Origin of the sequence: Bradyrhizobium sp. SZCCHNS2022 (genome assembly GCF_032377575.1) — a bacterium.
GTDB classification, from domain to species: domain Bacteria; phylum Pseudomonadota; class Alphaproteobacteria; order Rhizobiales; family Xanthobacteraceae; genus Bradyrhizobium; species Bradyrhizobium aeschynomenes.
On record NZ_JAUHHZ010000001.1, the window covers coordinates 4,966,271 to 5,022,325 of the forward strand.

At 66.1% G+C, this 56,055-nt stretch carries 53 protein-coding genes (2 of these 53 only partly in view); 22 read left to right on the forward strand and 31 right to left on the reverse strand.

Translation table 11 applies throughout. The features are described 5' to 3' along the window. On the reverse strand, window positions 1-704 hold the 5' portion of the coding sequence (locus QXZ94_RS22250; protein WP_315726437.1) for a TRAP transporter large permease subunit. Its footprint begins 1,153 nt before the window's first position; only the first 704 of its 1,857 coding nucleotides appear in the window; it begins with the start codon at window positions 702-704; the stop codon falls past the left edge of the window. Between the two features lie 50 nt (window positions 705-754). Then, window positions 755-1,768 (reverse strand): TRAP transporter substrate-binding protein, encoded by a 1,014-nt coding sequence (locus QXZ94_RS22255; protein ID WP_315726439.1) that lies wholly within the window; start codon window positions 1,766-1,768, stop codon window positions 755-757. A 149-nt stretch (window positions 1,769-1,917) separates the two neighbouring features. Here QXZ94_RS22255 and QXZ94_RS22260 point away from each other — a divergent pair, with 149 nt between their 5' ends. Beyond that, a complete protein-coding gene (locus QXZ94_RS22260; RefSeq protein ID WP_315722228.1) occupies window positions 1,918-2,973 on the forward strand; it encodes a LacI family DNA-binding transcriptional regulator in 1,056 nt (351 codons plus the stop codon). A gap of 9 nt (window positions 2,974-2,982) precedes the next feature. Here the strand turns inward: QXZ94_RS22260 and QXZ94_RS22265 are convergent, their stop codons facing one another. Continuing rightward, a complete protein-coding gene (locus QXZ94_RS22265) occupies window positions 2,983-3,876 on the reverse strand; it encodes a LysR family transcriptional regulator (RefSeq protein ID WP_315722229.1) in 894 nt (297 codons plus the stop codon). A gap of 134 nt (window positions 3,877-4,010) precedes the next feature. Between QXZ94_RS22265 and QXZ94_RS22270 the strand changes: the two genes are divergently transcribed. From QXZ94_RS22270 to QXZ94_RS22280, 3 genes are all read left to right on the forward strand, one after another. Beyond that, window positions 4,011-4,949, forward strand: coding sequence for a ring-cleaving dioxygenase (locus QXZ94_RS22270; RefSeq protein ID WP_315722230.1), 939 nt, complete (start codon window positions 4,011-4,013; stop codon window positions 4,947-4,949). Beyond that, the gene (locus QXZ94_RS22275) at window positions 4,946-5,578 is read left to right on the forward strand and encodes an alpha/beta hydrolase (protein WP_315722231.1); all 633 of its coding nucleotides are present in this window, start codon (window positions 4,946-4,948) and stop codon (window positions 5,576-5,578) included. Before QXZ94_RS22270 ends, QXZ94_RS22275 begins: the two co-directional genes overlap by 4 nt. Before the next feature lie 111 nt (window positions 5,579-5,689). Continuing rightward, entirely contained in the window at window positions 5,690-6,895 is a 1,206-nt protein-coding gene (locus QXZ94_RS22280) for an amidohydrolase family protein (protein WP_315722232.1), read from the forward strand. A 6-nt stretch (window positions 6,896-6,901) separates the two neighbouring features. Here QXZ94_RS22280 and QXZ94_RS22285 read toward each other — a convergent pair whose 3' ends face one another. The 5 genes from QXZ94_RS22285 to QXZ94_RS22305 form a co-directional block, all read right to left on the reverse strand. Beyond that, window positions 6,902-8,134, reverse strand: a complete 1,233-nt coding sequence (locus QXZ94_RS22285; RefSeq protein ID WP_172111601.1) for a carboxylate-amine ligase — start codon at window positions 8,132-8,134, stop codon at window positions 6,902-6,904. Between the two features lie 19 nt (window positions 8,135-8,153). Then, window positions 8,154-9,926 (reverse strand): N-acetylglutaminylglutamine amidotransferase, encoded by a 1,773-nt coding sequence (locus tag QXZ94_RS22290; RefSeq protein ID WP_315722233.1) that lies wholly within the window; start codon window positions 9,924-9,926, stop codon window positions 8,154-8,156. A 21-nt stretch (window positions 9,927-9,947) separates the two neighbouring features. Then, window positions 9,948-10,775, reverse strand: a complete 828-nt coding sequence (locus QXZ94_RS22295) for a class II glutamine amidotransferase (protein ID WP_315722234.1) — start codon at window positions 10,773-10,775, stop codon at window positions 9,948-9,950. 146 nt (window positions 10,776-10,921) lie between these two features. Beyond that, a complete protein-coding gene (locus tag QXZ94_RS22300; RefSeq protein WP_315722235.1) occupies window positions 10,922-11,134 on the reverse strand; it encodes a hypothetical protein in 213 nt (70 codons plus the stop codon). A gap of 139 nt (window positions 11,135-11,273) precedes the next feature. Then, window positions 11,274-12,155 carry a LysR family transcriptional regulator gene (locus QXZ94_RS22305; protein ID WP_315722236.1) on the reverse strand — a complete coding sequence of 294 codons (882 nt, stop codon included), beginning with the start codon at window positions 12,153-12,155 and terminating at the stop codon, window positions 11,274-11,276. A 109-nt stretch (window positions 12,156-12,264) separates the two neighbouring features. Here QXZ94_RS22305 and QXZ94_RS22310 point away from each other — a divergent pair, with 109 nt between their 5' ends. Both QXZ94_RS22310 and QXZ94_RS22315 read left to right on the forward strand, forming a co-directional pair. Beyond that, window positions 12,265-12,684, forward strand: a complete 420-nt coding sequence (locus tag QXZ94_RS22310) for a CidA/LrgA family protein (RefSeq protein ID WP_315722237.1) — start codon at window positions 12,265-12,267, stop codon at window positions 12,682-12,684. Beyond that, the gene (locus tag QXZ94_RS22315) at window positions 12,659-13,369 is read left to right on the forward strand and encodes an LrgB family protein (RefSeq protein ID WP_315722238.1); all 711 of its coding nucleotides are present in this window, start codon (window positions 12,659-12,661) and stop codon (window positions 13,367-13,369) included. The genes QXZ94_RS22310 and QXZ94_RS22315 overlap by 26 nt, the downstream gene beginning before the upstream one ends. Here QXZ94_RS22315 and QXZ94_RS22320 read toward each other — a convergent pair. The 4 genes from QXZ94_RS22320 to QXZ94_RS22335 form a co-directional block, all read right to left on the reverse strand. Continuing rightward, on the reverse strand, window positions 13,359-14,204 hold the full coding sequence (locus tag QXZ94_RS22320; RefSeq protein WP_315722239.1) for a type 1 glutamine amidotransferase: 846 nt from the start codon (window positions 14,202-14,204) through the stop codon (window positions 13,359-13,361). The two genes, QXZ94_RS22315 and QXZ94_RS22320, sit on opposite strands and share 11 nt — an antisense overlap. Before the next feature lie 22 nt (window positions 14,205-14,226). Continuing rightward, window positions 14,227-15,057: a hypothetical protein gene (locus tag QXZ94_RS22325; RefSeq protein ID WP_315722240.1), complete on the reverse strand. Its 831-nt coding sequence runs from the start codon at window positions 15,055-15,057 to the stop codon at window positions 14,227-14,229. Between the two features lie 132 nt (window positions 15,058-15,189). Then, entirely contained in the window at window positions 15,190-15,726 is a 537-nt protein-coding gene (locus QXZ94_RS22330; RefSeq protein ID WP_315722241.1) for a hypothetical protein, read from the reverse strand. 15 nt (window positions 15,727-15,741) lie between these two features. After that, window positions 15,742-16,428 (reverse strand): HAD-IA family hydrolase, encoded by a 687-nt coding sequence (locus QXZ94_RS22335; RefSeq protein WP_315722242.1) that lies wholly within the window; start codon window positions 16,426-16,428, stop codon window positions 15,742-15,744. Window positions 16,429-16,535: 107 nt separating this feature from the next. On the opposite strand from QXZ94_RS22335, the gene QXZ94_RS22340 reads away from it, so the two are divergent. Together QXZ94_RS22340 and QXZ94_RS22345 are read left to right on the forward strand one after the other, a co-directional pair. Further along, window positions 16,536-17,249, forward strand: coding sequence for a hypothetical protein (locus QXZ94_RS22340; protein ID WP_315722243.1), 714 nt, complete (start codon window positions 16,536-16,538; stop codon window positions 17,247-17,249). A 129-nt stretch (window positions 17,250-17,378) separates the two neighbouring features. After that, a complete protein-coding gene (locus QXZ94_RS22345) occupies window positions 17,379-19,418 on the forward strand; it encodes a YgiQ family radical SAM protein (protein ID WP_315722244.1) in 2,040 nt (679 codons plus the stop codon). Window positions 19,419-19,454: 36 nt separating this feature from the next. Here the strand turns inward: QXZ94_RS22345 and QXZ94_RS22350 are convergent, their stop codons facing one another. The 4 genes from QXZ94_RS22350 to QXZ94_RS22365 all read right to left on the reverse strand — a co-directional run bounded on the left by QXZ94_RS22350 (window position 19,455) and on the right by QXZ94_RS22365 (window position 22,325). Next, entirely contained in the window at window positions 19,455-19,853 is a 399-nt protein-coding gene (locus QXZ94_RS22350; protein ID WP_315722245.1) for a hypothetical protein, read from the reverse strand. Further along, the gene (locus tag QXZ94_RS22355; protein ID WP_315722246.1) at window positions 19,843-20,223 is read right to left on the reverse strand and encodes a group II intron maturase-specific domain-containing protein; all 381 of its coding nucleotides are present in this window, start codon (window positions 20,221-20,223) and stop codon (window positions 19,843-19,845) included. The genes QXZ94_RS22350 and QXZ94_RS22355 overlap by 11 nt, the downstream gene beginning before the upstream one ends. Before the next feature lie 149 nt (window positions 20,224-20,372). Further along, window positions 20,373-21,503 carry a PcfJ domain-containing protein gene (locus QXZ94_RS22360; protein ID WP_315722247.1) on the reverse strand — a complete coding sequence of 377 codons (1,131 nt, stop codon included), beginning with the start codon at window positions 21,501-21,503 and terminating at the stop codon, window positions 20,373-20,375. Between the two features lie 417 nt (window positions 21,504-21,920). Then, window positions 21,921-22,325, reverse strand: a complete 405-nt coding sequence (locus tag QXZ94_RS22365) for a DUF1801 domain-containing protein (protein WP_315722248.1) — start codon at window positions 22,323-22,325, stop codon at window positions 21,921-21,923. A gap of 219 nt (window positions 22,326-22,544) precedes the next feature. Here QXZ94_RS22365 and QXZ94_RS22370 point away from each other — a divergent pair, with 219 nt between their 5' ends. Next, on the forward strand, window positions 22,545-24,236 hold the full coding sequence (locus tag QXZ94_RS22370; RefSeq protein WP_315722249.1) for a methyl-accepting chemotaxis protein: 1,692 nt from the start codon (window positions 22,545-22,547) through the stop codon (window positions 24,234-24,236). 303 nt (window positions 24,237-24,539) lie between these two features. On the opposite strand, the gene QXZ94_RS22375 is transcribed toward QXZ94_RS22370, so the two are convergent. The 4 genes from QXZ94_RS22375 to minC are packed head-to-tail and all read right to left on the reverse strand — an operon-like array spanning window position 24,540 to window position 27,132. After that, a complete protein-coding gene (locus QXZ94_RS22375; RefSeq protein ID WP_315722250.1) occupies window positions 24,540-25,313 on the reverse strand; it encodes a thioesterase family protein in 774 nt (257 codons plus the stop codon). 21 nt (window positions 25,314-25,334) lie between these two features. Then, a complete protein-coding gene (gene minE / locus QXZ94_RS22380) occupies window positions 25,335-25,610 on the reverse strand; it encodes a cell division topological specificity factor MinE (protein WP_315716282.1) in 276 nt (91 codons plus the stop codon). Next, window positions 25,607-26,422, reverse strand: coding sequence for a septum site-determining protein MinD (minD, locus tag QXZ94_RS22385; protein ID WP_315722251.1), 816 nt, complete (start codon window positions 26,420-26,422; stop codon window positions 25,607-25,609). The genes minE and minD overlap by 4 nt, the downstream gene beginning before the upstream one ends. A gap of 20 nt (window positions 26,423-26,442) precedes the next feature. After that, the gene (gene minC / locus QXZ94_RS22390; RefSeq protein WP_409998764.1) at window positions 26,443-27,132 is read right to left on the reverse strand and encodes a septum site-determining protein MinC; all 690 of its coding nucleotides are present in this window, start codon (window positions 27,130-27,132) and stop codon (window positions 26,443-26,445) included. Window positions 27,133-27,657: 525 nt separating this feature from the next. On the opposite strand from minC, the gene QXZ94_RS22395 reads away from it, so the two are divergent. From QXZ94_RS22395 to QXZ94_RS22420, 6 genes are all read left to right on the forward strand, one after another. After that, window positions 27,658-28,293, forward strand: coding sequence for a hypothetical protein (locus QXZ94_RS22395; protein ID WP_315722253.1), 636 nt, complete (start codon window positions 27,658-27,660; stop codon window positions 28,291-28,293). A gap of 43 nt (window positions 28,294-28,336) precedes the next feature. Continuing rightward, window positions 28,337-29,968 (forward strand): ABC transporter substrate-binding protein, encoded by a 1,632-nt coding sequence (locus tag QXZ94_RS22400; protein WP_315722254.1) that lies wholly within the window; start codon window positions 28,337-28,339, stop codon window positions 29,966-29,968. A 140-nt stretch (window positions 29,969-30,108) separates the two neighbouring features. After that, window positions 30,109-31,638, forward strand: coding sequence for an ABC transporter substrate-binding protein (locus tag QXZ94_RS22405; RefSeq protein WP_315722255.1), 1,530 nt, complete (start codon window positions 30,109-30,111; stop codon window positions 31,636-31,638). A 212-nt stretch (window positions 31,639-31,850) separates the two neighbouring features. Beyond that, a complete protein-coding gene (locus QXZ94_RS22410) occupies window positions 31,851-33,422 on the forward strand; it encodes an ABC transporter substrate-binding protein (protein WP_246739098.1) in 1,572 nt (523 codons plus the stop codon). A 453-nt stretch (window positions 33,423-33,875) separates the two neighbouring features. After that, window positions 33,876-34,685, forward strand: coding sequence for a helix-turn-helix transcriptional regulator (locus QXZ94_RS22415; protein ID WP_315722256.1), 810 nt, complete (start codon window positions 33,876-33,878; stop codon window positions 34,683-34,685). Window positions 34,686-34,822: 137 nt separating this feature from the next. Then, window positions 34,823-37,546, forward strand: coding sequence for an autotransporter domain-containing protein (locus tag QXZ94_RS22420; protein WP_315722257.1), 2,724 nt, complete (start codon window positions 34,823-34,825; stop codon window positions 37,544-37,546). Window positions 37,547-37,776: 230 nt separating this feature from the next. Here the strand turns inward: QXZ94_RS22420 and QXZ94_RS22425 are convergent, their stop codons facing one another. From QXZ94_RS22425 to QXZ94_RS22445, 5 genes are all read right to left on the reverse strand, one after another. After that, complete coding sequence (locus tag QXZ94_RS22425; RefSeq protein WP_315722258.1) at window positions 37,777-38,745, reverse strand: nitronate monooxygenase family protein; 969 nt, start codon at window positions 38,743-38,745, stop codon at window positions 37,777-37,779. Window positions 38,746-38,880: 135 nt separating this feature from the next. Continuing rightward, the gene (locus tag QXZ94_RS22430; protein WP_315722259.1) at window positions 38,881-39,495 is read right to left on the reverse strand and encodes a hypothetical protein; all 615 of its coding nucleotides are present in this window, start codon (window positions 39,493-39,495) and stop codon (window positions 38,881-38,883) included. Beyond that, window positions 39,495-40,076: a YqaA family protein gene (locus QXZ94_RS22435; RefSeq protein WP_172110136.1), complete on the reverse strand. Its 582-nt coding sequence runs from the start codon at window positions 40,074-40,076 to the stop codon at window positions 39,495-39,497. Before QXZ94_RS22435 ends, QXZ94_RS22430 begins: the two co-directional genes overlap by 1 nt. Before the next feature lie 63 nt (window positions 40,077-40,139). Beyond that, on the reverse strand, window positions 40,140-40,541 hold the full coding sequence (gene hisE / locus QXZ94_RS22440; RefSeq protein WP_315722260.1) for a phosphoribosyl-ATP diphosphatase: 402 nt from the start codon (window positions 40,539-40,541) through the stop codon (window positions 40,140-40,142). A 104-nt stretch (window positions 40,542-40,645) separates the two neighbouring features. After that, window positions 40,646-41,050 (reverse strand): hypothetical protein, encoded by a 405-nt coding sequence (locus QXZ94_RS22445; RefSeq protein ID WP_315722261.1) that lies wholly within the window; start codon window positions 41,048-41,050, stop codon window positions 40,646-40,648. A gap of 268 nt (window positions 41,051-41,318) precedes the next feature. Between QXZ94_RS22445 and QXZ94_RS22450 the strand changes: the two genes are divergently transcribed. The 6 genes from QXZ94_RS22450 to QXZ94_RS22475 all read left to right on the forward strand — a co-directional run bounded on the left by QXZ94_RS22450 (window position 41,319) and on the right by QXZ94_RS22475 (window position 49,797). Further along, entirely contained in the window at window positions 41,319-42,371 is a 1,053-nt protein-coding gene (locus tag QXZ94_RS22450; protein WP_315722262.1) for an ABC transporter substrate-binding protein, read from the forward strand. A 103-nt stretch (window positions 42,372-42,474) separates the two neighbouring features. Continuing rightward, a complete protein-coding gene (locus tag QXZ94_RS22455; RefSeq protein ID WP_315722263.1) occupies window positions 42,475-44,265 on the forward strand; it encodes a glucan ABC transporter ATP-binding protein/ permease in 1,791 nt (596 codons plus the stop codon). Window positions 44,266-44,439: 174 nt separating this feature from the next. Further along, on the forward strand, window positions 44,440-45,873 hold the full coding sequence (locus QXZ94_RS22460) for a D-alanyl-D-alanine carboxypeptidase family protein (protein ID WP_315722264.1): 1,434 nt from the start codon (window positions 44,440-44,442) through the stop codon (window positions 45,871-45,873). A gap of 195 nt (window positions 45,874-46,068) precedes the next feature. After that, window positions 46,069-47,757: a long-chain fatty acid--CoA ligase gene (locus QXZ94_RS22465; protein ID WP_315722265.1), complete on the forward strand. Its 1,689-nt coding sequence runs from the start codon at window positions 46,069-46,071 to the stop codon at window positions 47,755-47,757. Window positions 47,758-47,886: 129 nt separating this feature from the next. Next, window positions 47,887-48,372, forward strand: a complete 486-nt coding sequence (locus QXZ94_RS22470; RefSeq protein WP_172184011.1) for a peroxiredoxin — start codon at window positions 47,887-47,889, stop codon at window positions 48,370-48,372. Between the two features lie 333 nt (window positions 48,373-48,705). Further along, window positions 48,706-49,797, forward strand: a complete 1,092-nt coding sequence (locus tag QXZ94_RS22475; protein ID WP_409998804.1) for an NAD(P)/FAD-dependent oxidoreductase — start codon at window positions 48,706-48,708, stop codon at window positions 49,795-49,797. Window positions 49,798-49,810: 13 nt separating this feature from the next. Here QXZ94_RS22475 and rnhA read toward each other — a convergent pair whose 3' ends face one another. From rnhA to ispH, 3 genes are all read right to left on the reverse strand, one after another. After that, window positions 49,811-50,275 (reverse strand): ribonuclease HI, encoded by a 465-nt coding sequence (gene rnhA / locus QXZ94_RS22480; protein WP_315722267.1) that lies wholly within the window; start codon window positions 50,273-50,275, stop codon window positions 49,811-49,813. After that, the gene (locus QXZ94_RS22485) at window positions 50,272-51,246 is read right to left on the reverse strand and encodes a homoserine kinase (protein WP_315722268.1); all 975 of its coding nucleotides are present in this window, start codon (window positions 51,244-51,246) and stop codon (window positions 50,272-50,274) included. Before QXZ94_RS22485 ends, rnhA begins: the two co-directional genes overlap by 4 nt. A gap of 148 nt (window positions 51,247-51,394) precedes the next feature. Beyond that, the gene (ispH, locus tag QXZ94_RS22490; protein ID WP_172110147.1) at window positions 51,395-52,363 is read right to left on the reverse strand and encodes a 4-hydroxy-3-methylbut-2-enyl diphosphate reductase; all 969 of its coding nucleotides are present in this window, start codon (window positions 52,361-52,363) and stop codon (window positions 51,395-51,397) included. Between the two features lie 282 nt (window positions 52,364-52,645). On the opposite strand from ispH, the gene QXZ94_RS22495 reads away from it, so the two are divergent. After that, window positions 52,646-53,341 (forward strand): DUF1013 domain-containing protein, encoded by a 696-nt coding sequence (locus QXZ94_RS22495; protein ID WP_315722269.1) that lies wholly within the window; start codon window positions 52,646-52,648, stop codon window positions 53,339-53,341. Window positions 53,342-53,634: 293 nt separating this feature from the next. Here QXZ94_RS22495 and QXZ94_RS22500 read toward each other — a convergent pair whose 3' ends face one another. The 3 genes from QXZ94_RS22500 to QXZ94_RS22510 form a co-directional block, all read right to left on the reverse strand. Next, on the reverse strand, window positions 53,635-54,366 hold the full coding sequence (locus QXZ94_RS22500; RefSeq protein WP_172110149.1) for an OmpW/AlkL family protein: 732 nt from the start codon (window positions 54,364-54,366) through the stop codon (window positions 53,635-53,637). 193 nt (window positions 54,367-54,559) lie between these two features. After that, complete coding sequence (locus tag QXZ94_RS22505; protein WP_315722270.1) at window positions 54,560-54,832, reverse strand: hypothetical protein; 273 nt, start codon at window positions 54,830-54,832, stop codon at window positions 54,560-54,562. Window positions 54,833-55,026: 194 nt separating this feature from the next. Beyond that, window positions 55,027-56,055: the 3' portion of a propionyl-CoA synthetase gene (locus QXZ94_RS22510; RefSeq protein ID WP_315722271.1), read on the reverse strand. 876 nt of this gene lie beyond the right edge of the window; 1,029 of the gene's 1,905 nt are visible here — the last part of the coding sequence; its start codon lies off the right edge, out of view — the gene reads right to left on this strand; its stop codon occupies window positions 55,027-55,029.

Consider the following 56,055-nt stretch of genomic DNA (forward strand, 5'->3'; position numbering starts at 1 on the left):
GTCGAGGTGGTCAGGCCGAGATAGCCGAAGGTGGCGAGCGCAAAGGCGAAGGCGATCGGTACGCCGGCAAAGACGTTGAGGCCAACGACGCCGACGAAGAAGACCACGAGGTTGAGCCGTCCGAGCGGCTTCAGCACAGGCCCTGCAAGCCAGAACAGCAGCAGCAGCGCAGCCGTGAGCGCGATCGCGAGCAACACCGGCTTGAGCGCATGCAGCCGCAGCAGACGGAACATTGCTGCGAGCAGCATCAGCGTGATGCCCGCCGGAATCGCCGCCGCACGCCAGGCGCTGGCGATCTCCAGCGCCGGCGTGACGATGAAACGCTCCTCCGAGGCGTAGTCCAATGCATGTGGCAGGATCAACAGCAGCAGCGCGATGGACGCTGTCAGCGCCACGGCTTCGAGCAGAGCGCGGGTGGCGGGTGACACCCGCGCGACGATGCCCGTCATCCGCATATGCTCGCCGCGGCGGAGCGCAATCGCTGCGCCCAGCATCGACAGCCACAGGAACAGGATCGAGGCGAGCTCGTCCGACCATACCAGCGGGGCATGCAGCACATAGCGCGCAACGACGCCGGCGCCCAGGATCAGGATCTCGACGACCAGCACGATCGCGGCGACGGCCTCGACGATGCGGCCGACGGCGAGCTCGATCCGGTGGGCAGCCGCCACCAGGCCCGATGCCGGCAGGTCCGGCGCCGGCATCGCAACCGCGTGACTGTCCATGGCGAGTGACTCCCGAAGCATCTGGACGATCAAGCGAGCACGCCGACCTCTTTCTCCAGCAGGCCCCAGGCCTCGGGACCGAAGCGCTCCTTCCATTCCTTGTAGAAGCCGGCGTCGCGCAGCTTGGCGCGGAAGCTGTCCGGCGCGGCCTTGTTGAAGGCCAGGCCCTTGGCCTGCAGATCGGCCTGGACCGATTCATTCAGCTGTCGGACGTCGTCGCGCTGCTTCATGCCGGCCTCGTTGAGCGCCTCGGTGATGATGCCCTTGACGTCATCTGGCAGGCCGGCCCAGGCGCGGCCATTGGCGACGAACCAGAAACCGTCCCAGATGTGGTTGGTGAGCGCGCAGAACTTCTGCACCTCGTAGAGCTTGGCGACCTGGATGATCGAGACCGGGTTCTCCTGCGCATCGACGATGCGCGTCTGCAGCGAGGTATAGACCTCGCTGAACTGAAGGCTCGCGGGCGCCGAATCCAGTGCCTTGAACATCGACAGGCTGAGCGGGCTGACCGGCACGCGGATCTTCAACCCCGCCATGTCCTTGGCTTGCTCGATCGGCTTGCTGCTGGAAGTCATCTGGCGGAAGCCGTTGTCCCAGATCTTCTCGAAGGCGTGCAGATTGACCTTGGCAATCGCGGCCCTGACATGTGCGCCAAGGCCGCCATCCATCGCGCGCCACACCTGATCGTAATCGGCGAAGGCGAAGCCGACCGCGTTGATCGCCGCCACCGGCACCAGCGTTGCGATCACCAGCGCCGAAGGCGTGAAGAAGGTGATGCCGCCATTGCGCACCTGGCTCAGCATGTCGGTATCGCCGCCGAGCTGATTGTTCGGGAAGATCTTGATCTCCACCCGGCCGTTGGTCTTGGCACGAACCTGGTCGGCCGCCTGCTGCGCGCGGATGTTGAGCGGATGGGTCAGCGGCAGATTGTTGCCGTAACGCAGCTCGATCTCGGCGGCGCGCGCCACCATCGGCGCCCCGATCACGGAGGCCGCAGATGCACTCGCAAACGCCCCGAGGACGCTGCGCCGGCTCAGATTGATCATGACTTCCTCCCCCTTTTGTTTGGCTGGCCGGCCCTTGTTCCGGGCCCTTGCCGTGAGGTCGGACGCACGATAGAGAGCACAATTGACGGCCGTCAAACTCATTTATTGATGGTTTTTGATGGGTTTTGGCTCGACGGGGGCAGGCGATGACGGACACGAACAGCGAGGCGCCGCGACGCCGCCGCCTGGCGCGCATCGATGACATCGCGCGTCTGTCCGGCGTCTCCGCCGCAACCGTCGATCGCGTCCTGAATCAGCGACCTGGCGTCCGCGCCGTCACGGTGCAGCGGGTGCTACAAGCTGCCAACGAGCTCGGCTATCTGATGGATGGTACGCTGCCGGCACAGGCGCTGAAGCCGTGGCGGCTCGGCTTCCTGCTGCCGGCCGGCACCAACCGCTTTCTCAACATGCTGGGACGGCTGATCATCTCATCCCAGGATCAGCTCGCTTCGTTCAACATGCGCGCGCGCGTCGAGCACATCGAGAGTCTCAAGCCGGATCTGTTGGCACAGGAGCTGCTGCGGCTCGGCCGCGAGGTCGACGGCATCGTGTTCATGGCGATCGAGCATCCGGCCGTCCGCGAAGCGGTCGATGTGTTGGCCGACCGCGGTGTGCCGACGGTGACCTTGATCTCGGACATCGCCAACACGCGCCGGATCGCCTATGTCGGCCTGGACAATCGCGCAGCCGGACGCACAGCGGGCTATCTCATCGCGCGCTTCATCGGCAACCGCCCGGCGCAGGTCGCCATGATCGCGGGCAGCCTCAGCTATCGCGCTCATGAGGAGCGCGAGATGGGCTTCCTGCATCTGTTTCGCGAGGAGTTTCCCGACATCGAGGTCGTCGGGCTGCGCGAAGGTCACGACGACGAGGCCAACAATTATCGTCAGACCAAGCTGCTGCTGGCGCGGCATCCGCGCCTCGCCGGGATCTACAACATCGGCGGCGGCGCCGACGGAATCGGGCGCGCGCTGCGCGAGGTCGGCCGCCAGCGCGACGTCGTGTTCGTCGGTCACGGCCTGTCGCCCGACACCCGCGCGATGCTGCTGGATGGCACGATGGACGCCGTGCTCACACAGAATCCCCAGGCCTCGCTGATGGATTGCATCACGATCTTCTCCAGCCTGCGTGCGGGGCGCACCGTGCAGGAAGCCGCCATGCGCGCCCGCACCGAGCTGATCGTGCGCGAGAACCTGCCGTGAGCAGAATTCTCAGCCGGCGTCCTTGCCGAAGCGCTCGACCAGGAAGTCGATGAACAGCCGCACCTTCACCGACAAATGCCGCGTCGGCGGATAGATCGCGTAGAGCGCGAGCGGCGGCGCCGTGTAGTCGGGCAGGATCGCAGCCAGTGCGCCGCTGGCAAGCGCGTCGGCAGCGATGAAGCGCGGGATCAGCGCAATGCCCTGCCCCTTGATGGCGACGTCGCGCAGCACCTCGGCATTGTTGACGCACAGGCTCCAGGCCGGCTGGATCCAGTGATCGCCATCGGCTCCGCTGAGCTTCCACTGATTGCCTGTGAGCAGGAAGCCGTAGGTCAGCGAGGTATGCCGGCGCAGATCGTCCGGGACCTGCGGCTTGCCGTGACGCTCGAGATACGAAGGCGCGGCGCAGACGATGCGCTCCACGGGCATGATCCGCCGCGCCACCAAGCTCGATGATTCCAGCTCGGCGATCCTGAGCGTCACGTCGAAGCCGTCCTGCACCGGATCGAGCAGGTCGTCGCTGAGCACGATCTGCAGCTGCAGCTCTGGATAGCGCGCCATGAAGTCGGCCACCACGGGACCGAGTCGCATGGTGCCGAACGACATCGGCGCGTTGACACGCAACAGCCCGCGCGGCGCGGCCTGCGACTGGCTGACCGCCTGATCGGCCGCGTCGAGCTCGGCAAGGATCGAGGACGCACGCTCGAAATAGCGTTGCCCGGCCTCGGTCGGGCTGGCGTGCCGGGTGGTGCGGACGATCAGCTGCACGCCGAGGCTCGTTTCGAGCTCGCCGATATATTTCGAGATCGCCGAACGCGACAGCCGAAGCTGCCGACCGGCCTCGGCGAAGCTGCCGCTCTCCACGACCTTTACGAAGGCCCGCAGGCTACCGAGCTTGTCCATGATCCCCGGATCGTCATTGTCGCCAAATCGTAGACAGAGACGTCACAAGAGCACGGATTGTCTCCAAAACAAAGCCAGCCAATATAGCGCCATACCAGTTCAACGGCCCGAGGGCCAAGCGACAGGAGACCCACATGCCCGGACTGCACCACGTTACCGCGATTGCCGGCGATCCGATCCGCAATTTCGGCTTCTACACCCGCGACCTCGGCCTGCGTTTCGTCAAGAAGACGGTCAATTTCGACGATCCCGGCACCTACCACTTCTACTATGGCGACGAGACCGGCCGCCCCGGCACGATCCTGACCTTCTTCCCCTGGACCGGCGTGCGGCCCGGCCGCCGCGGTGTCGGCGAGACGCACCAGACCGCGTTCCGGGTGCCGCAGCGCTCGCTCGGTTACTGGACGCAGCGCCTCACCGAGAAGGGCATCGCCTATGAGGCGCTGGAAAAGCGCTTTGGCGAGTCGGTGCTGCCCTTCACCGACCCCGACGGCATGGCGCTCGCCCTGGTCGGCGTGCCCGGCGCGGAGAACGAGCCCGGCTACAGCAATGGCGACATTCCGGCGGAGCATGCCATTCGCGGCTTCCATGGCGTCACGCTGCTGCTCGACTCGGCGGAGAAGACTGCCGCTGTCCTCACCGACGTGTTCGGCTTTGCCGAGCAGGGTCGCGAAGGCTCGGTGATCCGCTTCAAGGCTCCCGGCGCTGCAGAAGGCAGCGTGGTCGACATCTACGAAGCCAAGGGGTTTCTGCGCGGGGCGCAAGGCGCGGGGTCTGTGCACCACATCGCCTTCCGCGCGGCCGACGACGCCGCGCAGGGCGTCATGGCCCAGAGGCTGGTCGATCGCCACGGCCTGCATCCGACCGAGCAGAAGGACCGCAACTACTTCCGCTCGATCTACTTCCGCGAGCCCGGCGGCGTGCTGTTCGAGATCGCGACCGACATTCCAGGCTTCGCGGTCGACGAGCCTGTCGCCGAGCTCGGACAGAACCTGAAGCTGCCCGCGTTCCTCGAATCCCACCGCAAGCAGATCGAGGGCGTGCTGCCCAACCTCGAGGAGGCCGTATCATGACCGGCGCATTGTCCTTCACGCACCGCTTCCAGCCTGGAAGCACGACGGGAGCGGCGCCGCTGCTGCTCCTCCACGGCACCGGCGGCGACGAGAACGATCTGCTGCCGCTCGGCGCCACGCTCGCGCCCGGCGCAGCCCTGCTGTCGCCGCGCGGGCAGGTGCTCGAGCATGGCATGCCGCGCTTCTTCCGCCGTCTGGCGGAAGGCGTGTTCGACGAGGACGACGTCCGCCGGCGTGCGCTGGAGCTCGGCGCCTTCATCGGTGAGGCACGGCAACGCTACGGTATCGAAGCTCCGGTCGCGATCGGCTATTCCAACGGCGCCAACATCGCCGCCGCGCTGCTTCTGCTGCAACCCGAGGCTCTGGCCGGCGCGGTGCTGATCCGCGCCATGGTGCCGCTGAACCAGCCGCCGGCGGTCAAGCTGGCACGCAAGCCGGTCCTGATCCTGTCCGGATTGACCGACCCGATCGTGCCTGCCAGCAATTCGGCGAAGCTGTGCAGCCAACTCATCGAGGCCGGCGCCGACGTGACTCACACCACGCTGCCAACCGGGCATCAGCTGTCGCAGGCGGACATCGCGCTCGCCCGAGATTGGATCGCCGGATTGCCGCAGGCGATGGCAGCCTGACCAGCATCTGCACTTGCGGCGCCGATCGATCCTGATCGAGAATGCCGCGTCGGCATCGGACCGCACCATGCGGCTCCGGTGCCGGCGGCAGATGGAAAGGGGTTCGGCGAGATGGTCGTGGACAAGCTGTTCATCAATGCGCGGCTCGACCGTGGCGCGCGTCAAGCAATCACCGTGCACGACGGCCGCATCAGTGGCCTGCTGCCTGAGACCGAACGCCCGGAGGCGCGCGAGGTGATCGATCTCGGCGGCGCCCTGGTCTTGCCTGGCTTCGTCGAGGGCCACATCCATCTCGACACCAGCTTCTATGGCGATGCGTGGAAGCCGCACAAGCCGTGCACGAACGGCTTCGACGTGCATGAGCGCGTCACGTTCCAGGCGCAGAACATCGCCGCGGCCGCGCCGATGGACGTGCGCGCCCGCAACCAGCTCGATCTCTGCATCGGCCACGGCACCACGCGGATGCGCAGCCATGTCATGGTCGACGGCTCGGTCGGTCTCAGATCGCTGGAGACGATTCTGCGCGTACGTGAAGAATATCGCGAGTTGATCGAGATCCAGCTCGTCGCCTTTCCCCAGAGCGGCATCCTCAAGAGCGCGGGCACGCCGGAGCTGCTCGACGAGGCGATCAAGCTCGGCGCCGATCTCGTCGGCGGGCTCGATCCGGCAAGCTTCGACCGCGACGTCGAGAAGCATCTCGACGTCGTTTTCGGCATAGCCCACAAGCACGGCGTCGATGTCGACATTCATCTGCACGATCCCGGCATGCTCGGCCTGTTCGAGCTGGAGCAGATCGCCGCGCGCACCCGCGCGCTGGGAATGGCGGGCCACGTCGCAGTCAGCCACGCCTATGCGCTTGGCGACTTGCCGGCGGATCCGCTCAAGAAAATCGCCGACGTGCTGGCGACGTCGGGTGTCGCCATCATGACCAATGCGCCGGGCGCGCGGCCCTTTCCGCCGGTAGCTCAGCTGCGCGCGGCCGGCGTCACCGTGTTCAGCGGCAACGACAACATCCGCGATTCCTGGTGGCCCTATGGCGACGGCGATCTCCTGAACCGCGCCATGATGGTCGGCTACCGATCGGGCTTCTATGTCGACGACGAATTGCGAATAGCCTTCGACCTCGTCACCGAGGCTGGCGCCAAGGCGTTGCGGCTGGCGGATTACGGCCTGCGCGTCGGGGCACGCGCCGACTTCGTCACGGTGAATGCGGAGCACGTGCCGGAGGCCGTGGTTGCCGTGCCCAAGGGGCGCTCCGTGTATAAAGGCGGCTGCCTCGTCGCCCGCGACGGCCGCATCATCAGGCCGGCGACCTGACCGGCATCATTGCGCCGGCTCGACCGGCGCCTGCGAACGTGGCGGCTCGGCACGCGAGACCGTCGCGGCTTCGATCCAGCGCGTCACGGCTGTCAATTGTCCACCGGACTCGCGATAGGCCTGCAGCTGATAGTCGGCCGAGCTGCCGAACTGCATGATGGTGCGGCAGCGCTCGACCTCGGCAAGACAGCCGAGCGTCTCGGCATGCGGCGCGACGTCGGCGATCATCCGATTGAGGATCTCCTGGCCGGTCACAGGGCCGTCCTCGGTGACGAACAGGCAGTCGGTGCCATAACGCTGCGCCCGCCATTTGTTCTCGACGGCGATCGCGCGCTCGACATTGCCGACGGCCTCGGCGAGATCCGGGTTGAGATACAAGTGGCGCGCCAGCGCGCGGTACAGCGAGGCAACTGCCACAGCATCATCGACTGCGGTGCAGACATCGGGCGCACGCAATTCCAACGTCGGATGACGCAGCGATGGCCGCATCGCCCACCAGACATGGCTCTCGTCCGGCATCACACCCGATTTCGTCAGCGCCGCAACATAGCGGTCGTACTGCTTTTTGGACGTGAACAGCTCCGGCAGGCCGGTACGCGGCAGCTCGTCATAGGCAGCGAGCCGATAACCCTTCAAACCAGTCTCGCGTGAATTCCAGAACGGCGACGACGCGGACAGCGCGATGAACACCGGAATATAGGGAATCATCGCGCGCATGACCGCGAAGCGCCGCTCGGGATCGGGCAATTGGACATGCACGTGCATGCCGCACAGCATGTTGCGCTGGCCGACGATGCGCAGATCCTCCATCATCTCCACATAACGTGGCCTGGGCGTGGGCTGCGAGCTGCGCCAGGTTGCAGTCGGATGCGTCGAACAGGCGAGAATCGTGAGGCCATACTGGCCGGCAACGCTGGCAACCTCGCGGCGCAGGAACTTCAGCTCCTCGCGCGCATCGCCGGCATCGACATGCACGTTGGTCGCGACCTCGAGCTGCGCCTGCAGCATCTCGCGCATCGCCTGCCCGCCGGTCGACCAATTGGCCGCCTCGAACAGATCGTCCGGCGTGCGGATCGCGACATCCAGCGTCTTCGCATCGGCGAGGAAATACTCCTCCTCGATGCCGAAGGAATACTCGGTGACCTCCTCGCCGCCCGTGGCCGAGCGGATCACCAGCCGGCGCTCATCGTCGCTCAGGCCAAGCCGGAGCTTCTCCAAGATGCGTGGATCCAATCCCATGTGATCAATCCTGTCAGAATCAAATGCCGTGAGTCTGCAGCCAGGCTTCCAGCAAGGCCGCCTGCCAAAGCCGCGAATGCCCTTTTGGGCTCATCTCGGCTTCGGGGTTTTGCAGCATGTGATCGACGAAATCGCGTCGATAGAGCCCGCGCGCGCGCGCCTCGTCCGTACTGAGCACGTCGCGCACGTAGTCGAGGAACGGCCCCCTCAGATAGCGTAGCGAGGGGACGGGGAAATAGCCCTTGGGACGGTCGATCACCTCCGCCGGCACGCAGCGCCGTGCGGCCTCCTTCAGGATGTGCTTGCCGCCGTTCCTCACCTTCAGCTCGGCCGGCAGGCGCGCGGCCAGCTCGATCACCTCGTGATCCAGGAACGGAACGCGCGCTTCGAGTCCGAACGCCATGGTCATGTTGTCGACCCGCTTCACCGGGTCGTCCACCATCATGATCTCGGCGTCGATCTGCAGCACCTTGTCCACTGCGGACGCACCGCCGTGATCGGCGAAAAAGCGCTCGACCAGATCGAGACTCACGTCGTCGCCGAGCAGATCCGGCGTCAGAAGCTGTTGCAGATCCGCATGCTTCCAGTCGAAATAGGCGTTCTGATATTGCTGCACGGCATCGTTGGCCGAGAGAAAGCCGGGGTACCAGCTGTAGCCGCCGAACACCTCGTCTGCGCCCTGCCCGCTCTGCACCACCTTGACGCGCTTGGCGACCTCCGATGACAGCAGATAGAACGCAACGGCGTCGTGACTGACCATCGGCTCCGACATCGCGGCAATGGCCTGCGGCAGGGCTTCGAGCGCGCGATCGCCGTCGATCCGGATCTGCTCGTGATGGGTGCCGAAGGTTCGCGCGATGATGTCCGAGTAGCGAAACTCATCGCCGCTGTGGCCGCCGACCGCATCGAAGCCGATCGAGAAGGTACGGATGTCCTCGTGACCCAGCTTCGACAGCAGGGCGACCAGCAGCGACGAGTCGAGCCCGCCGGACAGCAGCACGCCCACCGGCACGTCCGCGACGCGGCGGCGGTCGACCGCAGCCGTCATGACATCCAGCACCGCATCCGACCATTCGTCCTGGCTCATCGCCCGATCGGTCGGACGCTGCTCACCGACATTGAATCGCCAGAAGCGCTCGCGGCGCTGCGTTCCGTCCGGGTCGATGGTCAGCAAGGTCGCCGGCTCGAGCTTCTTCACGCCGTTGAGGATGGTCCGCGGCGCCGGCACGGCGGCGTGGAAGCTGAAGAAGTGATGCAACGCCACCTGGTCGAGCGAGGTGTCGACGTCCCCGCCGGCAAGCAGCGCCGGCAGGGACGAGGCAAAGCGCAGGAAGCCCGGGCCTTCGGTATAGTAGAGCGGCTTGATCCCCAGCCGGTCGCGCGCCAGGACCACGCGCCCGCTGTCGCGCTCCCACAGCGCGAAGGCGAACATCCCCTTGAAGCGCTGCACGCAGGCTATGCCCCAGGCATGGTACGCCTTGAGGATCACTTCGGTGTCGCCATCGGAGAAGAAGCGATAGCCTTTCGCCTGCAGCTCGCTGCGGAGCTCGCGGAAATTATAGATGCAGCCGTTGAAGGCTATGCCGAGACCGAGCGCGGCGTCGATCATCGGCTGCTGCGCAGCCGCCGACAGGTCGAGGATGCTGAGGCGGCGATGGCCGAGCGCGATATCACCTTGCACGTAGAGGCCGGCCGCATCGGGTCCGCGCGCCTGCATCGCATCGTTCACACGGCCCAGCGCCGCCAGCGACGGCTGGCCGGAATATCTGATCTCACCACAAATGCCGCACATCGCGGATCCAATTCCCTCGTTCTAAGCACCTCCGATAACCCTCTGTGATCTCTTGCGTTCCGCGACGAAACCGGCCTGACCTGCGGCAAATAGCGGAACGATTTCGGCTGGTCGCGACGCACGCGCGACCAGCACGTGATCCGGCGGCACCTCGATCCAATCCGGCTCCTTGTCGTATGGCTCGGACACCGCGATCACCTGATCGCCGTCCTCGCGATAATAGAGCGAGTTCGCGCGGTCGTTGGCGGCGAAGCGAAACGCGTAGAGATCGTGGCCATTGGAGAGCGCCGAGGTGAAGCGCATGTGCTCGCGAAGACCGTCCTCATTCACCAGCTCACAAAGCGACCTCAGCACCTTGCGTGTTGCGCCGATCGGATCCTGCTCGATTCCGGCACCGACCATAGCGAGGAACACGGCTTCGGAATCGGTGGTCCCGAGCCGCGACGGATACAGTCCATCCGGAATCATCGCCTCGACCTTGCGGCGCAGCCGGTTCCAGCTGCCGACGAAGCCATTATGCATGAACAGCCAGCGGCCGCAGGCGAACGGATGGCAGTTCTGCCGCGTCACTGCGGTGCCCGTCGCGGCACGCACATGCGCGAAGAACAGATGCGAATGCAGGTGGCGGCAGAGATAGCGCAGGTTCTCGTCCGACCACGCCGGCCGCGTCTCGCGATAGAGGCCGGGCTCCGGGTGATCGCCATACCAGCCAAGCCCAAATCCATCACCGTTTGTTCCGGCAGTCGATTCGAGCGCACGCAGACTCTGCGTCACCAGCGAATGTTCCGGCTCGGTGACGTAATGCTCGAACGCGGTGCGCTCTCCGCGATAGGCGATCCAACGGCACATCCCTGCCCCTCCGGACGAACGATGATTCCCGCGAAACCTGAAGACGGTTCGCGTTGATTCGGAGGAGGCGGAAACGCCTCAGCGCACCGGCGGTTCCGTGCCGAGATGCTCGATAGGGTTCCCGGCACGAGTCATGACATCTAAGTTCATCCCGTCGGGCTGGGGTTGGAGGAGCCCGGCTCCGGCAACATTCCGGTGCCGGGCGTCTTGTCATTGTCGGTGAGCTCAGGCCGCGCATGCGGGCCTGCCGCTGGCATGTCCCCGCCCTGCGGCGTCTTCGGCGCGTCGCCGACCATTTTTCGAGGCTCGGCAGCAGGGCTGGGATTGAGGTCGGACGTCTTGCGATCTTGCTCGCTCATCAATCATCCTTGAATGCCGGGCCAACGCGAGCTGTCCTGCTGACAGCCGTTGAGCCATGGTGGTCCTCGCCGAATGGTTGGGCGACAATTATCCATCTCGCCACATGTTCCTCCGAGGAGGCAGCGACACCATCGCAGCTCACGCTTGGCCGCGCTCCCGCACCAGCCCGAGCCACGCCGCCGCGGCCGGTGACAGATAGGCGCCGCGCCGCCAGGCCATCGCCAAGGTCCACTCGGTGTCGGGCTCGTCGAGCAGGACCAGGCTGATCGGCACCTGGGTGCGTTGAGTGGCGATCATGCGCGGCAGGAATGCCACCCCGAGACCCGCGCCGGCGAGTTCGGCAATGAAGTCGATCTGGGTGCTCCGTGCGGCCACGACCGGCTCGAAGCCGTTGCGGCGGCAGGCCTCGCGAAGGATGCGGTTGAGCGCGAAGCCCGCCTCGAACAGCACGAACGGTGTGTCGCGCAGCTCGCCAAGCGTGATCGTTTCACGTCCGGCAAGCGGATGGTCGACCGACAGCAGCGCCATCAGCGGCTCACGGCGCACGATCTGGGCCGCAAACTCCTCGGCGATCGGCGGCAGCAGGCCGGCGAAGTCGATCTCACCCGCCGCGAGCAGCTCGCCGAGCCGGTCGCTGCCATGCTCGACCAGCCGGATCTCGATCTCCGGATACAGCTGGCGATACAGCGCGAACAACGGCGCGAACACCGTGCTCGATCCGATCGGCGGCAGGCCAAGGCGCAGCGCGCCGCGCTTCAGCCCGCGCAGCTCGGCGAGCTCCGCCTGCAGGTCGTCCCGCTCCGCCAGCAGCCGGATGGCACGGCGATAGACGATTTCGCCGGCCGCCGTCATCCGGCTCTTGTGGCCGAGCCGGTCCAGCAGCGGCAGCCCGAGCTCGTCCTCGAGTTGCTTGACCGCCTTGCTGACGGTCGACTGCGTGGCGAACACCACCTTGGCCGCCTGGGAGAAGCCGCCCTGCCGGACGACTTCGACGAAGGTCTTGAGCGTTCTCAGTTCCATGATCGGCCATATTATTCCAACCTCGACTGGAAAATAGTCAATCAATTCATTTTGTCCATGCTGCAATGCCGCATACTCTTCGCGGCACCCGCAGTTTGGAATACCGCTCATGATGCACCGCAACATTCCCCTCTCGCTTCAGCGGCTGCTCCGCCGCAATCGGTTGGTGCAGATCGGCCTGCTCGGCCTGTTTTGGGCTGCCGGCGAAATCCTGGCGCGAACCACCGGCCTGCCTCTGCCGGGCGGTATCATCGGCATGGCGCTGGCGCTCGCGCTGTTCCTGGCCGGCGGCCTGAAGGTCGCCAACATCAAGCGCGGCGCCAACTGGATGCTGGCCGAGATGCTGCTGTTCTTCGTGCCCGCCGTGCTGGCGCTGCTCGACCATCGCGAGCTGCTGGGACTGCTCGGATTGAAGATCTTTGCCTTGATCGTCGTGAGCACCACCGCCGTGATGTGCGTGACTGCGCTCACCGTCGACTTCTGTTATCGCTGGAGCGAGCGTGATGACGGCCGCAACGCTGTGGCGTGAGCCGCTGGTCCAGGCTGCGGTCTGGTCGCTGGCAACGATCCTGCTCTATGTGCTCGCCAAGCGCGTGCACCGGCGCTGGCCACGTTGGTGGCTGATGCCGCTCGCGGTGGCGCCCGCATTGCTGATGATCGCGGCGTTGGCGCTCAACGTCTCCTATCGTGACTACATCCGCGGCACGCATTGGCTGGTGGCATTGCTCGGCCCCGCCACGGTCGCCTTTGCCGTGCCGATCTATGAGCAGCGCGCGCTGATCCGCCGCCGCTGGCCGATGCTGCTCGCCGGCATGGCCGCGGGCAGCCTTACCGCGGTGGCGACCAGCTGGGCCCTGGCCTACGTGCTCGGCATCGACGGCGAGTTGCGGCTCAGCCTGTTGCCGCGCTCGATGAGCACGCCGTTCGCGATGGAGGTGTCCGGCGAGATCGGCGGCATTCCGGATCTCACCGCGGTGTTCGTCGTGCTCACCGGCATCATCGGTGCCGCGGTCGGCGATGTCGTGCTGGCGCGGCTGCCGCTGCGCTCGGCGCTCGCGAAAGGCGCACTGTTCGGCGTCGGCGCCCATGGCGCCGGCACCGCGCGCGCCCACCAGATCGGCCGCGAGGAGGGCGCGATCGCCGGCCTCGTCATGGTGCTGGTTGGACTGATGAACGTCGCGCTGGCCCCTCTGATCATCCAGTTCATGAAGTAGCCGCTTGGCCGTGGCCCAGCGAGTCGAGCCAGTTGCCGATCTCGGCCTGGCGCAGCGCGTCGTCGGCCACGTCCTGGTCGAGCCCCAGACGCCAGAGCAGGTCGCGTCGCGCGCGGTCGTGGTGCACCGTCGCGAGATCGTCGGCGTAGCGCTCGAGCTCGGCGAGATCCGCGAAAAATCCCTCGTCGACCAGCGGCTGGCCGATGAGCCGGATTACGCAGGCGACATCCTGCAGGCTGAATTCGGGATGATACTGCACGCCCCAGAAGCGGCCGCGGCCGCTGCGGATCTCGGCGGCCTGCACTTCGCTCATCGCATTGCACGCGGTCACGGTCGCGTCCGGCGGCAGCGTGGTGACGATGTCGCTGTGAATGGCCGGTGCGTCGAACACGATACCGCGCGCCGCGTGCATCGGATGGGCTCGCCCCGCCTCCGTGAGCGCGATCTTGCGCGCAAAGCCGACCTCGCGACCGGCCGGATTGAGCGATACGTCGCCGCCGGCCGCGACCGTCGCCAGCTGCAAGCCCCAGCAGGAGCCGAACATCGGCACGCCCTGCGCGAAGATCGTCCGCACCAGCTCGATCTGGCGCAGCGCTTCCGGCTCGCGCTGATAGATGTTGAGCGCCGATCCGGTGATGACGATGCCATGATAGGCATCGATCGGCTGCGGCAGGCCTGCGTCGGCATCGGCCGGCGTGGCGATCTCGACGACGGCATGCGGCGCCAGCGCGCGCAGCACGTCGGCATAGCTCTCCGACGGCGTGAGGCCAGCAATCTCCGCCCAGCGCCGCCGGCCGGCCAGCGAGTTGCCCTCGAGCACGAGCAGTCTCGGCACCTTCAAACTCCCGCCTGGCTCGTCATGGATTCAACACGCCGCGCAGGAAGCGCGCGCTCCGGTCGCGCACCTCGGGCCGGTTCAGGATCGTATGCACGTCGGCATCGATCACCATCACCTCCGCCCGCGGATCATCCTTGAGCGCGGCGGCGCAGGAGCCGGTGACGGCGCGGTCCTTGTTCCAGGGATTGGCGGCCGAAAAATACGGATCGCGCGCCGAGATCGCGTTCAGCACCGGCTCCTTCGGGCCGATGCCGAGCCTGGGCGCGGTGACGAAGTAGTTGTCTTCGCAGGACCATGAATAGATCAGGCGAGCGGCGACATCCTTGCCGGCATGGCGGCCGACCGCCACGGCCCCTTCGCTGGTGCCCGCCATCACGAGGCGCTGGCGGTCGACCCAGCTCCACTCGCGCGCGGCCTTCAGGGCATGGTCCAATTCGGCGAGCCGCAAGGCATGAACGCGCTCATAGGTCGCTACATCGACGGGCGAGGTGTAGGTCAGCCGGTCGGGAATCGCGAGGCTGTCGGGGGCGACCGAGGCGGCGCCGAGCTCGTCGGCCAGCCAGACCTGAAACTCCTTCACCGCCGGCGCCACGCCGCTCGATCCATGCATCACCACGACGAGCGGCGCGATGCCGATCACATCGGGCGCATCCTCGGCACGTCCCTCCCAGCGCCGTCCGCCCGCAAGCGCCGCCGGCAGCACCAGATTCGCCTTCGCCCAGGTGCGTGCGAGGTTCTCCGCCGACGGCTCCAGCACCGTGCCCTTGGTGTCGCCGGGCTTGTCTGCGGCGAGGGCGGCGGTTGCGCAACACAGAGCTGCGATCAGCAACAGAACGCGCGACACCCCCATGATCGATCCGACCTTCTGCAAAAGCGGCCCCAGCCTGTCTGGCGCGCATTGCTCGGTTCAATCACGGCATCGGTCTCCGGACAAGCAACGCGCGGCGGACAGTGCATGCAGGGCACCCATGCAGCGATGCCGTCAACAAACGCGCAGCCGCCGGCGCTGCTCGCGCGGCGTTTCCACCGACCGGACGTGATGGCGGGGAGTGGCCGTGGCATGAAAGATCGCGTTGGGCGCCGGCATGACGGCCGCCTCGCGCGCGCCGCCGCAATCGCCGACGAGGCGAAGCTGCGGCGCGCCCCAGGATACGTCCCGCATGCCATCGACCCGCATGTCCTCGCCGCGAGGGCTGGCGCCGCTGCGGATCTCCGCGGGCGCCAGGGCCAGCAGCGTGGCCCGCAGGCCGCGGAGGATGATGGCCATGGCGCGCGACGGTTGTGCCCAGTGAAACCGCCGCGACCGACGTCCGCGCCGGATGCCGCGCTGGCCGCGATGTCCAAGCCCCGTATCGGACTGCGGCATCAGGCGGTGGGGCTGTTCGGAGGGGCCTACCATGATCAGCAGGTTGCGCATGCGTCTCACCTTCGTCTCGTCCCGGCCGATCGGTCGGCCGCGTTCGTGACGACCATCGCGCAACTGCGGTGACGACAAGCTGTTGGCTGATGTCAGCAACATGTCAGCTCCGCCCTTTCACCGCGGGGCGCCCGCCTTGACGAGCGCGAGCACTTCGGCCTCGTCGAACGACGCCGCGCTGATCGCCGCCCCCGCGGCAATCAGCTCGTCATGGCCGAGATTGGTGCGCATGCCGATGGTGGTGATGCCGGCGGCCGTCGCAGCGGCGATGCCGGCCCGCGAATCCTCGAAGGCGACCGCGCAATCCGGCGCCGCATTCGCCGCGCGCAGGCCTTCCAGATAAGGCAGCGGGTGCGGCTTGCCGTGCGGCAGCTCGTCGCCGATGATGACCGCGCGAAACCGGTCCGTGATGCCGAGCCCGCGCAGGATCAGCTCGGCATTGGCGCGCGGCGCGTTGGTCACTGCGACGACCGGGATCGATGCCGCCGCGGCATGATCGAGCAGCGCCATCAGACCCGGCAGCGGCTGCACCGCGCCGGCGGCGAGGCTGCGAAACACCTCCTCCTTCTGCGCCATGATTGCGGCGCGCCGCTCCGGCAGCTCGTCTGGCAGAAACTCGGCGCCGATCGATGCATTGGAGCGGCCGAGCAGTTCGCGTGCCGCACGCGCGCGATCGAATGCATGGCCGAAGGGCGCAAACACCGCGTTGAAGGCCTGAAGATGCAGCGCATCGGTGTCGGCAAGCGTGCCGTCGATGTCGAACAGCAACGCCTGCAGCTTGTTAAGAACGCCTCGCATCAGCAAATTGACCTCAAACTCATCCGGATGTTGACGCGATCTGATCCAACTCTCGACCACAGCCGCTGTCGTTATCTCTGAAACGGCGTGAAACCGCGACGGGGGAAATTGCGATGATCGGTGATTTGAAAGCGACGTCCCAATTCAGTTCGATACCGAGGTTCGGTGCCGCCGCGGCGCTGCTCGCGACGATGATCCTTGCGTTCCCCAACATGGCCCAGGCCGGTTCGGCGAACGAGGAGATGGTCAACGGGCAATACTGCAACTCGCTCTGCAAGGCCTACATGTCCTGGTCCGACCGCATGCTGGCGATCACCCAGCCGCATGCGCGGCCGCAGGTCCGCGTCGCGTTGCCGCAACAGAGCATGACGCCGAAGAAGATGGTCAAGGTCGAGACGACCGACCGGGCGGAGCCGCGGGCGCAGCACGCGCCGAAATCGCACCGGCCGACCAACCTGGATTCCTTCGCGCAGCTGCCGGCGGCAAGCCATGCGGCGCAGTCGGCCATGGACGATGGCCGCAGCGACGAGGCGCCGGCCGAGTATGCCGCAGCGCGCCTGGGGCGGCTGTACGGCACCGATCCGACCCCGCCCCGCTCCGCCCTCGCCGAGATGCGCCGGGCCACGGCCGAGACCGCCGACATGCGGCTGGTGTCGATGACCGAGCCGGGCATGTCGCAGGGCGCGATGACGGTGGGCGAGGCCTCGGGTAGCACCCGCTCGAAGATGCCCTCGATCTGGATCATGCTCGCCGCCGTGGCCCTGCTGGCGTTCTTCGGCCATGGCTGGCTGAAGCGGCGGGCCGACGCGGACCACGGGATCAACTGAGACCCGAGCGACAGGCACGGGTGTCCCGCGATACCCCGCGGGAACCATTCCGGACAATTTGATCGGTCGCTGGAAGCTGCGACAGGGGGCTCGGTTGAATCCGCAGCCCCCTTTCTCTATGCCTGGGCGATGAACATCGCCCTCACCACCCCGCCTCTGAGCGCTCCCTCCTTGAGTTCCTGGCCGCGCCACCGCGCCGACCTCAAGCCCGCACCGTTCCTGCCGATGAGCCGGAAGGAAATGGATGCGCTCGGCTGGGACGTCTGCGACATCGTGCTGGTGACCGGCGACGCCTATGTCGACCATCCCTCGTTCGGCATGGCGATCATCGGCCGGCTGCTCGAGGCCCAGGGCTTTCGCGTCGGCATCATCTCCCAGCCTGACTGGCACTCGGCCGAGCCGTTCAAGGCGCTGGGACGCCCGCGCGTGTTCTTCGGCGTCACCGGCGGCAACATGGACTCGATGGTCAACCGCTACACCGCCGACCGCCGCATCCGCAGCGACGACGCCTACACGCCGAACGGCGAAGGCGGCAAGCGGCCGGACCGCTGCACGCTGGTCTATGCGCAGCGCTGCCGCGAGGCGTTCAAGGACGTGCCGGTCGTGCTCGGCGGCATCGAGGCATCGCTGCGCCGGATCGCGCATTACGACTACTGGTCCGACAAGGTGCGCCGCTCGGTGCTGGCCGACGCCAAGGCCGACATCCTGATCTACGGCAATGCCGAGCGCGCCGTGATAGAGGTCGCCCATCGCATCGCCGGCGGCGAGCCGCCGAAGGACATCCAGTCCGTGCGCGGCACCGCGCTGTTCCGGAAAGTCCCCGAGAACTACATCGAGTTGCACGCCGACGATCTCGACTCCGCCGACGAAGGCGCCGCGCGCGAGAAGGGCGATGTCGTCATCCGCCTGCCGTCCTGTGAGCAGGTCGAAGCCGACAAGGAGGCTTACGCCCGGGCCTCGCGCGTGCTCCATCGCGAGAGCAATCCCGGCAATGCGCGCCCCCTGGTGCAGCGTCATGGCGACCGCGACCTCTGGCTCAACCCGCCGCCGATCCCGCTGACCATGGCGGAGATGGATAGCGTCTACGACCTGCCCTACGCCCGCGCGCCGCATCCGTCCTACGGCGATGCCAAGATCCCGGCCTGGGACATGATCAAGTTCTCGGTGACGATCATGCGCGGCTGCTTCGGCGGCTGCACCTTTTGCTCGATCACCGAGCACGAGGGCCGCATCATCCAGAGCCGCTCGGAAGGCTCGATCCTGCAGGAGATCGAGCGTATCCGCGACAGGACGCCGGGCTTCACCGGCGTGATCTCCGACATCGGCGGCCCGACCGCCAACATGTACCGGATGGCCTGCAAGGACCCGAAGGTCGAGGCGGCATGCCGCCGGCCGAGCTGCGTCTTCCCGGAGATCTGCCCGAACCTCAACACCTCGCATGACGATCTCATCCGTCTCTATCGCAAGGTGCGCGAGGTCAAGGGCGTCAAGCGCGTGATGGTCGCCTCCGGCGTGCGATATGATCTCGCGGTCGAGAGCCCGGCCTACATCAAGGAGCTCGTCACGCATCACGTCGGCGGCTACCTGAAGATCGCGCCTGAACATACCGAGCGCGGCCCGCTCGACAAGATGATGAAGCCGGGCATCGGCACCTATCACCGCTTTAAGCAGATGTTCGATGCAGCCGCCGCGCAGGCGGGCAAGAAGTACTATCTGATCCCGTATTTCATCGCGGCGCATCCGGGCACGTCCGACGAGGACATGATGAACCTCGCGCTGTGGCTGAAGAAGAACCGCTACCGCGCCGATCAGGTGCAGACCTTCCTGCCCTCGCCGATGGCCACGGCGACCGCGATGTACCACACCGGCGTGAACCCGCTGCGCGGCGTGCGCCATGGCGCCAGCGACAAGGTCGAGGCGATCAAGGGCCTCAAGCAGCGCCGCCTGCACAAGGCCTTCCTGCGCTATCACGACCCGGACAACTGGCCGGTGCTGCGCGACGCGCTCCGCGCCATGGGCCGCGCCGACCTGATCGGCTCGCGCCCGGACCAGCTGGTGCCGGCGCATCAGCCACCGGGGACCGGCAAGGCCGCAGTGACGCGGCGACCGGTGAGGCCCGAGCCGCGGCCGCAGCGTTTCACGACCAAGGGGGTGAAGATCAGGAAGTAGTCGGTCAGACCTCGTCTTGTCATGAGGCGCGCTCTCTCATCCTCTCCGCTGTCGTTCCGGCCGTGAGCCGGGACCCAGCCACAGGAGACGTGTTGGGCACACCCCGAGCCACCTGCTTGCCTCACACATCCGACGGTGGTTATGGGTCCCGGCTCGAGGCCGGGACGACACTGAGTTTGTTATACGGCCGTTCCACACCACCCTGCGGACCTCGAGGTAAGGCAGGCCGCGTGAGGCGAAGAAGGATTTTGGCAGAGCTCTGGCCAGCGCGGCGCTGTTGGCGAGCCGCCAGGGACCACGTGGGTTGCCGGCGGCTTTGAGCGCCGTCTCCCGGTCGACACCGCGGCGTCGCAGCTCATCAAAGCGATTAGGACCACGCTTCCATTGGGTCCAGACGACGGCGCGCAACCGCCGCCCGATCCACTCATCCAGCATGCGCAACACCGACCTTGCGCAACACCGACGGCGTCTCGCAGAACCCGACGTAGCCGCGCCATCCCTTCAGGTACAGCGACAGCTTCTCGATGATCTGCTCCAGGCTGCGGCCAGACTGTTGCCCCGTCAGCTCCCGGACTCTCGCCTTGCAGCGGGCGATCGCCTCGGGCGCGATGCGCCGGCGCGGCTTTCTCCCCTGCGTGAAGCTGAAGCCCAGGAACTTGCGGTGGCTCGGCCTGACGACCGCGCTCTTGGTCCTGTTTACCTTGAGCTTGAGGCGCCGTTCCAGGAACGTCTCGATGCTCGTCATCACCCGCTCGCCCGCCTTCCGACTGCGCACATAGATGTTGCAGTCGTCGGCATAGCGCACGAAGCGATGGCCAGCACGTCCAACATCAGGTTCGACAGCAGCGGCGAGAGCGGCCCGCCTTGCTGCGTGCCTTGGATGGCGGGGACAGGCCCGGCCAAGACGACGTGGAGACGATCGAGCGCAAAAACCCAATCCGCGCGGGCAGGGGATCAGAGGTCTCCCAACGCGTCGCGTGACGGCGCGAGCGGCAGCCAATCCGGAATCCGCCGCTTGGCCAGCCAGTAGGGCCGCCACAGCGCGCGCCAAGTGGCAAGGTCCAGCGGCGCAAGGCACCACTTGATCCTGCCTGTCTCGACCTGCGGCAGATCGTGCAGATGCAGCCAGCGCCGGGCCGCCCACCACAGCTCGCGCGGAGCGGGGGCGTTGCCGGGGCCCTTGAGCTCAGCCACGTGCAGCAAGCCGTCCTCGAACCGGTCAGCGATCTCCAATGTCGCGACGCGTTCGCCGTGACTGCGGACACTCCATAGCCGCGAGCGGTTATGCGCGATGCGCGAGCCATAGGTCCGGACGCAATTGCGCATCGCGATGCCCTCCTCGACCAGGTCGCGAATGTCCGCGAGCGGCCGGAACTCGTAGTCGCCAATGCGGCCTGGATCGAGCCACATGTTGCTGACCGGCCGTTGACCGAGATTGAGATGCAGCGTGACCTGCCTTCGCCAATCGGAAGCGGCGGCCAGCGCCGCGTCGAGCTTCATGTGCGGCGTCCACGGCCGCTCGATCAGTCCCCGGGCGAAACAGCCTGGTTGTCCGGAGAACCAGATCCACAGCGCGAGCAGATGCACGTGCTCGCGCTTCACCGCCTTGGGTACCCGGACAAGCTCGCGAGCGATCCAGGCCGCCGCCGGCTCATGCGCGAGCGCAACCATCTCGGCCACCAACTGCAGCCACCTCGGCATCAGCTTCGGCGAGCGCGGCAGATGATTGCCGATCTGCCGGCGGAACAGCTCGCCGTCCGGCAACGGATCGATCGGACGAACGAAGGCTTCCGGCGGCAGCTTGCGCAGCCACATCGGAATGCCCGCTGCTGCGGCGGCCACGGCGAGCGGGCGACCGGCGATCACGCAGGCGATCGCCAGCTCCGGATCACGCTGCCGGCGCGGCTCGGCCAGCGCAAACAACAAGGCCGGAAAGCTCACCGCGAGATCGGCAAGATGGGGATGCCGCATCGCGCAGGCGCGGACGCGGGATTGGTAGCGCGGGCAATAGCGCCGCAGCCGGCGTTCAGGCAACGACGAACGCACCGGCTCCCGGCGGGGAGCAAGCAACAAATGGGATGTCATGACACGACTTTTCAAACGCAGGCCGAGAAGGCCGCGGGCTCTTTGATGAGTTGTGAAATCGTCAAATCCTAACCGGGACAATCATCCCGGCGCCTGCGTCAATGATCGCGCAGCGAGCCCGGGAAGCGCGTGAGTCTGGACATCGTCGCCTCCTGCGTTGAAGTTGAGTGAGCGCCACATAGCCCGTTTTTCGGACGGATGCAACGTTGACGGAACAGCTCGTCTTTCAGTCCCCATATGGCAGCTGAGGGTTGGCCGTCTGCTACCATTCTATCGTCATCGCGAGCAGAGCGACAAAGCGATCCAGGGCTATTCGGAACAGCCTTGGTCTGATCCTGGATTGCTTCGCTGCGCTCGCAATGACGGGACGACCGATGGCGCATCATAACTGGCAGCAACCAAGACGATGCCGCTGTCCTACCTCTTCTTCGCCGTATTCAGCGCGACCGCCGCGCGGATCAGGCCCTTGAACGCGGCCTCATCGATTTGGTCGTTCTCGCGAATGTCGATGGCGCGGCGTGCGTTACCGTCGAGGCTGGCGTTGAACAAGCCCTTCGGATCAGGCAGCGCGGCACCCTTGGCGAAGGTCAGCTTGACATACGCCTTGTAGCTCTCGCCGGTGCAGATGATGCCGGCATGCGACCACACCGGGACGCCGCGCCATTTCCATTCTTCCACCACCTCGGGATCAGCCTGCTTGATCAGGTCACGGACGCGCGCGAGCATCGCACCGCGCCAATCGGCGAGCTCCGCGATGCGCCGGTCGATCAGTTGCGACGCCTCGCCTGATGTTTGCTTTGACGATCCTTTCGAACTCACCATCGATCTCGCTCCAACCCCGCGGTTCCAAGCCGTAGTACTACCGGCCCTCCGCTCAGCCTAATTTTAGGGCAAAGTTTAACTCTTCGGCCGCTAATCACAACAAGCCCCACAACCGATGCCTCAACGGCGAGCATCCAAGGCGCCCGCACCCCGCGGAGCGTCATTCGCTGGGTCTGTCCCATCAATTCCCTCCCGGAACTACCGAAGCTGGAGTCGCAGATGCCGTCGTTTTCCAACCTTTCCATTCGCACCAAGGTCCTGTTGGCCTTCGGCATCGTGCTGCTCACCGCGATGGGCCTCGGCGGCTTCTCGATCGATCGTCTGGCGAACGTGAACGGCTCGGCGGCGGAAGTGCGCGACAACTGGCTTCCGGCGACCGGATGGCTCGGCACCATCTCCAAATCGATCGAACAGTATCGCGCCCGGCAAGGTCAGTTCCTGCTGGCGACGACGGCCGAGGAGAAAGCAATCCAGGAGCGTCAGATCGCCGAAAGCTTCGAGCTGTTCGACAAGACCTGGCGTCTCTACGAGCCCACGGTCACGACCTCGGAGGAGAAGGCGCTCGTGGCTGCGTTCAAGAAGCCGTGGACCGCGTATCTCGACGACAGCAAGCAGTTGCTCGATCTGTCGCGCAAGAATCAGGTCGAAGCCGCTACCACGCTCTTCATGAGCAAGCTGCGCGACGACTTCGTCCTGGCACGCAAGGCGTTGGAGAAGGACCTCGCCTGGAACGTCGAGCAGGGCAAGAAGGAAGCCGACAAGGGCGCCGCCGTCTATCTGTCCTCGCGCGCCTGGATCCTGGGCGTCATCGCGCTGGCGGCGCTGCTATGCATCGCGATGGGCTATCTGATCGTGGCCGGCGTGTCGCGCCCGATCACCGCGATGACCGATGCGATGCGCCGGCTCGCCGGCGGCGACATGGCGGCGCCGATTCCCGGCACCGACCGCAAGGACGAGATCGGCAACATGGCCGGCGCGGTGCTGGTGTTCAAGAACAACGCCATCGAAACCGAGCGCCTCCGTGCCGAGCAGGCCGAAGCCGAGAAGCTCGCCGTCGAGCGGCGCAAGCGCGACATGCACGATCTTGCCAACCGGTTCGAAGGCGCGGTCGGGGAGATCATCAACACGGTCTCCTCGGCTTCGACCGAGCTCGAAGCCTCGGCCACGACGCTGACCTCCACGGCCGAACGCACCCAGCAGCGGACCACGACGGTGGCAGCGGCCTCGGAGCAGGCGACCGCCAACGTCCAGTCGGTCGCGTCGGCCACCGAGGAGCTGAGCTCGTCGGTCACCGAGATCAGCCGCCAGGTGCAGGATTCCGCGCGCATCGCGACCGAAGCTGTCGACCAAGCCCGCAAGACCAATGATCGCGTCAGCGAGCTCTCCAAGGCGGCAGCGCGCATCGGCGACGTGGTCGAGCTGATCAACACCATCGCCGGGCAGACCAACCTGCTCGCGCTCAACGCAACCATCGAGGCCGCGCGCGCCGGCGATGCCGGCCGCGGCTTCGCCGTGGTCGCGACCGAGGTCAAGGCTCTCGCCGAGCAGACGGCGAAGGCGACCGGCGAGATCGGCCAGCAGATCGCCGGCATCCAGGCCGCGACGCAGGAGTCGGTGGGCGCCATCAGGGAGATCAGCGGCACGATCGAGAAGTTGGCGGAAATCTCCTCGACGATCGCCGCCGCGGTCGAGGAACAGGGCGCCGCCACGCAGGAGATCTCGCGCAACATCCAGCAGGCGGCGCAGGGCACGCACGAGGTGTCGTCCAACATCACCGAGGTGCAGCACGGCGCCAGCGAGACCGGCTCCGCCTCGACACAGGTGCTATCGGCCGCGCAGTCGCTGTCGCAGGACAGCAACCGGCTGAAGCTCGAGGTGGGGCGGTTCCTGAGCACGGTAAGGGCTGCGTAAGCATTGCGCCTTGTAGGAAGAGGCCGCTTAGTCCTCGGCTAGCGAAGCCGTCGCGACAAAGACGGTCGACTCCCTCTCCCCGTTCTTCACGGGGAGAGGGTCGGGGTGAGGGGCAGCCGCACGGGTGGTGTGAGTAGAGACGCCCGTAAGCAGGAGCGAATAGCTTGCGTCACTGGGTGTGGCTGCCCCTCACCCCAGCCCTCTCCCCGTGAAGAACGGGGAGAGGGAGCGCACCGGCCGCACCGCGATGCTTGTGACTTTCAGGCACATTGCAAATGAGCGTAACTCATTAGTCCCGTTTCATCACCGCTTCTCGATCACCAGGCTCTGCACCACACGGCCGAAGTAGCCCTTGGCGTCACCGAGCCGCGCCATCGCGAGCCCTGCACCGTCAAGGCCGATCCAGCTCTCGGCATCCAGCAAAATCCAGTCACCGACCGGCTCGCGCGCCATGTTGACGGTGAGGTCGGCGTTGAGGAAGGTGTAGCTGTGGAAGTCGAGCGCGGCAGAGGTGCCGTTGCAGAAGTCGCTGGCGACCACCGCGCGCATCGCCTGTGAGACGACGTGGCCCTCGACCAGCGGCCAGTCGACGCGGTACCAGATCGCCCCCGGGCCCCTGACGCCGAAGCGGCCGCGTGCGGCGCGCAAGGCCATGCCGCGCACGAACGGGCTGGTGGAGAAGTCCGCCGGTTCCGGCTGCGCATCTTCCGGTCCGACGAGATCGATCGGCAGCTCGCGCACGTCGTCCGGCAGCGGCACCGCGTCTTGCCTGATCTTCAGCACGGTCGCCGTGACCACCACGGTGTCGCCAGCACGCAGACGCACCGCACAGAGCTGGATCTTGCGGCCCTCGCGCAGAACCTCGGTCTCGACGGTCAGCTCGGCGAGCGGCACCGGCCGCATCAGGTCGATGGTCACGCGGGCGATGCGCATCGGCGACTTCGTCGGAATGCGCTCCGCCGCCCACACGGCCAGCGCCGACGGCGCGGACCCGTGCTGCATGGTCGGATCCCACGGTCCCGCGGCATCGGGACTGACGGTCACCTGATTGTCCGCGACGCGGAAGATCGGCCGCATCAGCGGGCGCCTTCCCACGCGTCAGCCGGCGCTGGCAAAGGCGCGATCGGCGCCATTGGGCAGTTCGATGTCGACCTCGAGCGTCGAGACATGCTTCCCCCGGTCCATGCGGACGATGACCTTGTCGGGATCGAGTACCACATGGCGCGAAACCACCGCGAGGATTTCCTCGCGCAGCTGCATCAGCAGATCGGGCTGGCCGCGCAGGCTGCGCTCATGCGCGAGCAGGATCTGCAGCCGCTCGCGCGCGACCGGCGCCGAGGCTGCACGTCCGGTAAAGAGCCGCAATACGCTCATGCAGCCCTCCGTCCGAGCAGCAGGTTCATCAGGCCCTTGCGCTCGGTCGGGATCTGCATCTCGACCTGCTCGCCCAGCAGGCGGCGCATCGCGTCGTGATAGGCGCGCGCAGGCGCGCTGGCCGGGCTGTTGAGCGTCACCGGACAGCCGACATTGGAGGCGCGCAGCACGTCCTGGCTTTCCGGCACGATGCCGAGCAGCGGCGTCGCCAGGATTTCCAGCACGTCCTCGATCGACAGCATCTCGCCGCGCGCGGCGCGGCCGGCGTCGTAGCGGGTGATGAGGATGTGCTTCTCGACGCGCTCGCCGTTCTCGGCGCGCACCGTCTTGGAATCGAGCATGCCGATGATGCGGTCGGAATCGCGCACCGACGACACTTCCGGATTGGTGACGATCAGCGCCTCGTCGGCATAGCGCATCGCGAGCATGGCGCCGCGCTCGATGCCGGCGGGGCTGTCGCAGATCACCCAGTCGAAGCTCTTGCGCAGCTCGTGGATGACGCGGCCGACGCCGTCCTCGGTCAGCGCGTCCTTGTCCTTGGTCTGGGAGGCCGGCAGCAGCCAGAGGTTCTCCAGCCGCTTGTCGCGGATCAGCGCCTGCGGCAGCTTGGCGACGCCATGCACGACGTTGATGAGGTCGAACACCACGCGGCGCTCGGCGCCGAGCACGAGATCGAGGTTGCGCAGGCCGACGTCGAAATCGACCACCACGACCTTCTCGCCGGCCTGCGCCAGCGCCGCGCCCATCGCCGCCGTGGTGGTGGTCTTGCCGACGCCACCCTTGCCCGACGTCACAACAAGTACTTTCGCCATTTTTCGAATCCTCCTGCTACTCAGTTCAATGCAACGATCTTCATGGAATGCCCTTCGAGCCGCGCCTGCGCGGCCTTACCGCGCAAGGTGGCGTCGATCTGCTCTGCGGTCTGGTAGTAGCCGTCGATCGCGACCAGCTCGGCTTCGATCTTCTGGCAATAGATGCGCGCCGCGGCGTTGCCGTTGATGCCGGCCATCGCGCGGCCGCGCAGCGCGCCGTAGACGTGGATCGAGCCGCCGGCGACGATCTCGGCGCCCGACGACACCGCGCCGAGCACGGTGACGTCGCCGTCGGGGAAGACGATCGATTGTCCCGAGCGCACCGGCTGGTCGAGCAGCAGCGAGGTCGGCTGCTGCAAGGACGGCTTCTCCGGCTCGATCTCCTGCACGGCGCAGTGACGTCCGCCGGACAACAGAGGCGGCATGCCGAGCGACAACCGCCCCTGCTCGACGCCTTCGAGACCGAGCACGCGGATGTTGCGCGACTCGATGCTCTTGATCAGGTGGGTGATGGCGAGCGGGCTCAGATCCACCGCGGAGAGATCGAGCACGATCGGCTTGCCGACGAAGAAGCCGGGCGACCCTGCGAGCGTCGCATCGAGCTCGCTGAGCCAGTCGGCAATGGGTACCACCGGCGAGAACACGAAGGCGACGTAGGAGCGCCCGCGCAGACGAATAAGAGGACGTACCGTTTCAGCGCTGGCACTCATGACCATCCGACCCAACCCTTCTTAGTGATTGGTTAACTGTCGGCGCGAGATGGTTAACGGATGGTTAAATCGACGCTAAGCCGCTCGAAAATCGACAGCGGCCCGCCCGACATAGTTCGATGATGATCGAATCGAGGCAGAATCTTGGCGTGATTGAGACGCAATTCATGAGCATCTGCGTCAAGACCTGTCACGCCTCATTTTAATCACATCATGATGATAACTTTAACGTACATATAATTCGGAGCTGACGGGTTTAGACGGTTCCGATCAATTGACACTCGTCAGGGGGCGGGGCATGGGATCGAGAGAGGCGCTGCAGGCACGATCAACGTGTCATGGCGCCTTGCAGGAAAGGGCTTTCGGCGTGCGATCGATGATCGGCGCGAACCGTCTGATTCTGCAAGTGATTCCGTGTGGACTGAAGTGGCAGAAGCGCTCCCGCTCTTCGTTTGAAACTAGCTCTCATACGACCGTGGCAGAAGCGTATCAGTTTACCGGAATCGAGCGTCAGAGGAGTAGCGTATGAGTTCGTTGAGTGAACAGAATCCGATGAACCCGCAGGACCCGCTGCACTATGCTCCGCGGTGGCTGCGTGAACGACCGGAAGCCGCGCGTCTATCTCTCGTCGGTGACACCGCCAAGGCAGCGGAGGCGGCCGAGCGTCCCGCTTCGGGACAGCAAGGTCCGCTCGACGCTCGCTTGGAGACCGCCGTGTTCGAATCCCTCCGTCAGTCGTTGAATCCGCAAGTGATGCGCGAGCCGCCGGAGTTCGAGCGGGAGCGCGACCGCCGCTCGGTCGTGTTCAAGATCGCCGGCCGCTTTGCAGCCGCCACCGGCGTCGCGGCCGTCGTCGCACTGTTCTTCGTCAACATCGTTCCGGTGTGGCGCCAGCCTGATGCGAGCTCGTCCTTCGTCGCTGCCGTGCAGTCGATGAAGACGCTGCCGCCGGTCGCAGCCGATGCCCAGGACGCCAAGGCCGACCAGACCAGCGCGCTGCCGGAGCGTGTCGAGGCTCAGGCCCCGGCGCTGTCGCAGTTCAAGTCGCTGCTCGCGGACGCTCCGGCGCCGACGGCAGAGGCCGATACGCCCGAAAAGCCCATGCTGCAGCAGTTCATGCAGTGGAACCAGAAGACGGGTCAGATGGAGCGGGTTCGCTAATCCGCTTCGACTGAGCCGGCATCCAACATCTTTCAAGGCGATCATGATCGACGTCCTACCGCAGAAAGCGGCAGCACGCGGTCCGTTAGCTCACGCCCGCATCGCAGTGATCCTGCTCGGGAGCATCGTGGCCAGCGGAGCCTTTGCCGTGACCGGCGATGCCCAGGCGGCGCCGGGCGAGAATGTGAGCGTGGCGCGCCAGCTCGGCAGCCGCGTCGGACCGATCATCGGCTCGGCGCTCGCCTGCCGTGACATCGCCCGGCCGCGCATCCAGGCGATCATCGAGAAGTTTCAGCTCGTCATCCGCGAGGCCGCCGCCGGCGAAGCCGATCGTGACGAATTGACGCGCCTGCTCGACCGCTATGTGGCAGAAGGCCGCAGCCTGGTCACCTCAGGCCGGATGGATTGCCGCAGCGCCGATCGCCAGCTCGCCGATCTCGAACAGTCCATTGCGGCCCCCACCCCGGCGCGCTCGACGCTGCCGGGCGTGACGATAGCGCCGTCCAGCGCCGTGGCAGCGATCGCGCCGGCGCAGATCCTGCCGCCCGTGGTCGAGACCCGCGGCGTCACCCAGAACGACATCAAGTTCGGCATGGTCATCCCCCAGGGCGGCCCCGTGAAGGAAAGCGGGCGGCAGCTGAAGATCGGGGTCGAGGCAGCCTTCAACCGCAGCAACGAGGCCGGCGGCGTCAATGGCCGCGTGCTGAAGCTCGTGACCGCAGACGACGGCTATGATCCGTCGCGCACGCTCGATGCGATGAAGCAGCTGTATGAAAAGGACCAGGTGTTCGGCTTCATCTGCAATTTCGGCTCGGCCACGGCCGCCGTCGCCATTCCCTATGCGCTGGAGCGGCGCGCACTGTTCTTCGCGCCCTACACCGGCGCCAATGTGGTGCGCCACGATCCGCCGGACCGCTACGTCTTCAACTACCGGCCGAGCTACGCCGAGGAGACCGACACGCTGGTCCGCTATCTCGTCAAGATCCGCAAGCTGCAGCCGCGCCAGATCGTCGTGTTCGCGCAGCACGACGCCTTCGGCGATGCCGGCTTCGCCGGCGTCTCCAAGGCCTTCCGTACGCTCGGCGCCAACGAGAACGCGATCGTGCGGGTCAACTATCCGCGCAACAGCGTCGAGGTCGACGACGCCATCAGTCAGCTCCGGCTGCTGAAGACGCCGGTCCGTGCCGTGATCATGCTCGCCACCACGCGCGCCGCGGCAAAGTTCATCGAGAAGGCACGCGACGTCTTCCCCGGTGCGATCTTCGCCAACATCTCGGCGGTGGACGGCTCCGCGCTCGCCAGCGAGCTGACGCTGCTCGGCCCGCGCTACACCGAGAACGTCATCGTCACCCAGACGGTGCCGGGCGTATCGGGCTACTCCAGCCTGGTGCTGGACTACAAGAATGCGCTGGCGAAGTACTTCCCGGGCGAGCAGGCCGACTACATGTCGCTCGAAGGCTACATCTCGGCGAGCATCCTGATCGAAGGCTTGAAGCGTGCCGGCCGCAGCTTCGACACCGAGCAGCTCGTCGACACCCTGGAGACGATGCGCGACCTCGATCTCGGACTTGGCGTCCGGCTCGGCTTCGACCGCTCCGAGCACCAGGCTTCGCACAAGATCTGGGGGACCGCGCTGGACGAAAGCGGCAGCTATCGACCCATCGAACTTGATTAGGATACCGCCGAAACGGAGTGAGCCCCTAGCAAGGGCGGATAAAAACACGACAGAGAAACCCGACATTAATTCGAAATGCCACGAATATCAGAGCGGTGAGGATTAGCAGCAGCTCCTAGAGCGAATGGATAGATAGTTCGATGACGGTTCATTGGTCCGCCTTGATCATCGGGAGCCTGTTAGCGGCTTCCACCAGTCCCGCTTTTGCGGCAGCAACCGACGTCGTCAAGGATCTCGCCGGCCGGGTGGGACCGATCGTAGGACAGGCATCGGCCTGCCCGGACATTGCTCAGGGCCGTGTCCAGACCATCGTCGACAAATTCCGCGAAGCCATCCGCCAGTCGACCACGAATGATGGCGAGCGCGATCAGCTGACCCGCAGTTTCAACGGCTACATTGCCGAAGGCCGCAGCCGCACGGGCGGCTCGCAGGCGAACTGCGCGGTGGCCGAGCGGCAGCTGACCGATCTCGAGCGCTCGCTCAACCAGCCGGCCGCAGCCGGACCGGGGACGGCGACCAGGGCCGAGGCCACGACCGGCGCCGTCACCTCCGGGCCGATGCGCGGCGTCACCGATCGCGAGATCCGGTTTGGCATGGTGCTGCCGTTCTCGGGCATCCGCAAGGAGACCGGACGCCAGATGCGGCAGGGCATCGAGGCCGCCTTCTCGCGCGCCAACGACGCCGGCGGCATCAACGGACGCACGCTGCGGCTGGTCGCCGCCGATGACGGCTACGATCCGAACCGCACGCTCGCCGCGATGACGCAGCTCTACGACAAGGAGCAGGTGTTCGGCTTCATCGGCAACGTCGGCACCGCCAACGCGCAGGTGGCAATTCCCTATGCGCTGGAGCGGCGTACGCTGTTTTTCGCGCCGAACACCGGCGCGGCGGTGGTGCGGCGCGATCCGCCGGACCGCTACGTCTTCAACTACCGGGCGAGCTACGCGGAGGAGACGGCTGCACTGGTGCGCTATCTCGTCAAGATGAAGCGCATCGCGCCCAAGCAGATCGCCGTGTTCACGCAGCAGGACGCGTTCGGAGATGACGGCTTCGCCGGCGTCGCGAAAGCCTACCGGCAGTTGAACATCCCCGATCCGGTGACGCGCATCAACTATCCGCGCGCGACGATGGACGTGGAAGAGGCCGTCAATCAGGTGAAGGCGCACAAGCCCGGCCTGAAGGCCATCATCATGGTGGCGACCGACCGGGCCGCCGCGAAGTTCATCGAAAAGACGCGCGACGCGGTGCCGGGCCTGATCTATGCCAACGTCTCCGCCGTCGGATCGACCTCACTGGCGACCGAGCTGAAGCTGCTCGGGCCGCGCTTCACCAACGGCGTCATCGTGACGCAGGGCGTACCGGCCGTTTCCGGCTATTCGAGCCTCGTGCTCGACTACAAGAATGCGCTCGCCAAATACGCTCCCGGCGAGGCGCCGGACTACACCTCTCTCGAAGGCTACATCGCGGCGACGATCCTGATCCAGGCGCTGAAGCAGACCAACCCGCTCGACACCGAACGGCTGGTCGACACGCTCGAATCCATGCGCAGCCTCGATCTCGGTCTCGGCACTCCACTTGCATTCGGACGCGCGGAGCACCAGGCCTCTCACAAGATCTGGGGCACCGCGCTCGACGAGAACGGCACGTATCAGGCAATCGAACTTGAGTAGAGTTAGCGTCAAAGGGGAATAACTGGTGAAGACGCTTCGTTAGCAGGTTCTAAAGTATGATCGGAGATTGGCGTGTCGGGTTACCGAAATGGTCATGCTCTTAGGAAAGGCTGGTCTGTGCATGGTGACGGTCTTATGTCTTCTCCGTCGCAGACAGAGCGTCAATTCACCAGGCGGAAGACCTGGATGGGGTCCATAGTGGGATAGTGGCAATGAGCTTTCGTTCTAGCGTGTTCTTGGTTGCGGCATTGCTCGCAACGCCCGCCAGCGCGGCGGGCACCAATGCGGATGTGGTGCGTAATCTTGCGAGCCGGGTCGGGCCGATCGTGGGAGCAGCATCCGCCTGTCAGGCGATCGACCAAGGCCGCGTTCAGGCCATTGTCGACAAGTTTCGCGAGGTGATCCGGGAGGCCTCCACGGGCGGCTCGGATCGCGACGAGCTCACGCGCGTGTTCAACGGCTATGTCGCCGACGGCCGCAATCGGGTCGGCGCGGCGCAGACCGACTGCAACACGGCCGGCCGCCAGCTCGCCGAGCTCGAGCGCTCGCTCGGGCAGACCGCACCGAGCCAGACGGCCACCAGCCTCGCCGGCGTGATCGCGCCGTCGGCGGCTGTTGCCGCGACGGCGCCGACCGCAACGCTGCCGCCTCCGACCGCCAACAACGTTCAGGGCGTCACTCCCAACGAGATCCGCTTCGGCATCGCCGCTCCGTTCTCCGGCGCAGCCAAGGAGCTCGGCCGGCAGATGAAGATGGGAATCGAGGCCGCCTTCAACCGCGCCAACGACACCGGCGGCATCAACGGACGCTCGCTGCGCCTGTTCTCCGCCGATGACGGCTACGAGCCGTCGCGGACGCTGGACGCAATGAAGCAGCTCTACGAAAAGGACAAGGTGTTCGGCTTCGTCGGCAATGTCGGCACGCCGACCTCGGCCATCGCGATGCCCTACGCGCTGCAGCGTCGGGTGCTGTTCTACGGAGCGTTCACCGGCGCCAACATTCTGCGCAATGATCCGCCGGATCGTTACGTGTTCAACTATCGGGCCAGCTACGCCGAAGAGACCGACACCGTCGTTCGCTATCTCGTGAAGCTGCGCCGCATTCCGGCCAAGGATATCGCGGTGTTTGCTCAGCAGGATTCCTATGGAGATGCCGGCTTCTCCGGAGTCGCCAAGGCTTTCCGATCGCTGGGCCTTGCCGACACCTCGATCCTGCGCCTCAACTACAAGCGCAACACCGTCGATGTGGACGACGCGGTCAATCAGCTGCGCGCTCTCAAGAATCCGCCCAAGGCGATCGTCATGGTCGCAACCTACCGGGCGGCCGCGAAGTTCATCGAGAAGACGCGCGATCTGTTCCCGCATCTGATCTACACCAACGTCTCGTTCGTCGGCTCGACCGAGCTGTCGGATGAGTTGATGCTGCTCGGCCCGCGTTATGCCAGCGGCGTGATCGTCACCCAGGTGGTGCCGGCGGTCGGCGGCTATTCCAGCGCCGTGCTCGAATACAAGAGCGCGCTGGAGAAGTACTTCCCGGGCGAGGCTCCGTCCTATGTCTCGTTCGAGGGCTACGTCGCAGCCAACGTGCTGGTTCAGGCGCTGCGAAAAGTCGGACCGCAGCTGGACACCGAGGCTCTGATCGACACGCTGGAAAACATGCAGAGCGTCGATCTCGGCCTTGGCGCCAAGCTCGGCTTCGGCCGCGCAGAGCACCAGGCCTCGCACAAGATCTGGGGTACGGCGATCGACGAGCGCGGCAAGTTCCAGGCGATCGAGCTGGAGTAGCCGGACGGCCCAATACAGCGTTCGAGAGGCGCGGCAGCTCAGTCTGCCGCGCCTTTCGCGTTCTGGCGACCGCTCGAAAGCGCGAGCCTGGACGGCGACGACGGCCTTGTCCCCTTTTGAAGGGGAGACCGGCAGGCCGCTCGGCGATTTGCCGCGTCTCTCGCCCGGCCGAGAGGCGACGGAAGGTGGAGAGCCCTGCCCCCATCGCCGCCCCCAGGCCGGCTGATTTCAACTAAAAGTTGCTTTTCTCTCCCAACGATGACTTGTATTCCAGGTGGAACCGCGTGATCCTACGCAACGGTATTTATCGAACTCGATCCCGCCCACCCCGACCGCAACTCCGGCAGACATGCTGCGCCCGCGACAGGTAGCCGTGTCTTCTCGTGGCGTCCGCGTCGCGCGGCGGAACAATTCCGCGCGCTGGGTTGAACCCGGATGGAAGAGCAGCAAGCTATGATGTCGACATCCGACCTCACCTCAGCCGACTGGCGCGCGATGCTGGCCCTGGTAGGAGAGATCGGCGAGCTTAGCGCCACCCCTGGAAAGGCCTGCGCGCATCTGATGGCCCGCTTGGCAGATCTGATCGGCTCCGGTCCGGTTTGGTGGAGCGTGGTCGGGGGGGCCGCCAGCGGCGACGGACAGGCGAACGATGCGGCCGACGTGATGCGGTCGCGCGTCCATGGGCTCGATCGCGCAACCCTGCAGAGATGGGAGCGGGACTATCTGCAGGCGCGGGTCTATGGCGAGCACCCCATGTGGGAGAAGGCCTTTGCCGCACCTGGCCGTCCGCGAAGCTTCCTGCGGCGGGACATCGTCGAGGACAGTGTCTGGTATCGCAACCCGCACGTCACCGACTACGTCCGGGGCTTCGGCGCTGACGATATCGTGGCCGCCATCGTCCCGACCGGCGACGGCACCGAGCTCTGCGTCGCAGCCATGCGATCCTGGGGCGACGTCGGCTTCACGGCGCGCGAACGCGAGATCATCCAGCTGCTGGCGACCAGCACGGCATGGCTGGCGCGGCGGCCGGATCCCCTCGCCAGCATCGCCAACGGCCACATTCGGCCCCCTGTCACGATCGCCGACCTGGCGCCGCGTCATCGCGCGGTGCTGGAGCTGCTGGCCGCCGGCCACAGCGAGAAGATGATCGCCGCGACGCTGAACATCAGCCCCCGCACGGCGCACAAATATATCGAGCAGATCTACCGCGCCCTCGACGTTTCCAGCCGAGCCGAGCTGATGGCGCGATTCATTGCGCGCTGACAACACTTGCACACAAACGGCCGAAGGTAGCCATTTGGCTACGCTGACCGCCGGCTGGTCTCACCGGTAGCGTGATCGGGTGCCGTGCTGCGCCGCCCCGTCGGCGCCGCCCAAAGCGTTCAGCTCCGGAGACTGGAATGCCTGCCCCCTCGACCCGCCGTGCCTTGCTGGCCTCCACGGCGCTGACCACCCTCATACTGGCTTCGAGCATGCTGACGCCGATACGGCCCGCCACGGCTCTGGACGGCACCTGGGAAGCGACACCCGCCACGGGCGACTTCAACTCCGGAGCCAATTGGAGCACCGGTAACGTGCCGACCGGCACCGCCACTTTCGATATGTCCTCGACCACGAACGTGACGCTCACGAGCAGCGCCACCCTCGGTGAGTTCGTGTTCACCCCGGGCGCATCGAACTACAGCTTCACGACCACCTTTCAGACCCTCACCTTCGCCGGGCTCGGCATCGTCATCAATGGCGGCAGCGCCACGTTCAACATGACCGGCGGCATGTTCGTGGCGATGTCGTTCTGGAACAGCGCCTCGGCCGGAACGGCCACCATCACAGGATCCGGATTGAGCTTCTTCGGCAACAGCACGGCCGGCTTTGCCAACATCACCAACGACTCCACCTCGTTGAGCAACAGCGCCACGCTCGGCCATGCCACGTTCAACAACCAGGGAAGCCTGGTCCTGTTCGACACCAGCACCGCTGGTAGCGCCATCATCGCCTCCTACTCCGACACGAGCTTCTACAATTCGAGCAGCGCCGGCACCGCCACGATCACCAACCACAGCGGCGGCGTGACATTCTCGCAAAGCTCCACCGCAGCCAATTCCATCATCACCAACGACAATGGCGCGACGCTGTCATTCCAAGAGAACAGCACGGCCGCTGACGCGACCATCACCAACAACGGCAGCATGGTCGTCCTGAACAATGCCACGACCGGCAACGCGACCATTGTCAACAACGCCGGCGGCACCGTGAACTACGCGGGATCGACCGGACCCGCCAATGACGGCCGGCTGAGCGCCGGCTCGATCGCCGGTGGCGGCAACTACGTCCTCGGCAGCAATGAGCTCACCGTCGGCGGCAACAACAGCTCCACCACCGTCAGCGGAATCATTTCCGGCACCGGATCGCTGGTCAAGGCCGGCACCGGCATGCTGAGGCTGTCCGGCCTCCACACCTATACCGGCGCGACGCTCCTCGACGCCGGCACCTTGGCGATCGATGGCTCGATCGCGACCTCCAGCCGCCTCACCGTCGCCAATGGTGCAACGCTCGGCGGCATCGGGCAGTTGCCCGGCGTCGTCGTCAATGCCGGTGGCATGCTCGCTCCCGGCAATTCGATCGGCACTCTCACCGTCAACGGCAATCTGCAGTTCGGCACCGGCAGCACCTACCAAGTCGAGGTGTCCCCCACCTCGGCGGACCGGACCAACGTCACGGGTACCGCGAACCTGACCGGCGCCACCGTGAATGCCGTGGCGTTGCCGGGCAGCTTCAGGCAACAGACCTACACCATCCTCAATGCGACCGGCGGGCTCGGCGGCACGCAGTTCGCCGGGCTCGACATTACCGGCACGTTCAGCGACGTTCGCAACCCGCATCTCACCTATGATCTCAACAACGCCTATCTCGTGCTCGACCCCAGCACCCTGACGCTGGCGCCAGGCGCAAGCCGCAACCAGGCCAATGTCGCGGGCGGCCTCAACCGCGCGGTGGTCGGCGGCATCACGCCCCCGGCCGGGTTCGACACCCTGCTCAAAATGCCATCCAATACAGCCGGCCGTGCGCTCGACCAGCTCTCCGGCCACAGCAACACGCCCGCCCAGAGCGGGGCGACGCAGCTCGGCGGCTCGTTCCTGACGATGCTGTCCAATCGCTCGGGTCCCGGCAATGGCGGCGGCTCCGCCGCGCCGCTCGGCTATGCGGGCGAGCGCCGCGGCACGCCGGCGGCCGTGCGCGAGGCCTTTGCCGCGTTCGAATCGCCCGACCGCCCCGACATGCGCTGGAATGTCTGGGGCAGTGGATTCGGCGCCGGCAACAAGCTATCGGGTGATGCCGCAACAGGCAGCCGCGACAGCTCGGCGCGCGCCGGCGCCGTCGCTGCAGGCGCGGACTATCGTTTCGCGCCCAACACACGCGCCGGCTTCTCGCTCGCCGGCGGCGCCATGAGCTGGTCCGACGGCGCCGGCGGCGGCAGCGCCGATCTCATGATGGCCGGCGTCTATGGCAAGCACGAGATCGGACCGACCTACATCAGCGCCGCCGCGAGCTACGCCAACTACTGGATGTCGACGACGCGCACCGTCACCGTCGCCGGTCTCGACCAACTGGGCGCGCGCTTCAACGCGCAGAGCTTCGGTGGGCGCATCGAGGCCGGCCACCGCCTGCCGGTGCCGTTCCTCTCGGCGCACTGGACGCCCTATGGCGCGATCCAGGCGCAGGGCTTCCGCACCCCGGCCTATGCCGAGACCGCGTCGCAGGGCTCCAACCAGTTCGCGCTGAGCTATGCCGGGCGCACCGCGACCGCGTTCCGCGCCGAGCTCGGCGTGCACACGGACCGGACCATCGCGATCGAGAATGGCGGCCAGCTGACCTTGTTCGGCCGCACCGCCTACGCCCATGAAGTCGTCAGCAATCCGTCCGTGACCGCCAACTTCGCCGCGCTCGGCACGACCAGCGGCTTCACCGTGTTCGGCGCCAAGCCGTCGCAGAACCTGATGGTGTCCTCCACCGGCGCCGAACGGCAGCTCGCCAGCGGCGTGTCCTTCATGGTCCGCGCCGACACCGAATGGGGCGAGCGCTCGCGGACCTGGTCCGGCACGGGGCGCATCCGCTATACCTGGTAGTCAGTGGAGATGAGCCTGCGCGGGGTGGCGAGCGAGGCTACGCGCAATTCACGGCGATCGTCGCGAAAATGATCCCCGCTCTCTCCTTCGTCATTCCGGGGCGTGCGCAGCACGAGCCCGGAATCCATCTCACGACAGCGCATGCGGCCTAATGGATTCCGGGCTCGCCGCGCTGGCGCGCGCCGCCCCGGAATGACATCGAGTTTGAAGCACGACCGCAGGCCGCCACCTCACAGCGGCGGGTCGATCGCCTCGTCGTATTCCTTCTTGAATCGGGCGATCAGCTCCGCGGCGGGCAGCACGTCCTTGATGGCGCCGATGCCCTGGCCGGAGCCCCAGATCTCCTTCCACGCCTTCGGCTTGGCGCGCTCGCCGGAGGCATCCGTGCCGAAGCTCATCTTCGACGGATCGGAGGTCGGCAGATTGTCGGGATCGAGGCCGGCGTTGACGATCGACGGCTTCAGGTAGTTGCCGTGCACGCCGGTGAACAGGTTCGAATAGACGATGTCATCGGCGCCCGACTTGGTGATCATGTCCTTGTAGGCCTCGACGGCATTGGCCTCCTTGGTGGCGATGAAGGCCGAGCCGACATAGGCGAAGTCGGCGCCGAGCACGCGGGCAGCGCGGATGGCGCGGCCATTGGCGATCGCGCCCGACAGCGCGATCGGGCCGTCGAACCAGCTGCGGGTCTCCGCAACAAAGGCGAACGGCGAGATCGTGCCGGCATGGCCGCCGGCGCCGGCCGCGACCAGGATCAGGCCGTCGGCGCCCTTCTCGATCGCCTTGTGGGCGAAGAACTGATTGATCACGTCGTGGAAGACGATGCCGCCCCAGCGATGCGCCGCCTGGTTCAATTCCTCGCGTGCGCCGAGCGAGGTGATCACCATCGGCACCTTGTACTTCTCGCACAGTGCCAGATCCTGCTCGAGCCGGTTGTTGGAGCGGTGCACGATCTGGTTGACCGCGAACGGCGCCGACGGACGCTCCGGGTGCGCGCGGTCATAGGCGGCGAGCTCCTCGGTGATGCGCGCCAGCCATTCGTCGAGCAGCGCGGCAGGCCGCGCGTTGAGCGCCGGAAACGAGCCCACCACGCCGGCCTTGCACTGCGCGATCACCAGATCGGGCACGGAGATGATGAACAGCGGCGAGCCGATGACCGGGATCGACAGGCGCCCCTTGAACAAGGCAGGCATGGACATGGATGGGAATTCCTCGTTGTGAAATGCGGAAACGCTCGTGATGGCGAGCATGCCCGACATCATGCCGTCATGGCAATTCGCCCGCAGAGGGATCGGAAAAGCCCGTGGAGGGTCTTGCGTTGAGACGCTGACGACCTATTGGCAGAGCGCAGAGGTAACAAACGTGTCGGTGCGGCAGTCGTCCGGCTTGCGCTGCCGGCCGGGGATCAGCACCTTGGCCGAGCAGGTCTCCGCCGAATCGGTGTTGAGGCTCTTGCCTTCCTTGTAGCCCTTGCCCTGGCACAGCCGGTCCGCGCCGAGCTTGCAGTCCGGCGTGCCGTTGGCGGCGATCGGGCAGACGATGCGGCCCGAGATCATCGTGGACGGCTTGGCGAGCCGCGAGAGCGTCTCGCCGGTGTCCTTCAGCACGCCAGGCGGATTGTCGCCGGCCTTTGGTGCGGGCTGCCGGGGCGGCTGTTGCGCCCGATCAGCGGGAGCCGCTTCCCCTTCCGCCGGCCGCTCGCCATCGGCCTCGCTTGGACGCTTCAGCGGAATGATCGACATCTTCTCGAACAGCTTGCCGAGCTCTTCCACCAGACCGGGATTGCCGGGCGGTGACGCCGGTTCTGCGGCGGGCGCCCGCTGCGGCGGCTGTTGCGGCGCCTCGCGCAAGCCCAGCGGCGGCTCCGATTGCGCCCATGCCGTGGCGGCGCAGAGCACGATGACGAGCGGCGCCAGCGCTGCAACCAGCCCTCGGCGCCGTGGCCACATCAGATCAGCTTCAATGCGACGACGAAGCCGGCGACCAGCACCGCCGCGCCGATCGCCACCCACAGACCGAGATGCTTCTCGATATGCACCCGGATCCACTCGCCGTAGCGGTTGAGCACGATCGCGGCGATGAAGAAGCGGCCGCCGCGGGCCACGATCGAGCAGACGATGAACAGGAACAGGTTGTAGCCCGCAAAGCCGGACGTGATCGTGACCAGCTTATAGGGGATCGGCGTCAGCCCCTTGAGCAGGATGATGACGGCCCCCCACTCGGCATAGGACGCACGGAAGGCTTCGACCTTGTCGCCCAGGCCATACAGATGGATCAGCCACTGGCCGAGCGAGTCGTAGAGCAGCGCGCCGATCGCATAACCGACCACGCCGCCGGCGACCGAGGCGGCCGTGCAGACGCCCGCGAACAGCCAGGCGCGCTGCGGCTTGGCCAGCGACATCGGGATCAGCATCACATCCGGCGGCACCGGAAAGAACGAGCTTTCGGCGAAGGCGATCGCCGCCATGATCCAGAGGGCATGCGGCTTGTGGGCGGCGTCGATACACCAGTCATAGATCCGTCTGAGCATGGTCCGCGATGAAGCAAACCAGACAGCGTTTGTCCATGGGCGATGTGCCGGTCGTGTGCCGCGTCAATGCCGCTTGCGGATCGTCCGGCCTTCGGCCGCGACGATCGGTCGCCCCGGCAGGCGTCCAGGCGCGGCCTTGGCGACCTTCGCCGGCGACTTCGGCAGCTTCTCGGCAATGCCGAGCATCAGCTCGCGCCGCTCCATCTCGCGCCAGACGTCGTCGGGCTGGATGCCGAGCTCGGCCCAGAGCACTGCGAGATTGTAGAACAGGTCGGCGCTCTCCCGCACCACGGCCTGGACATCACCGCCGACCGCGTCGATGGCGACCTCGATGGCCTCCTCGGCGAGCTTCTTGGCCATCTTGCCCGTGCCCTGCTGCATCAGCTTGGCCGTGCGCGAGCGCGCGGGATCAAGATCCCTCGCAGCCAGAATTGCACGATAGAGCCGCTCGATCGAATCGGTCATTGGGCCACAATAGTTAAAATCGATGGCTTCGGTGTTAACGACTGCGGCAGACATGAAAAAATCCGCCGGCGCTGGGGCCGGCGGATCGCTAGGATGATCTGCGATCACCAGTGCGGGTGATGGTGATAGCCGCCACCATAATACGGGCCGCCGCCATAATAGCCCTGACCATAGCCATAGCCGCCGTAATAGGCCGGGCGGCCGTAGTAGTAGTGGTCCTCGTAATAGGAGCGGCGGTTCTGGGCCGCGGCAATTGCCAGGCCGGTGCCGACGATGCCGGCAAACGCCGCAGCTGCGGCCGCGCCGCCATTGCCGCGATAGTGCCGCCGGCGCGCGCTGACGTCGGTCAGGCCGCCATCATTGGCCGTCTTGGCGACGACGCCCTTCTCAGCCGGGGCAGAGCCGGCGAAGGCGAGCGTCGGCTGAACGGCCGTCAAGGTCACCGCGGCCACCGTCGCCAGGACGGTAGCACGGCCAAAGCGTGAAAAACTTCCGCGCTGTGCGATCATGTGGATCCTCCGTACGATCAAATCTCGCGAACCAACTCCTCAACTGGGGTGACAGTTCCCCCGGCGAAACCAGGAGTCGAAGCCGCAAATCGCCGCAGGTCTTGCTCATGGACCGTTCAGATTCGATCGGACATGATCAGGCGCCCGCCGGCCCCAGTGCTCCGTCACGAAATTGACACGCGGGAGGCCGTGAACTGATTAGGATACCGGCGAGACAACGCCGGTGTAACCTCGGACGATGTGACCTCGTGACTTCCTGCGTGACCTGATGCGTATGCGACGACCCGTCACCCTGCTCGCCCTGGCGCTGCTCGCAGCGGTCGTGGCACCTGCGTGTCTGTCGCAGAAGGCGTCCGCCGAGGAGACCAAGCGTGCCGTCGCCGTCATGTTCGCGCTCGACCGTCCGATCGACGGCAGCATGGCGCCGATCGTGCTCGCCGCCAGCCGCGGATTGTTCGGCACCGAGGGTGTGACCGTCACGACGACGATCGCCAAGGGCTCGCCTGATGCGATCGCCCGGGTCGCCGCGGGCGAGGCCGACATGGCGCTCGCCGACATCAACGAGCTGATCCGTTATCGCGACACCCAGGGCAGCCAGCCGGTGAAGGCCGTCTTCGTGCTGTTCAACAAGGCGCCCTACGCCATCATCGCCCGCAAGAGCCGCGGCATCAACGGGCTCGCCGACCTCGAGGGCAAGACGATCGGCGTCGCCGAGGGCGACCTCTCGATCCGGCTATGGCCGGCGGTCGTCAAGCACAACCACCTCAAGCCCGAGACGATCAAGCTGTCGCGTGTCGGCGCGGCCGTGCGCGAGCCGATCCTGTCGGCCGGCCAGGTCGATGCCGTCAGCGGATTTTCCTACCTCTCTGCGCTCAATCTGCGCGACCGCGGCGTGCCCGCCGCCGATCTGGCGGTGCTGCGCTTCGCCGATTATGGCTGCGAGGCCTATGGCCACGCCGTGATCGTCAGTCCCGGCTTTGCCGCCAAGCAGCCCGCGGCCGTGAAAGGCTTTCTGCGGGCTCTGACCTCCAGCCTGCAGCTCGCGATCAAGGACCCTGCCGGCGCCATCGCCGACGTGGTGGGCCGGATGGACGATGGTTCGCGCGAGCTGGAGCTGGAGCGGCTACAGACGGTGCTCGCCGACAACGTGCTGACCTCGGACGTCCGCCGCGACGGCATCGGCGGCATCGATCCCGCCCGCTTCGAGCGGGCCCTCGACCAGCTCGCGCTGGATGGCAAATTTCGCCACAAGCGGCCTCTGCCTGCGGACATCTTCGACGACGGCTTCCTGCCCCCCGCCGACAGCCGCCTCGTCAACTGAGCGCTCGCCGCAGCAGCCTTTCCCTTGCTAACATGCGCCCGCGCGCCAGCCGGCGCGATTCCACCTCTGCCGACACAAACACTGCCGACACAAAGCGCCCGCCATGTCCTTGCTCCGCATCTATGCCCGCGTGCTCCAGCTGCTCGGAAAGGAGGCGCGGCTGGGCTGGATCGTCGCAGTCGCCAACCTCGCCCTCGCGGTGGCGCAGTTTGCCGAGCCCGTGCTGTTCGGGCGGATTGTCGATTCGCTGTCGAGCAACGCCTCGACCAGCACCGCCTGGCCGCTGCTCGCGGCGTGGGCGGCGTTCGGGCTGTTCACGATCGGCGCCAGCGCGTGGGTCGCGCTTCAGGCCGACCGGCTCGCCCACCGCCAACGCCATGCGGTGCTGACCAGCTATTTCGAGCACATCCTGCAGCTGCCGCTGACGTTCCATTCCGGCACGCATTCCGGCCGGCTGATGAAGGTCATGATCAACGGCACCGATGCGCTGTGGAAGCTGTGGCTGTCGTTCTTCCGCGAGCATTTTGCAGCGATCATGTCAGTGCTCGTGCTGCTGCCGCTGTCGCTGTACCTGAACTGGCGGCTCGCGATCCTGCTGTTCGTGCTGTGCGTGGTGTTCACGGTTCTCACGACCCTCGTCGTGCGCAAGACCTACGGCATGCAGAGCGAGGTCGAGGAGCACTACAGCGATCTCTCGGCGCGCGCCTCCGACGCGCTCGGCAATGTCGCGCTGGTGCAGAGCTTCGTCAGGATCGATGCCGAGGTGCAGGGCCTGCGCACGGTCGCCGGACAGTTGCTGTCGGTGCAGATGCCGGTGCTCGGCTGGTGGGCGCTGGTGACGGTCATCACCCGTGCCTCGACCACCATCACCGTGCTCGCGATCTTCACGCTCGGCATCGCCCTGCATCAGGCCGGGCTGACCTCCGTGGGCGAGATCGTGATGTTCGTGTCGTTCGCGACGATGCTGATCCAGAAGCTGGAGCAGGTCGTGTCCTTCATCAACAACGTGTTCATGGAGGCGCCGCGGCTGGCCGAGTTCTTCACCGTGCTCGATGCCGTGCCGGCCGTCCGCGACAGACCCGACGCGATCGAGGTCAGCCGCCTGTCGGGCCTCGTCGAATTCAACGACGTGTCGTTCTCCTATGACGGCAAGCGCCCGGCCGTGGAGGATCTCACCTTCACCGCGCTCCCCGGCCAGACCATCGCGCTGGTTGGCCCGACCGGTGCCGGCAAGTCGACGGCGATCGCGTTGTTGCATCGCGCGTTCGATCCGCAGTCCGGCTTCATCAAGATCGACGGCATGGACGTGCGCGGATTGAAGCTGGCGGCCTTGCGCCGGAACATCGGCGTCGTGTTCCAGGAGGCGCTGCTGTTCAATCGCTCGATCCGCGAGAACCTGCTGGTCGGCAAGCCCGACGCGACCGACGAGGAGCTGCGCACCGCCGCCGCCCGTGCCCAGGCGCTCGACTTCATCGATCGCGCCGAGCAGGGCTTCGAGACCAATGCCGGCGAGCGCGGCCGCATGCTGTCGGGTGGCGAGCGCCAGCGGCTGTCGATCGCGCGCGCGCTGCTGAAGGATCCGCCGATCCTGATTCTCGACGAGGCGACCTCCGCGCTCGATGCCGTCACCGAGGCCAAGCTGAATGCCGCGCTCGACGAGGTGATGAAGGGGCGCACGACCTTCGTGATCGCGCACCGGCTCTCGACCATCCGCAACGCGACGCGCATCCTGGTATTCGAGAACGGGCGCGTGATCGAAAGTGGAACGTTCGATGAACTCGTCAGCAAGGGCGGACACTTTGCGGAACTCGCAAAAGCCCAGTTCATGGTGCAAGAGAAGGCTCGTGCGACTCTCCCCGCGCCGGACGGTGACGAGACCACCGTCAAGGCCTGATCGCGGGACGCTTTCATCGTGGAATTGAATGGCTCGCCCCTGTTCTGGAGCGTCGAGCCGGTATAGGTTCGCGGCCTGCCGCAACCGCAGCGGCGCCGGACACGCTTGAAACCCGTAAGCCCGTTTGCCCACCTCACGACGCGAGGCGGGTTCTCAAAGGACCGGACCAGACCAGTGCAGACGCTTCGCCTGTTGTTCCGCAATGCCCCGATCAAGATCGTTGCTCTCGCCGCTGCGCTCGTGCTTGCGCCTCGCTTGGCCGGCGCAGAAGCGCTGCTGCTCGTCGAAGCCGACACCGGCAAGGTGCTGGAGGCGCAGAACGCGACCTATCCGTGGTACCCGGCCTCCGTCACCAAGCTGATGACGGCCTATGTGACGCTGAAGGCCGTGAAGGACGGCAAGGCCTCGCTCGACACGCTGCTGACGGTCTCGCCGACCGCAGCATCGCAGTCGCCGTCGAAGATGGGCTACCGGCCGGGTACGCAGGTCACGGTCGACAATGCGCTGAAGATGATGCTGGTGAAGTCGGCCAACGACATGGCGGTGGTGCTGGCGGAAGGCATCGGCGGCTCGATCGACGGCTTCTCGATCATGATGAACGAGACTGCGCAGAAGCTCGGCATGACCCAGACGAGCTACGTCAATCCGAACGGCCTGCCCGCCGATGGCCAGATCACCTCGGCGCGCGACCTCGCGATCCTGGCGCGCGCCATCATCCGCGATCTGCCGGAATACGAGTACTTCGTCCACATCCCCTCGATCCGCTATGGCCGCCGCGTCGTACAGAACTTCAACCGGCTGATCGGGCGCTATCCGGGTGCGGACGGCTTCAAGACCGGATTCATCTGCGCCTCCGGCTATAACCTGGTCGCCTCCGCCACCCGCAACGGCAAGCGCCTGATCGCGGTCGTGCTCGGCGCGAGCTCGGGCCAGATGCGCGCCGTGCGCGCGATCCAGATGCTGGATCGCGGCTTCAACACCAACCAGCTCACCTGGCTGAAGGCGCCGCTCGGCAATGTCGAGCAGCTCGTTCCGGTCGCCGCCACCCCGCCGAATCTGCGCGACGACATGTGCAATGGCCGGCGGCATCGCCCTGCGAGCGATGATGACGGCGAGGAGACGATCGCGGGGGCCGAAGGTGAAGCCACCGGCGGCACGCTGCTCGCCGGACTGCAGGCTCCGGCGCTGAAGCCGTCGGAGATCCTGGCGGCGGCGCCGGTGCCGTCCGAGCCGGTGCTCGTCTATACCGGCCCGACCCGCACCGGTGCGGCCCTGATCGCCGCCGTGGCGGCGGACGCCGATGCCCAGGCCTCGGCGAGACACCGCGGCAAGAAGGCGCATGCCGCTGCCAAGAAGGACGCCAAGCCCGCAACCCGGACCGCGGCCAAGAGCGACGGCGACGCCAAGGCCGGATCCAAGACGGCCGCCAAGCCCGGTGACGCGAAGGTGTCCGACGCCAAGCCAGCTGCCGCGCGCCCCGTCGCAGCCAAGCACGAAGCTGCCCCGAAATCAGCGGAAAAACCTGGATCCGACGCCGCCAAGCCCGGCAAGCCCAAGGCCGCCGCCAAGCCCAAGACCGCCGGCAAGCCGGCGCCAAAGGACGGCTGATACTGCGCCGCACGCCGGGCGGTTTAGCCGTCCATCGCCAGCGTCCGCAGCCTTTACCCTGCCTCTTTCGTCTACGCCCCGGCCGCTTGCCTTGCTCGGCCGGAAATTCGATATTGGCCGCCGAATGCCGCCCGGCTCTGACCGGAGCCGCAGACACGTCAAGCGACCATAAGAGACGATCAGAGAGGAAGGTTCATGGAGCGCATCTGGCTCAAGCACTACCCAGCCGGCGTTCCCGCCGACATCGATCCCAGCAAATACCAATCGCTGGTGGATCTGCTGGAGGAAAGCTTCAAGACGTTCGCTGACCGCCGCGCCTTCATCTGCATGGACAAGGCGATCAGCTACCGCGAGCTCGACGACATGTCGATCGCGATGGGCGCCTACCTGCAGGGCCTGGGGCTCGCCAAGGGCGCGCGCGTCGCGTTGATGATGCCGAACGTGCTGCAATACCCGATCGCGATCTCGGCCGTGCTGCGCGCGGGCTACACCGTCGTCAACGTCAACCCGCTCTACACGCCGCGCGAGCTCGAGCACCAGCTCAAGGACTCCGGCGCCGAGGCGATCATCGTGCTGGAGAACTTCGCTCACACGGTGCAGCAGGTGGTGGGGCACACCAGCGTCAAGCACATCGTCATCGCCAGCATGGGCGACCTGCTCGGCTTCAAGGGCGTCATCGTCAATCTTGTCGTCCGGCGCCTGAAGAAGATGGTGCCGGCGTTCTCGCTGCCGGGCGCGGTGCCCTTCAACGAAGCGCTGGCCGCCGGCCGCAGCAAGCGCTTCCAGAAGCCTGCGATCGGCCCCGACGACGTCGCCTTCCTGCAATATACCGGCGGCACCACCGGCGTCTCCAAAGGCGCCACGCTGCTCCATCGCAACGTCGTCGCCAACGTGCTGCAGAACGACGCCTGGCTGCAGCCCGTCATGGACCGGCCGCCGCATGTGGATCAGCTGCTGATCGTCTGCGCGCTGCCGCTCTACCACATCTTCGCGCTGACCTGCTGCTTCCTGCTCGCGGTGCGCGCCGGCGGCGCCAATCTGCTGATCCCCAATCCGCGCGACATTCCCGGCTTCATCAAGGAGCTGATGAAGTACCAGGTCAACACCTTCCCGGCGGTCAACACGCTCTACAACGGCCTGCTGCACCACCCTGATTTCAAGAAGCTCGACTTCTCCAAGCTGAAGGTCTCCAACGGCGGCGGCATGGCCGTGCAGCGCCCTGTGGCCGAGCATTGGAAGCAGGTGACGGGCTGCAGCATCGCCGAGGGCTACGGCCTGTCGGAGACCGCGCCGGTGCTGACCTGCAACGTGCCGACCTCGACGGAATTCACCGGCACGATCGGCCTGCCGCTGCCGTCGACCTGGCTGTCGATCCGCGACGATGACGGCAACGAGGTGCCGCTGGGACAGCCCGGCGAGATCTGCGCCAAGGGCCCGCAAGTGATGGCGGGCTACTGGAATCGTCCCGACGAGACCGCCAAGGTGATGACGGCGGACGGCTTCTTCCGCACCGGCGACGTCGGCGTGATGGCCGCGGACGGCTCGGTCAAGATCGTGGACCGCAAGAAGGACATGATCCTGGTCTCCGGCTTCAACGTCTATCCGAACGAGGTCGAGGAGGTCATCGCCACCCATCCGGGCGTGCTGGAGACCGCCGTGATCGGCCTGCCGGACGAGAAGACCGGCGAGGTCGTCAAGGCGTTCATCGTCAGGAAGGATCCCAACCTCACGCCCGAGGACATCATCAAGCACTGCCACGAGCAGCTGACCAACTACAAGGTGCCGAAGCTGATCGAGTTCAGGACCGAGCTGCCGAAGACCAATGTCGGCAAGATCCTGCGCCGGCAGCTGCGCGACGAGAAGAAGTCAGCCGCAGCAGCTTGAGACCATTGTCGCGGCAATGCCGGGCGTGCGATGACGGACACGTGAACACGGCGGACCGTTGCCGTTTCTGGCCCGCCGAATAGTGTGGTGCGTCTCGCGCGCCACACATCCAGGGGAAGGAGTAATTCAATGACCATTCAGGTAGGCGACAAGCTGCCGGAGGCCCAGTTCCGCGTCATGACCGGCGAAGGCCCGCAGGTCAAAACCACCGACGACATCTTCAAGGGCAAGAAGGTGGCGCTGTTCGCGGTGCCCGGCGCCTACACCGGCACCTGCCACAAGATGCATCTGCCCAGCATCTTCCTCAACGCCTATGCCATGAAGGACAAGGGCGTGGACACCATCGCGATCGTCTCGGTCAACGATGCCTTCGTCATGAACGCCTGGAAGCGCGACACCGACCAGCGCGACGAAGCCGTGTTCCTGGCCGACGGCAATGCCGAATTCACCAAGGCCATCGGCATGGAGCTCGACGCCTCCGGCGCCGGCCTCGGCATCCGCTCCAAGCGCTACTCGATGCTGGTCGAGGACGGCAAGGTGACGAAGCTCAACCTCGAAGCCGCCCCCGGCAAGGTCGAGGTCTCCGGCGGCGACACGCTGCTCGGGCAGCTGTGATCCTGCTTTCCTGACCTGATCCGAAAGCCCGCGGCGCCCCCGCGGGCTTTTTTTCTCTGCTTGGATCGAGCCGGCGTCTACCACGGAGAAGAGCACGGCAGCCGTCGCGGCGCCAATCTTCGATGAACAAAAGCCGCTCGGACGCGTTGTAGGCCCCGGTTCTTGGAACAATGGGAGGCCAGCATCTTCAGCGAGCAGACCGAGCAACTGGCGCAGGAAGATGTCCGCAGCGCGCGCCCGCCATGGGCGGCTGCACCTTCGTTTCCGATGGCCGCCGTCGTTTCAAACTTTCGCTGCGACGTCCTGATCATTGGCGCTGGGATTACCGGCGCGATGATGGCCGAACGGCTGACCCGTCGAGGCCGGGACGTCGTCGTGATGGATCGCGAAAAGCCCTGCCGCGGCAGTACGGCGGCCAGCACGGCCATGCTGTTGTGGGAGATCGACCGTTCGTTGAGCGAGCTCTCGGTGATGATCGGCTTCGAACGCGCTGCGCGGTGCTATCAGGCCAGTCTGCGGGCGGTGAACGAATTGATGCACTTGGTCGGGGAGCGCAGGCTGCCTGGCGAGCTGCGGCCGAGACAATCGCTCTATCTTGCGCGAGAGGATGATTCCCGCTCGCTGCGGGAAGAACTGGAGCAACGCGTTCGGGCTGGCCTTCCCGGCACATTTCTCGATCACCGAACCCTGCTCGAGAATTTCGGGTTTGCCCGCGCCGGGGCGATCCTGTCTCCCGGCGCGGCCGAAGCCGATCCGGTCAAGCTCGCAAGCGGTCTGCTGTCCCTCGCGCTGTCGCAGGGCGCGCGGCTGGTCCATGGTGATGCGGTCGCCTTTGACAGCGGCAGGGCAAGTGCCACGGTCGGCCTCGACAGTGGACATGAGATCGAAGCCCGTCACATCGTCCTGGCGACAGGATATGCGATGCCCGCAATCATCCAGCCGACGATCCATCGCGTCGCGTCGAGCTGGGCCGTCGCCACCAAGCCGCAGCCACAAAATCTCTGGCGAGACGACGTGCTGATCTGGGAGAGCAGCGAGGACTATCACTATGGCCGGACCACGGCTGACGGGCGCATCATCTTCGGGGGAGAGGATGATGAGGAGCTCATCGAGCCCGAAGCGCGCGACCGCGCCATTCCGGACAAGTCGCGGCGGCTCGCCGCAGAACTCTCGGCGCTGTGGCCGCGCGCGATCGTCGATTTCGACTATCAGTGGTCCGGAACGTTTGATACGACCGATGATGGGCTGCCTCTGATCGGCCCTGTTCCGCGCGTTCCCAACATCTATGCAGCCTATGGATACGGCGGCAACGGGATCACCTTCAGCTATCTCGCCTCCGAGCTGATCGCTGCCTTGATCGAGGGCCGTAGTTCACCGCTCCTGGACGATTTTGCCATCGAGCGGAGTTCGCCCGGGCATCCGTGATTGCGCCGCAACGTCAACCGCGCACGTTCTTCTGCATCCGCGCCATCGCCACGCCGTCGCGCGCCAATTGATCGGCGCGTTCGTTCTCGGGGTGGCCGGCGTGGCCCTTCACCCAGTGCCAGTTGACCTTGTGCGGCTTCAGCGCGGCATCGAGGCGCTGCCACAGCTCGGCGTTCTTGACCGGCTTCTTGTCGGCGGTCTTCCAGCCGTTGCGCTTCCAGCCGTGGATCCAGCCGGTGATGCCCTGACGGACATATTGGCTGTCGGTGTAGAGCTCGACCTGGCACGACTTCTTCAGCGCCTCCAGCGCCGAGATCGCCGCCATCAGCTCCATGCGGTTGTTGGTGGTGTGCGGCTCGCCGCCCTTCAGCTCTTTTTCCTTGTCGCCGAAGCGAAGAATCGCGCCCCAGCCGCCCGGCCCCGGATTTCCCGAGCAGGCGCCATCGGTGTAGATGCTGACGACCGGGTGCTCACTCACGCGGCAGCTCCTCCAACGCCATAGTCGCGCACGCTGGTCACCGCTTGGTGGAAGCGCAGCTTGCGGACATATTCGAGCGGGTCCTTCGGCTTCACCAGCGCGCCTGCGGGCACGTTCAGCCAGTCGACCAGGCGCGTCAGCAGGAAACGGATGGCGGCGCCGCGCGCCAGCAGGGGCAGCGCCTCCAGCTCGGCGTCCGATAGCGGCCGCGCGCGGCCATAGGCATTGAAGAAGGCGCGCGCCTTGGTGACGTTGAGCGAATGATCGGCCTCGAAGCACCAGGCGTTGAGGCAGATCGCGACGTCATAGGCGAGGATGTCATTGCAGGAGAACGGGAAGTCGATCAGCCCGGACAGCTTGTCACCGAGGAAGAACACGTTGTCCGGAAACAGGTCGGCATGGATGACGCCTTCCGGCAGGTGGGTCGGCCAGGAGCGCTCGAGATGGCCGAGCTCGGTCGAGAGCAGCACCGACAGACCGGCCTGCACCGTGTCGGCGCGATCGGCCGCCTGGGCGAACAGCGACTTCCAGCCGGACACCGAGAGCGGGTTCTTGCGCACCAGCGGGAAATCACGGCCGGCCAGATGCATCCGCGCCAGCGCTTCGCCAACACCGGCGCAATGCGTAACGTTCGGCTTGCGCGGCCACATCCCTTCCAGGAAGTTGATGATCGCCGCCGGCCGGCCCGACAGACTCGAACAGACCGCGCCGTCGCGGTTGCGCGCCGGCTGCGGGCAGCTGACGCCGCGCTCGGCGAGATGCGCCATCAGGCCGAGGAAGTACGGCAAATCGTCCACCGCCACGCGCTTCTCGTAGAGCGTGAGGATGTAGGAGCCCTTGGTGGTGTGGAGCAGGAAGTTGGAGTTTTCGACGCCTTCGGCGATGCCCTTGTAGGAGAGCAGCTCGCCGATGTCATAGGTCTTGAGGAAGTCCGCAAGCTCGTCGGCGGCGACATCGGTGTAGACCGCCATGCGCTATCCCAGTGATCGAAGTTCGCCTGCCCCCGCCTCTCCGATGCGAACTTCGTCATCGAACAGGCCCGTTGCGCCCTTCATCGCGCATGCGGGCGCCGCGTTCAAGGCCAACGGGCCGTCGAGGGCGGAAAAGACGGCGCCCGATTTACTCGGCCGCAGCTTCCGGCCGCAGCGAGCGCGGCAGCGGGAAGAACTCGTTCTCCTCAGCGGCCGAAACGGTCTCGACGTGGAGCACGTAGCGCTCGGCGAAGGCGCCCATGATCTCCTCGACGATCACCTCGGGCGCCGAGGCGCCGGCGGTGATGCCAAGGCTCTTGATGCCCTCGAAGCGGGCCCAGTCGATGTCGGAGGCGCGCTGGGCCAGCACGGCGATCGGGCAGCCTTCGCGCTCGGCGACCTCGCGCAGGCGCTGCGAGTTCGACGAGTTCGGCGCGCCGACCACGATCAGCGCGTCGACCACCGGCGCCACCTTCTTAACCGCCAGCTGGCGGTTGGTGGTGGCGTAGCAGATGTCTTCCTTGTGCGGGCCCGAGATGTTCGGGAAGCGGCCCTTGAGCACCGCCACGATGTCGGCGGTGTCGTCGATCGACAGCGTGGTCTGGGTCACGAAGGCGAGGTTGTTCGGGTCCTTCGGCGTGAAGGTCGCCGCGTCCTCGGCGGTCTCGATCAGGGTCACGGCGCCCGCAGGCAGCTGACCGACAGTTCCGACCACCTCGGGATGGTGGGAATGGCCGATCAGCAGGATCTCGCGGCCACGCTTGAAGTGGATGGCGGCTTCGCGATGGACCTTGGTGACCAGCGGACAGGTCGCGTCCAGGGAGAAGAAATTGCGCGCCTGGGCCTCGGCCGGAACCGATTTCGGCACGCCATGGGCCGAGAACACCACCGGTGCGTTGGTACTGTCAGGAATTTCCGCCAGCTCCTCGACGAAAATCGCCCCCTTGGTCTTCAGGCTGTCGACGACGTATTTGTTGTGCACGATCTCGTGGCGGACATAGACCGGGGCGCCATAGATGGCGAGCGCCCGTTCCACCGTGTCGATGGCGCGGACCACGCCGGCGCAGAAGCCGCGGGGCGAGCAAAGCACGATTTTGAGGTCTGGTTTGGCTGCCATCGGGTGATCTGACATGGGCTGATCTATTGGCCTGATCTGTGCGGGCTTGTTGCGGCGACCGGAAAACCCCGGGCCGGCATGCGGGGACGGTCGAGACGTCACGGCTTGAGCTAGAGCTCGTTTGGGTAGGACTTGGGACTGCTTTCGAGCGCTGTCAAGGCCGTTCTGGTGAGGCCATTGCGCCCCGCCCCCGGGACGGCTTATATAGGGCCAATTCCCGTCATCGTCGATGACCGCAGGTTTCGCCTCCGAAGAGTGGGCGGAGCACAAAGGAGATTTGCCATGAGCAACGCCCCGCTGATGCCGAAGGCAACGGCCGTGTGGCTGGTCGACAATACCGCTCTGACCTTCGACCAGGTCGCCGATTTTACCAAGATGCACCCGCTGGAGGTGCGCGCCATCGCCGACGGCGACGCCGCCCAGGGGATCAAGGGCATGGACCCGATCTCGACCGGCCAGCTCACCCGCGAGGAGATCGAGAAGGCCGAGCGCGACCCGAATTACCGCCTGCGGCTGCAGGAGAGCAAGGTCGTGCTGCCGCCGCAGCCCAAGCGCAAGGGCCCGCGCTATACCCCGGTGTCGCGCCGCCACGAGCGCCCGAGCGCCATCCTGTGGCTGGTGCGGAACCATCCCGAGCTCAAGGACGCTTCGATCATGCGTCTGGTCGGCACCACCAAGAGCACCATCGCCAGCGTGCGCGACCGGACCCATTGGAACGCGCAGACGTTGACGCCGATGGACCCGGTCACGCTGGGCCTTTGCTCGCAGATCGAACTCGATTTCGAGGTGCAGCGCGCCGCCAAGGAGAAGCCGCTCGACGCCAATTACAGCGGCGCCACCCTGCTGCCGGCCTCCGAGACCACCCGCAAGGACGAGTACGAGCCTGCGGGGCGCGATGAGGACGACCTCAACGTCGACGCCGTGTTCGCCAAGCTCAAGACCATCGGCGGCAAGAAGCAGGACGAGGACGAGGAATAGGACGCGCGCGTCGTTTTCTCAGGTCAATTCGCGGCCGCCCGCTCCAACAACAGCGTCGTCCCGGCGAACGCCGGGACCCATAACCACCGGCTTGCGTGACGGCCCGAGCTGGCTGTGACCAGTGTTCCTGCCTCACTCCCGCTGCGGAGTATGGGTCCCGGCGTTCGCCGGGACGACGGCGGTGGGAAGGCGCGAGACTCGCGACAAGCGAAGCTTCGCGACAAACAAATCTCCCCAAAAAAATGGCGCCGGAAGTTCCGGCGCCATGGCAAGTCAGGGAGGAACGCAACAAATCAGAACTTGTAGGTGATGCCGGCGCCGACCAGCCACGGGTCGATGTTGGCGCGGCCGGTGACGGGAATCGCGCCGTTGACGGTCGCCGAGTAGTTCGGCTGCAGCCACAGCTTCTTGACGTCGACGTTGAAGCCCCAGTGCTTGTCGAGCATGTAGTCGAAGCCGAACTGGACCGCGGCGCCCCACTGGTTCGAGATGTGCAGGTTGGTGACGGCGAGGCCGTTGAACACCTGATTGGCCGCGCTCTGGTTGAAGAACACCGTGTAGTTCACGCCGGCGCCGACATACGGCTTGAACGCGCCGAAATCGGTGAAGTGATATTGCAGTGTGAGGGTCGGCGGCAGCAGCCAGGCCTTGCCGACATTGAGACCGTCCAGCGTGCCCGTCCCGCTGATCGAGTGACGCGTGACGCCGAGGATCAGCTCGGCGGCGATGTTCCTGGTGAAGAAGTAGCTGATGTCGAGCTCGGGCACGACCTGGTTGGAGATCTTCAGGCCCGAATTCGGCGACGACAGCGCCGGCACGCCGGTGACGTTGACGGTCGAGCCGCCGGCATCCGGCAGCACGCCCAGCGCGCGAACGCGGATCATCCAGGGATTCCAGGCTTCGACCACCGGCGCCTTCGTATAGACCGGCGCCGCCGGCAGGTCGGCTGCTTGCGCGGAGCTCATGGCTCCGCAGACCGCCGCCAGCACCAGCAGCGACGACGAGAGTTGGAATGTTCTATTCATCGAGGTCCCCATAGCCACACTTGAGCTACACTTCCGCTTGATCCGCGCAGCAAAGCCGCGCCTTGCGGTCACAGATGTGGCAGGGACGCCATCGGGTTGGATTTGATCTCAATCAATCGGCATTGTTGCAGCGCCGATGTCACGCAACTGTTGCAGTGAAGTCACGCGCCATGAGAGGCGCTTGCACTTGCGCTCAGGGGCGGTCGGGATGGTTCATCATGTATTCGCCGAGATCGCGCTGGCGGCGGTCGGCGCGCGCCTCGGCGCGCTGCCGCTGCACGTCGCGATCCTTGCGGCAGGCGACATATTCCGCCGATCCCGGCGCGACCTTTCCGCCGGCCTGGCAGACCGCATCGTCGTCGTCATTGCCGAGCGCCACTGCGGGACCCTGATTGCGCGAGGCGCAGGCCGTGAGTGAAAGCACGGCCATCAGCACCAGGGCCAAGCGGGCGGAGGTCTGTCGCATCGGGCGTTCCATTCTCGTCAATCGGCGGTCCGGCCGTTGCTTGACGACAATGCGCGCCGAGGTCAAGCCCCGGGGCGGGCGTCTCGAAGGGCGAGCCCCGTACCGGGCCTCTTGGTTCGAGACGCGCCTTCGGCGCTCCTCACCATGAGGGTCGAGAATGACCCGCGCCGCCAGGTGACCTGAGCAGCGTGACGCTACACCCGGCTCTTCAGCGCCTCGCCGATCTCCTCGAGCACCTTGGGATCCTCGATCGTCGCCGGCATGCTCCACTGCTCGCCGTCGGCGATCTTCTTGATCGTGCCGCGCAGGATCTTGCCGGAGCGCGTCTTCGGCAGCCGGCCGACGGTGATCGCGAGCTTGAACGCTGCGACCGGACCGAGCTTGTCACGCACCAGCGCAACGATCTCCTTCTCGATCACCGAGGGGCTGCGTGACACACCGGCCTTGAGCACCAGGAAACCACAGGGCACCTCGCCCTTGATCGCGTCCTTGATGCCGAGCACGGCGCATTCGGCGACATCGGGATGGGAGGCCAGGATCTCCTCCATGCCGCCGGTCGAGAGCCGGTGGCCGGCGACGTTGATGATGTCGTCGGTGCGACCCATCACGAAGACATAGCCGTCCTCGTCCTTGAAGCCGGCATCCGAGGTCTTGTAGTAGCCGGGGAACTCGCTGAGATAGGATTCCTTGAAGCGATCCTCCTGCTGCCACAGGGTCGGCAGGCAGCCCGGCGGCATCGGCAGCTTGATCACGATCGAGCCCATCGTATTCGGCGGAACGGGCTTCGCGGCTTCGTCGACGATGTCGACCTGATAGCCGGGCATCGGTACCGTCGGCGAGCCGTGCTTGACGGGCAAGAGGCCGAGGCCGACCGGATTGCCGGCGATGCACCAGCCGGTTTCGGTCTGCCACCAATGGTCGATCACCGGCACCTTGAGCTGCTGCTCGGCCCATTCCACCGTCGGCGGATCGGCGCGCTCGCCGGCCAGGAACAGCGTGCGGAACTGCGACAGATCGTATTTGCGCAGGAAGGCGGCCTCCGGGTCATCCTTGCGGATGGCGCGAAACGCGGTCGGCGCGGTGAACAGTGCGACAGCCTTGTGCTGGTTGATGACACGCCAGAACGCGCCGGCATCCGGCGTGCCGACCGGTTTGCCTTCGTACATGACCGAGGTCGCGCCATGGATCAGCGGGCCGTAGATGATGTAGCTATGACCGACCAC

Excerpts from the sequence above, each read along its gene's own strand:
- QXZ94_RS22285 (WP_172111601.1), bottom strand. The coding sequence starts at position 8,134 with ATGGGATTGGATCCACGCATCTTGGAGAAGCTCCGGCTTGGCCTGAGC.
- QXZ94_RS22345 (WP_315722244.1), top strand. The coding sequence starts at position 17,379 with ATGAACATCGCCCTCACCACCCCGCCTCTGAGCGCTCCCTCCTTGAGT.
- QXZ94_RS22430 (WP_315722259.1), bottom strand. The coding sequence starts at position 39,495 with ATGTGGCCACGGCGCCGAGGGCTGGTTGCAGCGCTGGCGCCGCTCGTC.
- QXZ94_RS22495 (WP_315722269.1), top strand. The coding sequence starts at position 52,646 with ATGAGCAACGCCCCGCTGATGCCGAAGGCAACGGCCGTGTGGCTGGTC.
- QXZ94_RS22280 (WP_315722232.1), top strand. The coding sequence starts at position 5,690 with ATGGTCGTGGACAAGCTGTTCATCAATGCGCGGCTCGACCGTGGCGCG.
- QXZ94_RS22415 (WP_315722256.1), top strand. The coding sequence starts at position 33,876 with ATGATGTCGACATCCGACCTCACCTCAGCCGACTGGCGCGCGATGCTG.
- QXZ94_RS22405 (WP_315722255.1), top strand. The coding sequence starts at position 30,109 with ATGACGGTTCATTGGTCCGCCTTGATCATCGGGAGCCTGTTAGCGGCT.
- QXZ94_RS22445 (WP_315722261.1), bottom strand. The coding sequence starts at position 41,050 with ATGATCGCACAGCGCGGAAGTTTTTCACGCTTTGGCCGTGCTACCGTC.
- QXZ94_RS22455 (WP_315722263.1), top strand. The coding sequence starts at position 42,475 with ATGTCCTTGCTCCGCATCTATGCCCGCGTGCTCCAGCTGCTCGGAAAG.
- QXZ94_RS22330 (WP_315722241.1), bottom strand. The coding sequence starts at position 15,726 with ATGTTGCTGACATCAGCCAACAGCTTGTCGTCACCGCAGTTGCGCGAT.
- QXZ94_RS22485 (WP_315722268.1), bottom strand. The coding sequence starts at position 51,246 with ATGGCGGTCTACACCGATGTCGCCGCCGACGAGCTTGCGGACTTCCTC.
- QXZ94_RS22350 (WP_315722245.1), bottom strand. The coding sequence starts at position 19,853 with ATGCTGGATGAGTGGATCGGGCGGCGGTTGCGCGCCGTCGTCTGGACC.
- QXZ94_RS22465 (WP_315722265.1), top strand. The coding sequence starts at position 46,069 with ATGGAGCGCATCTGGCTCAAGCACTACCCAGCCGGCGTTCCCGCCGAC.
- QXZ94_RS22450 (WP_315722262.1), top strand. The coding sequence starts at position 41,319 with ATGCGTATGCGACGACCCGTCACCCTGCTCGCCCTGGCGCTGCTCGCA.
- QXZ94_RS22295 (WP_315722234.1), bottom strand. The coding sequence starts at position 10,775 with ATGTGCCGTTGGATCGCCTATCGCGGAGAGCGCACCGCGTTCGAGCAT.
- QXZ94_RS22420 (WP_315722257.1), top strand. The coding sequence starts at position 34,823 with ATGCCTGCCCCCTCGACCCGCCGTGCCTTGCTGGCCTCCACGGCGCTG.
- minD (WP_315722251.1), bottom strand. The coding sequence starts at position 26,422 with ATGGCGAAAGTACTTGTTGTGACGTCGGGCAAGGGTGGCGTCGGCAAG.
- QXZ94_RS22265 (WP_315722229.1), bottom strand. The coding sequence starts at position 3,876 with ATGGACAAGCTCGGTAGCCTGCGGGCCTTCGTAAAGGTCGTGGAGAGC.
- QXZ94_RS22470 (WP_172184011.1), top strand. The coding sequence starts at position 47,887 with ATGACCATTCAGGTAGGCGACAAGCTGCCGGAGGCCCAGTTCCGCGTC.
- minE (WP_315716282.1), bottom strand. The coding sequence starts at position 25,610 with ATGAGCGTATTGCGGCTCTTTACCGGACGTGCAGCCTCGGCGCCGGTC.
- QXZ94_RS22300 (WP_315722235.1), bottom strand. The coding sequence starts at position 11,134 with ATGAGCGAGCAAGATCGCAAGACGTCCGACCTCAATCCCAGCCCTGCT.
- QXZ94_RS22325 (WP_315722240.1), bottom strand. The coding sequence starts at position 15,057 with ATGGGGGTGTCGCGCGTTCTGTTGCTGATCGCAGCTCTGTGTTGCGCA.
- QXZ94_RS22310 (WP_315722237.1), top strand. The coding sequence starts at position 12,265 with ATGATGCACCGCAACATTCCCCTCTCGCTTCAGCGGCTGCTCCGCCGC.
- QXZ94_RS22340 (WP_315722243.1), top strand. The coding sequence starts at position 16,536 with ATGATCGGTGATTTGAAAGCGACGTCCCAATTCAGTTCGATACCGAGG.
- QXZ94_RS22425 (WP_315722258.1), bottom strand. The coding sequence starts at position 38,745 with ATGTCCATGCCTGCCTTGTTCAAGGGGCGCCTGTCGATCCCGGTCATC.
- QXZ94_RS22360 (WP_315722247.1), bottom strand. The coding sequence starts at position 21,503 with ATGACATCCCATTTGTTGCTTGCTCCCCGCCGGGAGCCGGTGCGTTCG.
- QXZ94_RS22290 (WP_315722233.1), bottom strand. The coding sequence starts at position 9,926 with ATGTGCGGCATTTGTGGTGAGATCAGATATTCCGGCCAGCCGTCGCTG.
- QXZ94_RS22395 (WP_315722253.1), top strand. The coding sequence starts at position 27,658 with ATGAGTTCGTTGAGTGAACAGAATCCGATGAACCCGCAGGACCCGCTG.
- QXZ94_RS22400 (WP_315722254.1), top strand. The coding sequence starts at position 28,337 with ATGATCGACGTCCTACCGCAGAAAGCGGCAGCACGCGGTCCGTTAGCT.
- QXZ94_RS22475 (WP_409998804.1), top strand. The coding sequence starts at position 48,706 with ATGATGGCCGAACGGCTGACCCGTCGAGGCCGGGACGTCGTCGTGATG.
- QXZ94_RS22370 (WP_315722249.1), top strand. The coding sequence starts at position 22,545 with ATGCCGTCGTTTTCCAACCTTTCCATTCGCACCAAGGTCCTGTTGGCC.
- QXZ94_RS22375 (WP_315722250.1), bottom strand. The coding sequence starts at position 25,313 with ATGCGGCCGATCTTCCGCGTCGCGGACAATCAGGTGACCGTCAGTCCC.
- QXZ94_RS22315 (WP_315722238.1), top strand. The coding sequence starts at position 12,659 with ATGACGGCCGCAACGCTGTGGCGTGAGCCGCTGGTCCAGGCTGCGGTC.
- QXZ94_RS22500 (WP_172110149.1), bottom strand. The coding sequence starts at position 54,366 with ATGAATAGAACATTCCAACTCTCGTCGTCGCTGCTGGTGCTGGCGGCG.
- QXZ94_RS22260 (WP_315722228.1), top strand. The coding sequence starts at position 1,918 with ATGACGGACACGAACAGCGAGGCGCCGCGACGCCGCCGCCTGGCGCGC.
- QXZ94_RS22305 (WP_315722236.1), bottom strand. The coding sequence starts at position 12,155 with ATGGAACTGAGAACGCTCAAGACCTTCGTCGAAGTCGTCCGGCAGGGC.
- ispH (WP_172110147.1), bottom strand. The coding sequence starts at position 52,363 with ATGGCAGCCAAACCAGACCTCAAAATCGTGCTTTGCTCGCCCCGCGGC.
- QXZ94_RS22270 (WP_315722230.1), top strand. The coding sequence starts at position 4,011 with ATGCCCGGACTGCACCACGTTACCGCGATTGCCGGCGATCCGATCCGC.
- QXZ94_RS22435 (WP_172110136.1), bottom strand. The coding sequence starts at position 40,076 with ATGCTCAGACGGATCTATGACTGGTGTATCGACGCCGCCCACAAGCCG.
- QXZ94_RS22410 (WP_246739098.1), top strand. The coding sequence starts at position 31,851 with ATGAGCTTTCGTTCTAGCGTGTTCTTGGTTGCGGCATTGCTCGCAACG.
- hisE (WP_315722260.1), bottom strand. The coding sequence starts at position 40,541 with ATGACCGATTCGATCGAGCGGCTCTATCGTGCAATTCTGGCTGCGAGG.
- minC (WP_409998764.1), bottom strand. The coding sequence starts at position 27,132 with ATGAGTGCCAGCGCTGAAACGGTACGTCCTCTTATTCGTCTGCGCGGG.
- QXZ94_RS22505 (WP_315722270.1), bottom strand. The coding sequence starts at position 54,832 with ATGCGACAGACCTCCGCCCGCTTGGCCCTGGTGCTGATGGCCGTGCTT.
- QXZ94_RS22365 (WP_315722248.1), bottom strand. The coding sequence starts at position 22,325 with ATGGTGAGTTCGAAAGGATCGTCAAAGCAAACATCAGGCGAGGCGTCG.
- QXZ94_RS22275 (WP_315722231.1), top strand. The coding sequence starts at position 4,946 with ATGACCGGCGCATTGTCCTTCACGCACCGCTTCCAGCCTGGAAGCACG.